The sequence below is a fragment of the Streptomyces avidinii genome (assembly GCF_014650695.1).
GTDB lineage: Bacteria > Actinomycetota > Actinomycetes > Streptomycetales > Streptomycetaceae > Streptomyces > Streptomyces avidinii.
This window is the reverse complement of record NZ_BMVL01000007.1, coordinates 281,128-338,663: the sequence shown is the minus strand read 5'-3', so window position 1 is coordinate 338,663 and position 57,536 is coordinate 281,128. Positions and strand designations below refer to the sequence as shown.

Below are 57,536 nucleotides of genomic sequence, written 5' to 3'. Positions count from 1 at the left end.
GCTACGTCGCCGACCGCTTCACCCTCGCCATCCAGTTCCTGGTCCTGGCCGGAGCCCTGGTCACCGCCCTGGTGTCGGTCACCGCCGTCCGCGACACCCGCATGCCGGCCGGCGAGTACTGGTTCCTGCTGCTCTCCTCCGCCGCGGGCGCGGCCCTGCTGCCGGCCTCCCGCGACCTCGCCACCCTGATCGTCGCCCTCGAAGTCGCCTCGCTGCCCGCCTTCGCCCTCGTCGGCATGCGCCGCGGCAACCGGCTCTCCTCCGAGGCCGCCCTGAAGTTCTTCCTGTCCTCCGTCACCGCCACCGCCGTGTCGCTGATGGGCGTCAGCTTCGTCTACGCCACCACCGGCTCCCTGCACCTCACCCAGGTCGCCGACCGCCTCGAAGACGTCCCCGGGCAGTTCGACACCCTCGCCATGGCCGGGGTCGCACTCACCCTCGTCGGCTTCGCCTTCAAGACCGCGGCCGTCCCCTTCCACTTCTGGGTCCCCGACACCTACGTCGGCGCCCCGCTGCCCATCGCCGGCTACCTCTCGGTGATCGGCAAGGCCGTCGGCTTCACCGGCCTCATCCTCGTCACGGTGATCGCCTTCCCGGCGTACTCCGACATCTGGGGCCCGGCCCTCGCCGTGCTGGCCGCGCTCACCATGACGCTCGGCAACGCCGCCGCCGTCCGGCAGTCCGCGGACCGCCCGAACAGTGCCGTACGGCTGCTCGCCTGGTCCTCGGTCGGCCAGGCCGGCTACCTACTGGTCCCGATCGCCGCGGCCGCGTACTCCGACCGCGACCAGATCGGCTCCACCGTCGCCTACGCCCTCATGTACGCCGCCGTGAATCTCGGTGCCTTCTCCGTGGCCGCCCTGGTGGCCCGGACGAAGCCGCTCCACCGGATCAGCGACTACCGCGGTCTCTACGCCGAGCGCCCGCTGGCCGCCCTCTCGCTGGCCTTCTTCCTGCTCTGCCTGGCGGGCCTGCCGCCGGGCATCATCGGGCTCTTCGCCAAGGTCACCGTCTTCCGGTCCGCCGTCGACGCGGGCCTGGGCTGGCTGGCCGTGGTCATGGCGATCAACGTCGTCATCGCCCTGTACTACTACCTGCGCTGGACGGCCCTGCTCTTCCGCACCCCCGAGGGCGCGCAGACCCGTACGCGAGCCCCCTGGCCGGTCACGGCGGCCGTCGTCCTCACCGCGATCACGGCGGTCGTCCTCTCCGGTGCCCCGGAAATCATCCTGCGCGTCACGACGGGCAGCCTCTTCGCGCAATAGCCGGCCCGGTCAGCCCGTTCGGAGCAACGCCCGCCGCGGCCCCGCCGGCCCCCGGCAGGGGGCGGCGGGAGGCGGCCGCCCCGTCGCGCCCTGGGAACCCGACGCCCTCACCTCGCGTTGACCAGGAAGGGAGGGTCCACTGGACCGTAGACCCTCAAATCCATGACGGGCTCCCCTGCCGCACCACCTGGAGGGCGTACCGTGCACCGCCGGCACAACGGGCTCAAGACCGCCGTACTCCTCGGCGGGCTGTCCGCACTCATCATCCTCATCGGCAGCTTCTTCGGACGGGGCGGCCTGATCATCGCCGTCCTCGTCGCCCTCGGGACGAACGCCTACGCGTACTGGAACAGCGACAAGCTGGCTCTACGCGCGATGCGCGCCCGCCCCGTGAGCGAGTTCGAGGCCCCGCAGCTCTACCGCATGGTGCGCGAGCTCTCCACGTCCGCGCGCCAGCCCATGCCACGCCTGTACATCTCGCCCACCGAGGCCCCCAACGCCTTCGCCACCGGCCGCAACCCGCGCAACGCCGCGGTCTGCTGCACCGAGGGCATCCTGCGCATCCTCGACGAGCGCGAGCTGCGCGGGGTCATCGGCCACGAGCTCAGCCACGTCTACAACCGCGACATCCTGATCTCCTCGGTCGCCGGCGCGCTCGCCTCCGTGATCATGTTCCTGGTGAACTTCGCCTGGCTGATCCCGATCGGTCGGTCGAACGACGACGAGGGCCCCGGCCTCCTGGGCATGCTGCTGATCATGATCCTGGGCCCGCTGGCCGCCTCCGTGATCCAGCTGGCCATCAGCCGCTCCCGCGAGTACGAGGCCGACTCCTCCGGAGCCCAGCTCACCGGGGACCCGCTCGCCCTGGCCAGCGCCCTGCGCAAGCTCGACGCGGGCACCAAGCAGCTCCCGCTGCCCCCGGAGCCCCGGCTGGAGGCGGCGAGCCACATGATGATCGCCAACCCGTTCCGCCCGGGCGCGGGGCTTTCTAAGATGTTTTCCACACACCCTCCGATGGCCGAGCGCATCGCCCGGCTCGAACAGATGGCAGGCCGCCGCCAGTGAAGACAATCCTCAACATCATTTGGCTCATCCTCAGCGGCATCTGGCTGTTCCTGGGCTACCTCCTCGCAGGTGTGATCCTCTGCATCACGATCATCGGCATCCCGTTCGGCATCGCCGCCTTCCGCATCGCCGTCTACGCCCTCTGGCCCTTCGGCTACACGACCGTGGAGCGCCACGACGCGGGCGCCGGTTCCGCCATCGGCAACGTCCTGTGGCTGGTCCTGGCGGGCTGGTGGCTGGCCCTGGGGCACATCTTCACGGGCATCGCGCTCTGCATCACGCTCATCGGCATCCCCTTCGGCATCGCCAACTTCAAGATGGTCCCGCTCGCCCTGCTCCCGCTGGGCCGCGAGATCGTCCCGACGGACGCGCCGTTCGCCTCGCGCTGACACAGCAGCCGGCGTCGTGGACGCCGACGCTCACCCCGCCCGCAGGCCGTCCGGATCGGCCTGCGGGCGGAGTTGTCCACAGGCCCGGGCGGCTGTCGGTGGGGTGCGTCACCATGAACGCATGAACGAGACCGAGCAGTTGCTGGAGCAAGTCGCCGAGCGTGCACGCCACTCCGCGCAGGGATCCGGAACGCCCCTGCCCGCAGCCCTGGGCGCGGAGGAGATCGCCCGGGCCGAGGGCATACTCGGCTTCGCCCTGCCGCCCCTGCTCGCCGCGCTCTACACCCGTGTCGGCGACGGCGGATTCGGCCCGGAGTGCGGACTGCTGTCCCTGCACCACGCCGTCCGTGCCTACGGGGCGGGCCGCTCCTCGGCCTGGCGCTGGCCCGAGGGCGTGCTGCCGATGGCCGACTTCGGCTGCTCCATGTCCGTCTGCGTCGACTGCCGTTCCGACACCGCCCAGGTACTGCTCTTCGACCCGAATCTCGGGGAGCCCGAGCTCGCCTGGTCCCTCGACACCCCCAGCCTGACGGCGTGGCTGCGCGGCTGGCTCGACGGCACCGCCTGGTACTGCGACGAGTCGCCGGCGGGGGAGGAGTACGACCTGGAGCTGACGCCCTGGGACGGATTCAGATCCCGGATCTGAGCCGCCCCCGCAGCCCGTAGGCGAAGGCGCCCACGGCCAGCACCGCCGCCCCCCGGGCCGCCGACGCGAGGGGCAGCGCGCACGCCAGCACCACACAGCCGGACAGCCCGATCGCTGCCACGGCCCGACCCTTGACAGCTGAATCGAGAGTCCACGCGGAGGCGTTCGCGATCGCGTAGTAGACGAGCACTCCGAAGGAGGAGAAGCCGATCGCGCCGCGCAGATCGGCGGTGGCCGCCAGCACCGCCACGACCGCACCCACCGCCAACTCCGCATGGTGCGGCACCCGGTGCCGGGGATGTACGACGGCCAGCGCGCGCGGCAGATGGCCGTCACGTGCCATCGCCAGGGCGGTCCGTGAAACCCCGAGCACGAGCGCCAGCAGCGAGCCCAGCGCGGCCAGGGCCGCGCCCACCCGCACCACCGGGGCCAGTTCGGGCCGGCCGGCCGCCCGCACCGCGTCGGCGAGCGGGGCGGCCGACCGCGCCAGCCCCTCGACGCCGAGCACCGACAGCGCCGCCACCGCCACCGCGGCGTACACCAGCAGTGCGATCCCCAGCGCGAGCGGCACCGCCCGCGGGATCGTCCGTTCCGGCTCGCGCACCTCCTCGCCCAGGGTGGTGATCCGGGCGTAACCCGCGAAGGCGAAGAACAGCAGTCCGGCGCCCTGCAGCAAACCGAGGACGCCCCAGTCCGAACCGCCCGACCACCCCGCCCCGGCGTTCCCGGAGGACAGGCACACCACGACCACCCCGGCCAGCACCGCCAGCACCGTCGCCACGATCAGCCGGGCGACGCGGGCCGACCGCTGCACACCGCCGTAGCTCGCGGCGGTCAGCGCCACCACCGCTGCGACGGCCACGGCATGCTGCTGCCCGGGCCAGACGTACGCGCCCACCGTGAGGGCCATCGCCGCACAGGAGGCGGTCTTGCCGATCACGAAGGCCCAGCCGGCCAGATACCCCCAGAAAGGGCCGAGCCGCTCGCGTCCGTAGACGTACGTGCCGCCGGAGGCCGGGTACCGGGCGGCCAGCCGCGCCGAGGAGTGCGCATTGCAGTACGCCACCAGAGCCGCCACGGCCAACGCGGCCAGCAGGGCGCCGCCCGCCGCCCGCGCCGCCGGCGCCAGAGCGGCGAAGATACCGGCGCCGACCATCGCGCCGAGCCCGACGACGACGGCGTCGGACAACCCCAGGGTGCGCCTCAACTCGTCTTCCACGGACGGAGGGTAACCCCGCTAGATGACGCCCTCCCGGCCGGGAAGCGGCGTCCGTGCGCGCTCCCACCCCTCCAGCGCGGTCAGGCAGGCGTGGTCCATGTGGCGCAGCCCGCTCAGGTCCAGCCGCACCGGCTGCCCGTGCGGCAGCGCGTCCAAGGCGTCGAGCAGCTTCGGCAGCCGCAGGAAACTGGCGTTCCCCACGACCCGCACGCACAGCTCCTCGTCCTCCCACACCTCCTCGATGTGCACGTGGGAGGTCTCCCAGGCCGCCTTGGCGACGGCGAGCCCCAGCCCGATCAGCACCCCCTCGAAGAGGTTGGTGACCAGGATCGCCGAGGCCGTGACCAGCAGCACCACCGCCTCGCCCCGGTGCGTCCGCCACAGCACGGCCACAGCCCGGGCCGGCAGCAGCTTCCACCCCGCGTGCAGCAGCACCCCGGCCAGCGCGGCCAGCGGCACGCTCTCCAGAGCACGGGGGAAGGCCACGGCGAAGAGCAGCAGCCAGCCGCCGTGCATCACCCTGGCCGCGCGGGTGCGCGCACCGGCCTCCACGTTGGCGGCGCTGCGCACGATGACCGCGGTCATCGGCAGAGCCCCGAGCAGCCCGCACAGACTGTTCCCCACACCCTGGGCGATGAGTTCCTTGTCGTACTCCGTCCTCGGCCCGTCGTGCATGCGGTCAACGGCGGCCGCGCTGAACAGCGTCTCGGCGGACGCGATCAGCGCCAGCGCGACCACGGTCCCGGCCGCGCCGACCGAGGCCAGCACCCCGAAGTCCCCCCAGCCCGGCGGGGACACGGCTGCCAGTACGCCCGTCACCCGCACCTTCTCGACGGGCAGCCGCAGCAGGACGGCCACGGCGGTGGCGGCAGCCACCCCGACGAGCGCCCCGGGCACCACCCGCATCCTGGCGGGCATCCGGCGCCAGGCGACCATGGCGGCGATGGTGCCCACCCCCAGCAGGACGGCGGCCAAGTCGGCCTGCGCCCCCAGCTCGTGCACCCCGCGCAGCTTCGCCAGGGTCTGCCCCGGAGCCTCCACGCCGCCCAGCGCGTACAGCTGCCCGGAGATCAGTACCAGCCCGATCCCGGCCAGCATCCCGTGCACGACGGCCACCGAGATGGCCCGGAACCACCGCCCGAGCCGCAGCGCCCCCATGCCCAGCTGCATCACCCCGGCGGCCAGCACCAGCACCCCGAGCGCCGGGAGGCCGTAGGCCTGCACCGCCTCGTAGACGAGCACGGTCAGCCCGGCTGCGGGGCCGCTCACCTGCAGGGAGCTCCCACGGAACCACCCGGTGACCAGACCGCCGACCACCCCGGTGACGATCCCGAGTTCGGCCGGCACCCCGGAGGCGACCGCCACTCCCACGCACAGGGGTAGTGCGACCAGCGCGACGACGACGGACGCTCCGAAGTCATCGCGAAACGTGCCGGCCCCAGGCATGCGAGAACCCCCTGCCACGCGGTGATGTGATGCCACCAGCGTGGTGGGCGCACTCATCGCCGCCCAAGTGCCCACAGGAGTCCGTAGTGGCGCGTGCGCCGCACACGCCCCGCACACACCCCCCGCGCAACCGCCGCGGCCCGGCGGTCCGTGAGGACCGCCGGGCCGGCGTGAGGCAGATCGCGGAGCTGGGGTCAGCGGTAGTTCACGAACTGGATCGCGAAGTCCAGGTCCTTGCCCTTGAGCAGCGCCTGGACCTCCTGGAGGTCGTCACGGCTCTTCGAGCTGACACGCAGCTCCTCGCCCTGAACCTGGGCCTTGACGCCCTTGGGCCCCTCGTCCCGGATGATCTTCGCGACCTTCTTGGCGTTCTCCTGTGAGATGCCTTCCTCGATCGTGGCGAAGATCTTGTACTCCTTGCCGGACAGCTGCGGCTCCCCGGCGTCCAGCGCCTTCAGCGAGATCCCGCGCTTGACCAGCTTGGTCTCGAAGACGTCGAGGACGGCCTTCACGCGCTCCTCGGAGTTCGCCTCCATCAGGATCTTCTCGCCGGACCAGGCGATCGTGGCGCCGGTGCCCTTGAAGTCGTAGCGCTGCGAGAGCTCCTTGGCGGCCTGGTTGAGGGCGTTGTCGACCTCCTGCCGCTCGACCTTCGAGACGATGTCGAAACTGGAGTCGGCCATGTGCTGTGGCTCCTTGAAGTCGGTTGTGATCACCCCGGAGGGCGCGGCCGGACATCCCCGGCCCGCTCGGCAAAGCCTAGCCACCGCGCCCACCCGCAGCGCTGATCAATCCGGTGGTGAAGCACCCCCGGTCATCAGGTATCGTTTACGTCGTTGCCGGGGAGCGCCGCCGAAAGGCGGAAAAAACGGCAGCAACTCTTGGCGGTGTGGCTCAGCCTACCCAGGTTCGAACCCTGGCGCCGCCACGCGAGTGGAACCCCCGTTCATCTGCGGAAACGCAGCGAACGGGGGTTCTTTCGTTTTCGAACACGGACAGTGGACTGTCTCGCTCTGTCTCGTTGACGCACGCTCTCTACCAGCGTCTGTGGACGGGGCGTGGACGGGAATCCGGGATCCGACCTGCGGTTTGGCCGTTCGCTACCGCCGGTCCAGACGCGCGGAGATCTTGGCGTTCGCTGCCTCCTCCCCGTCCTTTAGGAACTTCGCGTACACCCGGAAGAGCACCGCCAGGCTGTGGCCGGCCCGCTCGGCGACGATCTGCGGCTCCACCCCAGCGCTCAGCCAGGTTGACACCGCTGTGTGGCGAAGGTCATAGGGTCGTTTTGCCAGCTTGGACGCCTGATCCTGTGGGTTGAGAACTTTGGCCCTGGCCTCCGCCCACACCTCTCCGTACCCGCTCTCCTGCACCATGCCGCCGCGAGCCGTCCGGAAGAGTCGCCCGTCCGCCGCGACGCCGTGGACCGTGATGTGCCATCGCAGCAGTGACACCAGCTGCGGCGGGATCGGGACTTGCCGTACGGCGCTGCGCGGCCGGTGCTTGAGCCCCTTCCGATCGTGGGCCTCGCCGGAGTCCGTCCAGGAACGGCCGGCACGCGGTCGGCTTTCCCGTAGCCACACCGTCCCCCAGCCTCGCCGGGGCAGGTGGAAGTCCGTGGCCCGCAGCCCGACCGTCTCCCCGGGGCGCGCGGCGGCATAGAGGATGCAGGCGAAGAAGGCTTCCAGATGCCGTCCGCGCGCCCCCTGCGATCGAACCCCGGCCAGTAGCTGCTCGGCGAGCTCTGGACCGGGCACGCACGCGCGGTCCAGTTCTTCGTCAACCTTCTCGGGAGCCGACCACTGGAGGGAATGGAGAGGGTTCTCCGCGAGCAGCTCCGCGTCCACCGCGTAGCCGAGGGCCTGGTGGAAGATGGCTCGCTTCCGGGTGATGACGGACCCTGCGGACGTCTTCCCGTCCAGCCGCTTGGTGCAGGCGTTCAAGGCCTTCCGCGCGAGCATCCGCTCAGAGAGGGCCGACACCGGAACGGACTTCCGCTCGAACCACGCCAACACTGCCTGCACTTCGTCCGGCTGCTCCTTGTCCCACTGGTGCACGTTGAAGGCCCAGCTGTAGAGCACGCGCCGGGCGACGCTCGGCTCGGCCATGCCCTTCGTGTCCTTCACCAGGGCCATGGTGACCGTGGCCATGGCTTCGGCCAGGGTCTTTCGCGTGCTGGCGGGGGAGTGGTCCCACTTCATCTCGATGTAGTTCCGGGCGTGCTGGTACCAGGGGATGTCCTTCTCTCGCTGGATCAACGACCGGGGGAGCCCGCTGTCGACGTCGAAGGGCTCCCCGGCCCGTGCGGCGGTGATGAGCTGCGCGCGCCGGCTCTCTGCAAGCCCGAGCGTCAGGAACGACTCGGAGTGAGGTCGGATCCCGACCTGCCAACGGAGTTGGTAGGGCTTCCGATAGGGCCGCTTGCGGATGGCCCACATCTTGACCGTGTAGCTCCAGTCGGTCACGCAGCCTCCAGGCCGTTGTTGAACTCGTCCAGAACACTTCGGCGCACCCGAAGGTGACCGTTCGGAAGGCGGCGCGCCGCCGGGCCGTAGCCACGGTTTCGCCAGCGGTACCAGGTGGCGCGGGTGATGCCGAGTTCCTCAAGTACCTCGGTGAGAGGCAGCCATTCGTCCACCGGCGTTCGCGGCCGTCGGGACGTTGCCATCGTCATCTCCTCGTGAAGTCAGTCGATGAGGCTCAATGAGCGCTGAGGAGTGGAAGGCACGTCGGCCTCCCCTCTCAGATGTCCGCTACCGCCGCTACTCCGCTACCGCGCAGGTCAGGGGCGGTGTTTTGGTAGCGGAAGGGGTAGCGGTAGCGGATGAGTGCGTGGCCCCGGCCTGTTGCCGGGGCCACGCCGGTAGCGGTGTTTCGCCGCTACCGCAGGTGTTGCCGCTACCTCTCACAGGTGCTCTGACCTGCGAGGTAGCGGAGGTAGCGGCGGTAGCGCTCTTTTCAGGGGGTGGGGGGCGGGCAGTACCGAATCCAGGCATCGGCGAGGTCGGCGGCGTAGTAGCCCTTGAGGACTGCGCCCGCGCTCTTGATGTTCCTCGCGACGATGGGCTTGTTGTCCACGGTCATGTACTCGCGGAGCATCTGCCCCAGGCCTCGGGCGTCGAGCGGCCGGCCGTTCGCCATATCCCCCCAAGGCGCTTCGTCGAGAGAGCGGAGCTGTTCGAGTACAGCGGCGGTGGGCAGGCGAGGGATGTCGCCGAAAACGTGGTCGCGCAGGTCGGTGAGAAGACGGATCCCGATGCTGGCCTTGTCGTCGCTCTGGGAGGCATTGACCAGTTCCAGGCAGGCGACGCGGCCCCGCTCCGGCCAGTCCCCGCCGGCCGCGTCCGCGACGGCGAGGAGCGGTTCCCATACGTCGGCCGGCCGGTCGGTGACCCCGTCGGGCATGACGGGGAAGGCGCCCATGACGCGGTCGCGGACGGTGTCGGCCCAGCCTGCGAGCCTGTCGCGCAGAGCATGGCCTTCGGAGGTGTGGAGGCGGGCACGGAACGGTTCGACGCGCTCGTTGCGGGCCCGGCGGCGCATGCGGACGACCACGGAGCGGGTCAGGATCGTGTCCGGCAGGTTCCCTAGTCCGGCGACGGCGAGGGCGCAGTACGACGGGAAGGCGACGACGGACTGGTTGCCCTGTCCGTCGCTGACACAGCGGTAGGTGACGCCGGAGCGGCGGTGGCCTGCGTTGATGAACCCGCGCAGTTCCTCGTTCTCACCGGCCTTGGGGCCGAAGACGGTATCGATCTCGTCGAAGAGGATCGTCGGACGTCCCTCGCCTCCAGAGACGGCGCGGAAGAGCGCGGCCGGGGAGGCATTGACGGCGACCATCGGCGCGGGCACGAGGGTCTCCACGATCTCCAGCGCCCGAGACTTCCCAGACCCGGGTTCCGGGGAGAGGAACGCGATCCGGGGCGTGGCGTCGAACGTGTCGAGGAGGTGTGCGTGCGCGTCCCACAGCACGACGGCGACGTAGGCGGCCTCGCTCGGAAACACGTTGAAGCGGCGGTGGAAGGCCTCCACCGCGTCGAGGACGGCCGCTCCCTCCGGCCCCTGCTCCTGGGCCTCGGTGGTGTCAGCGGGGGCGGGAAGGACGGTGGTGAGAGTCATGCGGCTGCACTCCTGTCGTCGGCCCGCAGAGGGCAGATGGTGCGGTGGACGTTGTGGTCGTCGACTAGGGCGAGAGCGCGTCGCTGGCCCGCAGCGAACAGGTCCCGCCCGCACCGGCACCACGACCGGACGGACGGGGTGACGCCGCGTCCGGGGGCGTTGATGTGGAGCCAGGCGATGGGCCGGCGTCCGTCGTCGGCGTGTGGGTCAGGGCGGACAGATGAAGGGACGCCTTCGGCGACGACCCTCAGCGCGCTACGGCCGTCGGGGGCGGGGGCCGGTTCGGCGGGGCTGGTTCCGGCAGGGATGTGGGTGGGGCCTTCCAAGGGGGGATGGGGGTGGGTTGTCATGCCGTCTCCCGGGCGCGGACCGTGCGGGCGGAGCTGTCGAGGGCGGAGCGGATCGTGGCGCGGCACTCGGCCACGGTGAGTCCGCGGTCCTCCCCCGCCGCTTGGAAGGCCTCCTCAACCTCCTCGCGGGGGAGGTCGCCCCACGCGACGAAGCGCCCCACCTTGAAGGCGCTGCGGTTGAGCGTGTTGTTCGCCTGCTTCGCAGGCGCCTGCCGGACCACGTCGCACTCGGCGCCCAGTGCGGCGCGGGCCGCGCTGCCGCCGCGGACCGCTCCCGGCATCCGCAGGCAGAGCGGGCGCGGCGCCGGGGGCCGGAGGAGAGCCAGCAGCCATGCGGGGAGTTCGGCGACCGGGGAGTCGTCGGTGATCTCGTAGGTACCGGCCGCTGTGGTGCTGCCGGGGGCGACGACGTATCCGCCGTGGGCGCGGGTGTCGATGAGCGGGGCCAGTTTGCCCGCCGTGTTCCCGAGCCGGATGCCGTCGGGGGCGGTGAAGTACAGGTGGGTCCCGCCGGAGGGAGTCCGGACGGTGAGGGTTGCAGGGACGGCCTGCCCGGCGCGCTCGCAGAGCGCCAACAGGTTGTGCGCGCCGTCAGGCGCGTCCTGACCGCTGTTCGCCTTGGGCATGTCGAGGTCGACCACGATCAGCCCGGCCGGGCCGGTGGCCAATCCGATGTTGTACGGCTTGTGGCTCCAGCACCTGGCGATGGCGGTCTGGTCGGTAGTGGCGCGCTGCTCCCACTTCACGTGCCCGTCGCCGCAGACACCAGTGAGGGGGCAGCGCTCCTGGCGGTGCAGGGCGGGGGCCTTTGAGCCGGGGCGGAGCGGGAAGATCGGCCAGCCTCGGCCAGCAAAGGTCAGGGCGGCGTCCAGGAGTAACGGCCGGTCGCCGGTGGGGTCTCGCCGAATGGCGGTGGAGTGGGTCATGCTGGTGACCTCCACAGGTCTGTTGATGGGTTGTGGACGAGGGCGGCCCCGGACTTTGCCGAGACGGGGGCCGCCCTTTTCGTGTGGTCAGAACGGGGGCTCGTCGGTGTGGGCGCCGCCCCAGGGGTCCGTGCTGTCGCGGCGGCGCCGGGGAAAGCGCGGGAGCGGGAGCAGGACCCTGCTGCGGGTTTCGTCCCAGCAGTGGCAGGGGTCCCACTCGGTGCCCGCGTACTCGCCGGTCTCGTAGTCGCCGTAGTCGCGGTTGTGTCCGCCCTCCCCACCACAGTCCGGGCAGGCAGGGTGAGGGGTGTCGGTCAGGATCAGGGCCGGGCGGGGCCAGGTGGTGCGCCGGATGCGGAGTCGCACAGTTCTCCTTCAGCGGTTGTTGAGGGTGCCGCTGGCCTTTCCGAACAGGCCGGTCGCGGTGATGTTCTGCGTGATGTGCTGCACCGACCCGCGACGGTGGGCGCGGCTGCTGCCGGTGCGGAGGAGGAGCGGTGCGAGGGTGCCGGCGGCGATGAGCGCGACGGCGGCCCAGAGGGCTTCGGCCATGGCGAGGACTCCGGGTGCGGCGTAGGACATCCCGAACCCGGCCGCGGCGATGCCGCCGCCGATGGTCGGGGCTAGCAGGGCGGTGGTCTTCGCCCACGCCGGTATCGGCTGCACGGCCGGAGCGGGCGCCGGTTCGGTGGGCTGGGGGTGGGTGTAGGCGAGGGTGCGGTAGCCGCCGGGGAGGGTGACCATCTCGACCCCGGGCGGCAGTTCCGTGGGCAGCAAGATCGGCTGCTGGATGGCTGTCGGGTAGTAGATGGGATCGCCGTAACGGGCGGTGGGGGAGGTGCTCGTGCGGGTGGGTCCATAGGGCATTGCAGGCTCCTGTACGCGGCGCGGGCGGCCCGTTTGTGGCTGGGGCCGCCCGCGGTGGTTGGTTGCTCTGCGTGGCGGGTTACTGCCTACCGCCCACTGCCTACCGCCCACTGCCTACTGCCTAGTGGCTACTGCCCAATTGCCTGTTGAAGGGGCATCTGTGGGCAGTAGGAGGGCGTTCTACTGCCCAGTGGGGTGTGGGCGGTAGGCAGTAGGCGGTAGCTCTGTGTGGGGGGTTCAGGCGTGGTCGGGGTGTACGTATACGGAGTGCGGGCCCCGGTCGCGGTAGATCAGTTCACCGCGTTCGGCGGCGCCTTTGAGTGCCTTGCGGACCGACTCTCGGCCCTTGCCGACGAGATCGGCGATGGCGGCGGGCTTCAGCCCGTCGGTGCCGGCGTCCCGGATCGCGGTGATCGCGTCCGGGAGCCAACCGGGCCCGGTGTCCTTCTCGTCGCGGAGTGCGGACAGGTTCAGTCCGGGTGCCGGTGTCCGGGGCTCGGTCGCCGGTTCGGTGGTGCCGAACTTGGCGTCGATCTGCCGCATGAACTCTTCCGCCAACGCGTCCTCGTCGATGGCGCCCGGTCCGGTGGGCTCGTCCCGCAGCGCCTTAAGGTTCAGGCTCCCGCTCCTGCCGACCGGACGGGCCGCTCCCGTTGCGGTGTCCGGAGCGGCGGAGGGGGTCGGGGTGGCGGGGTTGGTCAGCCACGGTGTGCGTGCCGGGTCCCAGCGGTGGGTGTAGTCGGGGCCTGCGGCCTGAGCGGAGATCGCGTCGAGTCGGGGGTGCCGGTCGGAGGTGGCGTGGACGATGTCGCGGATCTGGTTCGGGAGGATCCGCCACGTCTTGAACAGTGCCGCCGGTGACTCCGGGGTTCCCATGAACCCGGCGCCCTTGTAAGGGGCCTGGTCGACTCGGAGTCCGCGGGTGCCGGGGAACAGCTTGGCCAGGTCCATGCCCTCGGTTTCGCCGCCGGTGAGCGCGACCCTGACCTTGCCCTCCCGGCGGATCATCAGGTTGCCGAGCACGGAGCCGGTGGCGCCGAGCGCGGTGAGGACGGTGCGGATGCCGGCGGAGCGGAGCATCCGGATCACTTCGAGGATCTTCTTCGCCAGGATCCGCATCTGCGGGTCGCTGCTGGCGAGGATCTCGGCGCCTTCGTCGATGACCAGCATGATCTGCGGGATCTCCGGCGAGATCGGGAGCAGGTCGGTGTTCGCCTTGGCCATCAGGTCCTGGTACGCCTGTTTGCGGTGGAGCCCGACGCGGAGGGCGGCCTCCAGCATGAGGAGGGCTTCTGTGTGGGTGGAGGCGAGCCAGTCGATGCCCGGCCGTACCTCCTTGTCCGGGTCTGCGGTCATGGCGGGGCGGACCCAGGGCAGTCCGGCGCCGCCGGCGTTGAGGTCGATGACCCAGGTCAGCATGTCCTCGGCGCGGGCGAACCCGGCAAGGATGACGTGGATCATGTTCGACTTGCCCGATCCGGTCGGGCCGACCACCAGCGCGCACTGCTCGCGCAGGTAGGCGCAGATCTCTTCGGCGTTGGTGCGGTAGCCCCAGGGGATGCCGGTGTGGATGGACAGGGGGCCGTATCCGTCGGGGTAGGGGGTCTCCTGCTCCAGCACGTTGACGGTGGTGACGTCGATCAGGACGCGCCCTTGGTCGATGCCGCGGCTCGCGATGGCGGTGCAGCCGTGCGGGAGCCTGGCATCGGCCGCGAGGCGTGCGGACTCGGCGGCGATCCTGTCGTAGGTGGTGCCGCCCGAGGGCAGCTCCGCGTCGATGGTGAACCCGGCGCCGGTCGGCCAGGTCTCGACCGCGAGGACGCGGATGGTGATGTGACAGACCCGCTCGATCCGATCGACCCATTCCGCGGCGATCGCCCGGCGTCCGGCCGACAGCTCCCGGGCGACCTGCCGTTCGGCCGCGGCAATCGCTTCCAACTCCCGGGCCTCCTCGTAGAGGCCCACGGAGCGGGCGGCGGCTCCCATGCCGACCCCGATCACGGCCAGGGAACCGAGGGCGGACCAGGTGAGAGGGCCGGTGGCGATGGCCCAGGTCGTCCAGCCGGATCCCAGGAGCCAGGACGCGGCCCGCGCGCCGATGGTGCGGCCGGCGAGCTTTTGGCGGAGGCCGGTGGCGGTGTGGCCGATCGCGCCGACGGTGCCGGCGGCCAGGGCCCAGGTGGGGGGCATGTGGGTGAGGGCGCCGATGGTGGAGACGGCGAACGCGCCGGTGGTGGCGGACAGGGCGCCGGTCACGGGTCCGTGACCGGCGCTCCAGTCCCACACCGGCCCCGTGGAAGGTGCGGTGTTGGTGGCCATGGTCAGACGTTCCAGCCCTTCTCGGCCTCGTAGCCGTTGCGGGGGTCCTCGTGCCGGGCGATGTCCGCCTCGTGCACGCGCCGGAACACCGGCCCCATCTCCTCGGCGAGCGAGGCAGCGGCCATGACGGCGCCGAAGCAGTCCCGGAACGTCTCCGCGACAGCCTTGTCCAGCGGGAACTCCTCGTCGGAGCGTTCCGCGAGGATCCCCATGACGGCGGCGATGGATGCGAAGGCTGAGGGGAGTCCCTCGATCATGGCGAGGATCTCCATGCAGCCCTCGGGCTCGTACTGCTGGGCCGCCGCTTCCATCTCGGCGGCGAGCTCCTCGAAGCGGAATCCGGTTCCCGAAGCGGTGCTCATCGTGGGTGCTCCCTGGGTGGTGGGCGGTGCGGGAATCGTGCTGGCGGGCCGCTGGACACGGCCCCCGATCTGCTGCTCGTCCTCGTTCAGCTCGGCGGTGGCCTCCGCGTCGGCGGCCTGCTCGGCGTCGGTCAGCTCCGCGCGGATCTGCCCGTCGCGGGTGTCCCGCTCGTCGGCCGCCCGGCCGACCAGACGCCGGTAGAGGCGCCGACCGGGGTGCATCAACCACGCCCAGCCGAGCTTTCGCCCGAGCGGGGTGGAGATGAACCCCAGCGCACCCATCGCGCCGCCGAGCAGAGCGGCAAATGCGCGGCGGGCCTGGAAGCGCAGGGCGGAACGCCGAAGCGCCCGACGTGCGGCCTTCTGCGCGGGGGCCGCGAGTTGAGCGACCCTGGCCCGGTGGGCGGCGGAGCGAACGCCCTGCCGTCCGGACGCCACCGCCTTTGCGGTGCCGCGGTCGTGGGCGGCCCGGGCCTTACCGACGGCCTTGTCGCGGGCGGCGGCTGCCTTCGACATGCCCTTCGCCAACGTCCGTGCCGCGGGGCCGCGCGCGTTGGTCGCCCGTGCGGCCCGGTCGGCGGCCTTCGTGGCCCGCCGGGCATCAGCGACCTGCCGCCGGGCCTGCGACGTCGCCGTACGCGCCTCAGCGCGGCTCGGCTTCCCGTCGCGGGACTGGGCGCGCAGGGCACGGACCTGACCGGCCCGGCCCCCGCCGAGACGGTCCGCCTGCTTGGCCACACGCCCCAGGACCGTCCCCCTGCCCTTGGCGGGTGTCCCGGGCAACGTCTTGGACGTGGCCCCGGTCCGGCCCACGGTGGGTGATCCGGCGCGGTGTCGAGACTGACCGGCACCGTGCCGACCGGTTGTCTGCCCCGTCCCCGGGCGGGAGCCGCTGGTACCGGCGCGCCCGGAGGAGCGGGGCTGAGCGGGGATCCGGCCGCCCGCTGTCCCGCGGCCCGCTGGGGTCGAGGCGTGGCGGGCGGTGGAGGCGGCCTGCTTGGCCTTCGAGCCTGCCTTCGCGGTCTTGGACTTGGTCGTGTTGGCTTTGCGTCGTGCGGCGACCGTGCCCAGGACAGCGGCGCCGGTCATGGCGATCACCGCGGCGACCGGGCCGCCGGCCAGAGCAGCCGTCGCGACCAGACCGGCGGTGGTGTTCGTGCCCGAGAAGGCGATCGGGACGGCCGGCCAACCCCCCTCGGTGTGCTCCACCTTGGCCACCGGAGCGACTCCAGCGGCGGGCGGGGCGGACGGGGTCGGGCCGGGGCTGGATTCTTCGGGCGGAGCTGTCGTTTCGGTCAGGACTTCCGTCATGCTGAACAGGCCCCCTTCACGGGGATCAGGAGGGCCCGGCCGACGCTGTAGGAGGTGGGCGGCCGGGCCCTTCGCACGGAATGGTTCAGAGCTGGTTGGGCTCCAGCGAGAAGAAGACGGTGTTGGCTCGGGCCAGCTCCGGCTGCTGGGCGACGAGGGCGTCCCGCAGGGCCAGGTAGGCGTCCTTACGGGTCATGCCGGCGGGCGGGGTCCAGGTCCCGTTCTGCGTGCACATCGCCCGGGAGGGCAGTTCCAGCGTCAGCAACCAGTGATGCGAGCCCTGCGCGCTGGAGGCGGGGGCGCCGGTCTTGGGGTTCTGCGTGCTCACGGGAAACTCCGATGTCGTCGAGGTGGTCAGGCGACGCGCGGTTCTTCGGGGTGGGCGCAGGCGTTGCACATGCCGAGCGAGGCCGGGATCACGTACCCGGCATCCCTCCTGCAGGAAGGGCAGCGGCGACGGGCCGCATTCGCCTTGGCAAGTGCGGCCACCCGGCGGGCGGTCATCGGGCGAACGGGCTGGGCCCGCTCGATCAGGTAGAGGTAGGCGACCAGCGGGCCTCGCCGCCGGCGGGGACGTTCCAACTGGGCGACGACGTCCTGACCGCCGGGCCGAAGCCCGGCAGCGCGGAGCTGACGGCGGGTGGCCAGCCCGTCCGGGGCGAGGCGCCACCGGTAGACCGGGAGGGTGCTCATGGGGTGAGGGCCGGGGCGTTGGCGGTGCTGTTGTCGCGGTGTTCCTGGTAGCGGGCGGAGGCCCAGCCGACGGACCAGCCGGTCAGCTCGGCGGCGACCCGGACAGCGAGGCCGGCCTCGAACGCGGCCTGCACGACCTCGCGGGCACGGTGCTCCTTGAGCTTCTCGTCAGGCGGGCCGGCCGCGAGGAGGGTGGCGCGTTCACGCTCGATCCGTTCCTGTTCACGGGCCTGTTCACGGCGTTCACGCTCGGCCTGCTGCTGGGCCTCCAGCTCTCGCTGCTGGGTGGCCTGGCGTTCAAGTCGTTCACGCTCGGCCTGCTGCTGTTCACGGATCTGTTCACGGCGTTCAGCCGCTTCCCGCTCCTCCCGCGCCGCAGCCTCCGCCTGCTCGACCTCCTCACGCCGGATGCGGTCCTGCCGCTCGGCCTCCTCACGGGCGAGGGCGGCCTCGTGTTCACGCTGTTCACGGGCGACGGCTGCCTCGTGCTCGCGCTGTTCACGAGCGGCCCGGAGCCGGTTCTCCTCCCGCTCCGCCGCCGCCCGTTCCCGAGCATCCTGCTCCGCCCGCTGGCGGGCCTCCACCGCCAGGACGGCGGCGGTCAGGGCCCGCCGGTAGGCGAGACCCGCCTCCGCGGTGACGATGAGGAGGAGGGGTGCGACGGAGTGCACGGCCACCCCGACAAGGTCCCCTGCCAGCGCGGATACGCCGATGTTCAGCGCGAGGGTCATGGTGCCGGTCATCCACCGCAGGGCCACCGGCCAGGCCCCGCCGTGCCCGCCCAGACGGGCCAGGACGGAGTCGAGACGGACCACGATCACCACCGCCGCGTCGACCACGAGCGGCAGGATCGGGGCGGTCCACCGCCACTCGGCCGGCGTGTGCGCGGCCATGAGCGGGGTGACGGTGAGGACGGAGTAGAGCATCGCCCCGCCCACGATCAGCCACGTCCCGACCGACAGGGCACGCTCGGATGAACGGATCTGAACACGGTTCACGAGCCGACCTCCGCCCGTGAACGCACCTCGTCCGGGGTGGGGATCGTGGTGAAGCAGATCAGCTTCACGGGGCCGCCGGAGTAGTTGGTCACTGCCTTCATGACGCTGGTGCGGCCGTCGCTGTGAACGCTGTGCTGCACCGCTCGGGGGCGGATCCCGAGTGCCTGGCACCAGGTCTCGAACCCGTCGGCATCGTCGTGGAAGGACAACTCCAGCAGGTCGGGGTAGACCGTGGAGATCGCCACGCACGGCGCCGGCAGGTGCCGGTACTCGTCGGCGAAGATGCGCAGCGCCATCAACGGCGCGGCCATGGACGAGAGGGGCATCGTCGGGTTGGTCATGCGGCACCGCCCGCCATGCCCACGGCGGCCGCGACCTGGTTGGTCAGGTCCCGCCGGGCGGCGAGGACCTTGCGGCGGGCCCGGCGGATCCGCCGCTCGTCCAGCGCGGACGGCGTCCGGTCCAGCACGGTGATCTGCGCGTCGAGGAGCTCGACCCTTGCCTCGATGAGGGGCATCTCGCGCTCGATCGTGTCCAGCTCCGCGTCCGAAGGCTCCAAACCGTCGGACCACGGCGTAACAACGTCCTGAAGTGCAGCGATGGACTTCATTGGGTCTTGCTCCTTCGAGAGAGGAACGGGACTCAGCAACCCTCGGCGCGGGAACGCCGGGGGTTGCACTGCGTTGGGGGGAGCGGAAGTACTCGGCTCCCTGCAACTCCGCCCGTGCGGCCCGGGGGGCCGGACGGGCGGAGGAGGCAGCCGACCGAGACGGCCAGGCGACTCGGAAGGCGTTGCCGTGCGCTGCAGCTGCGGGCCGTGGACCCGCAGCTGCAGCGCACGGCGGTTGAGCGGTGACGCGGAGGGCGCGGCCGGCCGTACCGGTCCAGTACGGCGAGCGCCCGTAGATGTCGGTGGAACACAGCAACCTCCTAGCCGGAGGGGCGAGGCTTTGCCGAAGCGCCGTTGCCACGGCGTTCCGGTCCCGGGCCTGGGAGTCGGGTGCGTCATCGTCGCTGCTCTGACGCCAGCAGGGCGGCGCGTACCGGGTGGCACCCGAAGGTGTTCTCCAGAGCAGGCACGCAAGAGAAGGTGTTGCCGCCGACGACAACCCGTCGCCATGGGGATGGGGATCACGCCCCGTCTCGTTTCGCTTGACACGCTGTTGAGTTCTTAAGGAACGGACGCTGCCTTCGTACTCGCCCCCTCGGGCTTTCCTCCGGGCTGCAAAGCGGGCTCTCGGTCGTGCGTGCACACCGAAGTTGAGCCCTTTCGGGCCATCTGGTGCGCACCAGAAGCATGGCATCTGGTGCGCACCAGATGCAAGCTCCTGGTTCGTTCGCGGCTTGCCGGTGTGTTCCGGTGTGACATCAGGAAACGGCCCAGACAGGGGGTCCCGGTAGCCAACAGGGGTTAACCTCAAGGGTGTTAACCCGCTCCCACCTGCGGCGATTTGGTTAAGCCCTGCCCAGGTGGCACGGCCATCGGAGGCGATGCACGTGGGCAAGGGATTACGAGCTGTTCGTACCGTGCGGGGATGGTCGCAGGAGCGACTGATCTTCGAGATTGAGCGCTACGCCCGGCAGCACATGTTGAACGTCGCATCCAGCGCGAGCCTGAAGACCTACGTGTCGGAGTGGGAGAACGGGCGACGGGCCATCACGGAGCGGTACGCCGTGATCCTCCGGCCGCTGCTCGGGGTGACGGACGCCGAGCTCGGCGGGGAGCCTGCTCGTTCAGTCCCCCAGCAAGCCGATGGTTACGAGGACCTGTTGAGCCGGATCGACTCGGCGCGGAGCGTCAGCGATTCCATGGTGAGCACCTTCATGGACCAGACCGAGCTACTGCGGACCATGGACCGGCAGATGGGTGCATCGGGCCTGGTGGACCAGATGAACGGCCACCTGACGGCAATGGAGGACGCGCTCACCTTCGCGGTCCTGCCAGGGACGCGCCGTCCCATCGCGACGGCCCTGGCAGGGGCGGCGACCCTGGCAGCCTGGCAAGCGTTGGACGCAGGTTCTGTGGAGCGCGCGTGGCGGCACTACGAGCTGGCGAAGCGTGCCGCGCAGGACGCTGACGCGCCGCAGTACTTGGCTCACGCCATGGGGGAGCAGGCGTACGTCCTGGGTGATGCCGGCCGACCCGAGATGGCAGTGGAGCTCATTCGCGACGCGCAGCGCACCCACGCGGAGCGGCAGTCGTCTCGCCTTCGAGCTTGGCTGAGCGCGGCCGAAGCTGAGCTGTGCGCCGCCGCTGGCATGCACGACGACGCTCGGCATGCGTTGGACCGGGCGGCGGCCGTGCTGCCGGAAGGCGCGCACGCTCGTGACTCCGACATGCTGAGCATCTTCCTGAACGCGGACCACCTGGCGCGCTGGCGGGGAAACGTGCTGGCGCTCTTGGGCGACAGCTCGGCCATGGGTGACCTCTACGCGTCTCTCCAGACGACGGACCCCACCTTCGTCCGCGCCAAGGCAGGACTACACAGCGACCTGACGCAGGCCCACCTTGCCCGCGGCGAGTTCGACGAGGCCCGCTCGAACCTCCAGCAGGCGCGCCTGCTGGCGAACCGCACGGGGTCCGTGCGGCACCGCCGGCGTGTGGAACTGCTTACGGGGCGGCTGTAGCCCGCGACGCGAGGACGTGCAGCAGGGCGACCAGGGTTCCTGACCCCATGAGCTTGCCCTCGGCCATGAGCCGGGGGATGTCCGCCAAGGGCACCCAGGCGATCTGCCCGGCTTCCTCGATGTCCGTGGGTTCGCCCACCTTCACCGCGCCCCGTGCCACGAAGATCTCGTGAGGCGAATCGACCATGCCGATCATGGGCTGATACGTCACGACGTGCTCGACGTTCGTCGGACGCCAACCGGTCTCTTCCTCGGTCTCCCGCGCCGCCGTGGTTGCCGCATCCTCGCCTTCGTCCACGATCCCGCCGGGGAGTTCCCATCCCCACTGCTGCGGGACGAAGCGGTAGCGCCACATCATCAGGACGCGCTGCTGCTCATCGATCACAGCCGTGATCGCCACATGGTGCAGGCGCACCACGTGGTGCTCGAACCGCTCGACCCCGGGCGGCTCAACGTCGACGAGGTCGAGGTTCACCCATCGGTTCTCGTAGACCGTCCTGCTGCCGTGGATCGTCCAGGGCTCCAGCTCTGCCGGCGTGGGTACGGTCTCGCCGCCCACGACTCGGTACGAGCTGCGGTCGTACGCCTTGATGAGGTGCTCGCTCGCCAGTCGTGCGAGCACCTGACGGAGGGCGGTACGGCCGATCTCCAGCTCAGCGCTCATGGTCCGCTCGGAGGGAAGCTTTTCGCCGGGGCCGTACCTGCCCGACTCGATCCAAGACCGGATCGTTTGGTAGACCCTCGTCGACTTCGGTCCCATCCTCAGAGCACTCTCCCCGTTTGTCGGCCGGTACCAGCCAGCGTAGTCGGGTGCCTGCTCAGGGGACTCGGCCATACCTGTCTCTCTTCCCGTTTGGACTGGGGCATCGGAGTAGCGTCCGGAGGCTGCCCAAGCGTCTTACCGATACTCCGCCAGTCCGGAGGGCGGCGCGCCCTTCGCGGCTTGGGGGATGATGCTGGGCCCCGAAGGCTGATCACCGGGGCAGCCGCACTGGCAGGCGTGGTACTAAAGCTGTCCCGTAATACCCGACGAGCGCACGGCGACAGGTACGGCACCTCGCCGCGTTGTCGGGAGCACCCGAATACGTCCGGTATGAGGGCGTCCCTCCGCCTTGCGATGTACCACATCTGACACCGTGCGCTGATCCACCGGGGATTATGGGGCGGCCCTTAGTCGGCGACCGTCCTGTGCCGCCCTGGTCAGGTCTGTAAAGTTCTGTCAACTGGCGTTCACGAGTGTCTGACAGGTGTCACTGTGATCTCAGAATTAGTTCATGAGCACCTCTCGGAAGAGGATCCCGAAGTCGAACCCCGAGCAAGAGCCGGCGTCTGCGAACTCGCCAAGTGGAGAAACGGAACGAACTAGGCTCCGAGTCTTCCTGGCACTGACATCGGCTGCGGTCGGGGGCGCAGTCAAGGCAGTCGTAGAGCACTTCCTTAAAGGCAATCAGTGAACGCCGCCAAGTTGGGGGAAAGGGGCTGGAGTGGTGCTGAGCCTAATTGCACTGCCACCTGAATCGGAGGTCCCGTCAGGGCCTCACCGCAATCTGTTGACGGCCTTACACGATCTCTATCGTCTAGCCGGATTCCCGAGCACCCGGGCGATCAGCGCGGCCATTACTCGATCAGAATTCGCCAGGGACTCTATGTCCCATCAGACCGTCGCCAATATCTTGGCGGGTCGCCGCGTGCCGCGCTGGCTCAAAGTGGAAGCATTGGTTGACGCGCTGCTCACCCTCGCGAGACGGGAGACAGCGCTGTCCGAGATTGACCGCTTCCGGAGCCTCTGGGAATCGATTCATTCTCCCGTGGGGGAACGTCCTGAGACGCCACCTGAGTCCTCATCTTCGCCGCTTTACCCACCAGGGGCGATCCAAGCCGCAGAAGCCAGTCGACTGGTGGAACCTGAACCGGAGCCAGCCAGTTCGCCGATTTCTGAAATGGAACTGGAAGATTGGCAGACGCTGGTGGGCGCGCCAGTCGATGACTATAATTCACTTCGCACGACGATTGTTGCCGCGGGCTGGAATGGTCCGGAGATGTTCAATGTCGATTTCCTTGGCGGGGTATGCAGGATTGAATTGAATCTTCGGCACCCCATGGGTATGGAAATCTGGAAGGCGATGGACGGAGAGGATTCACAGGCGGCAACAACACTCGCCCTCCTTCTCGTCTCCTGGGCTCGAATGGAAGATGAAATGCCCTCGGAGCGGGCCAGGGAAAGATTTAAGAAGGCCCGAATTGACTGGGGTCGATATGCGCGTCTCTTCGTCGAGCAACTTCGCAAGTAGCCACCACTGGTCGCCATTTCTCTTCGGCATGGATGGCGCGGGTGGCGATCTGATCAAATGCGAGGATTCCTAGCCCAGGAAACGCCGTGGCGTTCAATCTGCTGTGTAAGGTTTGCTTTCATGTCAGCCCCGCCCCTCCTGTCGTTCGGGTCTCTTTTGGTCTACGAGGGAGGGCTATTGTGTCTTCCGGAAATCGGCAAAAATGTCCCGGAGTGCATCTTCTTGCTTCATTGCCGCTCCCGAATGTAGGTGAGACCCTGGGGTGTCGAATAGGCGAGATTCGTCTACCCAGTACGAATTTCGCATTCGTTGATAGTCGAAGTCGCTCCCTTGGGGAGTGCGGGTCACCGTGAGGAAGTCATGTCTTTCAAGTTCCTTGCGGGCCTCGGTCCAAGTGTTATGCGAAAGGCCGTACGATTCGCGCCTCTGTCTCGGTACATACCGAGATTCCGTGTGCCCTCCCTGGGATTCAAGTAGGGCGAAGAGGAGGGCGATGGCTGTTGGCGATAGGGCGAGAATCCAGCCGTTGCGCCAGAATTCAATAGGGATCCCTACGTATCGACCTTTTAGGCTTGCGCGTTCAAAAGGTGACCTATCGCCATTCATGGAGAGTAGCTGAATGGATGGGGGCGCGTAGCCTCGCCTGGGGCCCAGTTCAATAAACCCGTTCTCTGAAAGCCACTTGATATTGCTAGTAACCCGGCGGGGCCCAGCGTCGGAAGGGAGTGCAAGAAGGCGGCACCAAGCCTGAGGCGTGGGCGGCCGCTTGATGTCGAACGGTTCCGCGGTGGCCATCATGACGAGGCAGAGGTAGAGCTTCAGGCGCACCTCACCTCCTCTTCCGCCTCGGATCAGGCGGGCCATCGGAGGTAGAGCGTCCTGGCCGCTCGCCCTGACGAAGCTCGGAGTGAAGGACACGCGTCCTGAGCGGACCGCTCTATCTGCGGCCTTCCCCAGGGACGTGGTGCCAGTGGCCTGGGCGGGCGTCAGCAAGATTCTCGACCTTCGTGCAGGAGAGACGGGGGTGCAGCAGTCACAGGGGTTCGCAGGGGGTCCACTGGCTCTCCTTTCCTTGCCAGTGGGAGCGTCTGCGGTGTCCAGCGCAGCCTCGTGATATTTACTGCGGAACCGCTCTACCTGTCCATAGCTATAGCGATATTGCTCCAGCGCAGACGCATATTGAGTGCTTTGACCTGTGCTTTTACCTCTGTCACCTTCAACTCGTCGGCCCGCTGGGGGTCGTTGAGCCCGGTGTGGTCCACCGGGGGAGGAGGGGCGAATGAGCATCAACACCGCAACGGGGCGGGGCGTCTGGCTGGCGATCATTCTTCTGGCCAGCGCCTGTTTCGCCATGGGCGCCGGCTTCGTCCTGTCGGTCGTGGGCGTGGAGCCGAAGCTGGTGCTCGGCGGTGCTGGAGCCACGTTCCTGGGGCTTGCGACGCTGGGGCTGGGCGCCTTTCGGTTCGTTGCCGAAGGTCCGCAGAACGGCCCGTCCGTCGAATGATCGTGGACGAGGTGCGGACGAGCGAACTGCAGGTTGCCCCTGTAGGGGGCTTCGCAGCAGGTCAAAGTAGGTGCAACGCTCTTGCCCGAAGCAGACTGTAAATCTGCCGGCTCAGCCTACCCAGGTTCGAACCCTGGCGCCGCCACGCGAGTGGAACCCCCGTTCATCTGTGGAATCACAGTGAGCGGGGGTTCTTTCGTCATCGGTGGCGTCGGACGCGAAAAGCGTTGGGCGCGGGCGATGCGGCTGCGGCATGCTGGCCCCATGATCAACATCAGCAGCCGAAAGGCCCGTGCCGCGTAAGGCACCCTCGCAGGTCAGGATCGACCTGCCCGTCCCGCCGCCCCGACCGCACGAGCGCGGCGTCGTCCAAGGCGTATCCGCCGCCACCCTCGCCGCGATCGCCCGCGTCGAGCATCGCCGCCTCTCGCGCGGCGACACCTACCGGTCCCTGCGGCACTGGCGCCGGACCGCGTACCAGCGAGGACCTTGGATCATCTACCCGGCGGCGGACGACGACCACGGTTGCTGCGACTGGGTGGGTTACTGCCGCGGCACGCTGGAGACCGTCTGCCACCTCCTCCCGCCCCGGGCCCGGCGCGAGTTGCGCGCCGTGATCGCGCCGCTCGACGAGCGCTTCCTCGCCCGCACCCTCGGCGACCCTTACGTCGCACCGGACGCCCCCTGGTGGCAGCGCCGCCTGACGTACTGACCGGGGCCGACCGCAACGTCCGCGGCCGCATTTCGTTCACCGGGGGTGAAATGGACATCTGACACACGTGGGAAGGTCGGCGGCGGGGTGCTCATGGCCCTGCTCGGTGCGGGGATCCCGGCCCTGGTGGGGGCGGCCCTCCATCCGGACGTGGGGGAGCCCTACGCGGAGACCCGGCTGTACTTCGGAACCCAACGGGCCGACGGCCGCGGCACGGTCGAGGAACGCGAGTTCATGCGGTTCCTGGACCGGGAGATCACCCCCGCCTTCCCCGAGGGGCTGACCCTCCACGACGGGTACGGCCAGTGGCGCGGCCAGGACGGCAAGATCGTCCGCGAAACCTCGTACGAGGTGGTCCTGCTGTACCCGGAGAAGGAGGCCGGCGAGCGCAGCACGCGCATCGAGCGGATCCGGCAGGCGTACGAGGACCGCTACCAGCAGGACTCGGTCGGCCGGTCCGACGACAAGGTCAGCGCCGGGTTCTGAACACGGGAGCGGCAGTCCGCCGGACGGCCGGACCGCCGTGGCAGCGGACTCAGTTGCCCGCCACGTCCTTCACGGCCACCGGTACCGGCGTCGAGCCGGAGATCAGCTCCAGGGTCAGGCCCGCCGTCGCCGGCGTCTCGATCAGCTCGGCCAGAACCGCCGCCACGTCGTCGCGCGGGACGGCCCCGCGGCCCGTCTGCGCCTCCAGACGGACCAGGCCCGTCCCGGCGTCGTCGATCAGCGAACCCGGGCGCAGGACCGTCCACTCCAGGCCCAGGCGGGTCCGTACGTGGTCGTCGGCCTCGCCCTTGGCCCGCAGGTACGCGTCGAAGACCTCGTCGCCCCCGTGGTGCGCGTCGGCGCCCATCGAAGACACCATCAGGAAGCGCCGCACGCCGGCCCGTTCGGCGGCGTCGGCGAACAGCACCGCAGCGCCCCGGTCCACGGTGTCCTTGCGTCCGATCCCGCTGCCGGGTCCCGCGCCGGCCGCGAACACCGCTACGTCCGCGTCCCGCAGAATCCCGGCCACATGGTCCACCGAGGCCGACTCCAGATCGCAGAGCACCGGCTCGGCGCCCGCCTGCCTCAGGGCGTCGGCCTGTGCCGCATCGCGGATGATGCCCGCGACCTCGTAATCGCCCGCTGAGAGCAGTCGCTCCAGCCGCAGCGCGATCTGACCGTGTCCACCCGCGATGACGATGCGCATGACCCGACCGTACGACGACCCGGGCGCCCACGCCCGCGAACGCACGGCGAACTTCAGGGACCGGGCTCCGTCCGGCCCTGCCGGGGCAGGTCCAGGGCCACCGCGACGGCGGAGTCGCAGTACTCGCGTACGGCACTCGTACGGGCTACCACCCGCCCGCGGTGGATCACGATCCGGCTGTACGCGAGGGACAGCACGCCCGCGATCCGCTCCCCGCGTACGGCGAGCAGCTCCGCCGGGAAACCGGCCTCCACCCGGACCTCCGGCAGGCCCATGGCCTCACGGGCGCAGGCGCTGACCGATTCGTAGGCCTCGCCCGCCCGGAGGCCGCCCTGGGAGGCCAGCAGGTACGCGGCCTCCAGCGGGTCCCCGCGGCCGACGGGGTTCCCGGCGTCCCGCAGCGCCCCGCTGCCGGCCGCAACGCGCACACCGGCGGCCCGCAGCAGCCGTACGGGTGCGGTGCGCAGGCCGCGGCGTTCCAGGGCCGCGCAGTCGCCCTGGGGCAGGCAGGTCACGCGTACGCCGGCGGCGGCCAGCTGGTCGGCGGCGCGGGAGGCCGCGTCCAGCGGGAGCCGGGACAGACCGCCGCAGGGGCCGATGGTCACCCCGGGACGCAGCCCGCCGGCCATCACCGCGAGCCGGGAGAGGCGGGCCGGATCGTCACCGTCCGTGTGCAGATCCACGGGGCAGCCGTGCTCGGCGGCGAGTTCCAGGACGGCTTCGAGGAAGCCCGTCGGGTCCGGGTCCAGGTCCGGGCAGCCGCCGATGACCGCGGCGCCCATCTTGACCGCGTCCCGCAGCATGGCGAGCCCGTCCGCGCCCGCCACCCCGGTCAGCAGCCGGGGGACGGCGACGGCGGTGAGGTCGGCGAGCCCGCGCAGCGAGCGGCGGGCCTGGAGCACGGCCTCCATGGGACCCAGGCCGTGCACGTCGCCGATACGGACGTGGGAGCGGACGGCGGTGGCGCCGTGGCCGAGCTGGAGCAGGGCGGCTTCGGTGGCCCGGCGCTGGACCTCGTCGGGGGTGTAGGAGACGGGCCCCTCGCCGTCGGCGGTCAGCGCGGTGTCCCCGTGGGCGTGCGGCTCGGCGGGGGCGGGGAGCAGCAGGTAGCCGGACAGGTCCACCCGGGACAGCGCGGGGGAGGGGAGGCTGCCCGTGGTGCCGACGGCCTGGATCCGGCCGCCGCCGAGGCGGACGTCGACGGTACGGCCGTCCGTGAGCCGGGCCCCGGTGAGCAGCAGGGTGGTGGCTTCGGCTGCGGCCGCGTGGCCATGGCCGTTACCGCTGCGGGGCGACTGGAACGGCTGCTGCGGCTGGCTGTCGGACATCGCGCTCCTGCGGTGGCTCGGGCGGTTCCTGGAGCCGTGGCAGTGGCAGTGGCAGTGGCCGTGGCGGTGGCCGAGCCCGCGGCCCGCGGCCCAAGATCACGCAGCGTCTTCCGAGCCTAGGGCGCGGCGCAGCCCGCTTCACGGAAGAGCTCAATAGTCGTACCGGTGTGGTGCCCTGCGCCGGAGTGCCCGCGCGTGCGCCCGGTCGGCCCCGGTGGCGCCGGTAGCTCCGGGTGACGGTCGGCGGCTCCGAACGGGTACGGGAGTGTGAGCCCGCCCACAATCCGCCCGAAAAGTGGGTCCGGAGTGATCGACGGGTTGATCGAGAAGGTCCGCCGAACCCCCTCGGAGCCCTGTCCCCGCAAAGGATTTGGGCGATCGGCAGGCAACCGTGTAATGTCTTCATCGCTCGCCCCAATAGCTCAGTCGGTAGAGCGTCTCCATGGTAAGGAGAAGGTCTGCGGTTCGATTCCGCATTGGGGCTCTGGTGAGAGAGGTTCCCCACCCTCGGGTGGGGAGCTGATCACATCAAAGCGGCGTAGCTCAGTCGGTAGAGCAAGCGGCTCATAATCGCTGTGTCACCGGTTCAAGTCCGGTCGCCGCTACACACAGTAGCCGATTGCGGGGTCGGTCTCCCGGTCGGCTACTCTTGTATGCGTTCATCCGTCCCAATTTCCGTCAAGGAGCACTCACGTGGCTGCCACCGACGTCCGCCCGAAGATCACGCTGGCCTGCGTGGAGTGCAAGGAGCGGAACTACATCACCAAGAAGAACCGGCGTAACAACCCGGACCGTCTTGAGATGAAGAAGCACTGCCCGCGCTGCAACTCGCACACCGCGCACCGCGAGACCCGCTGACCCCAGCGAAGTCTCGAATAACAGGCACCGTCACGAGGTCGTCCCCTTCTTTGGGGGGCGGCCTTGTGTCGTTTCCGTGCCCGTCTTTGTTCCCGCGTCATTTGTGTCCCTTCATCAGGAGGTAGTGAGTCATGGCTCTCGACCAGTCCTTCGTGGGGCGGAGCTACCCGCCCACCGATCCGTACGAGGTCGGCCGGGAGAAGATCCGCGAATTCGCGGCTGCGGTGGGTGACGCCAATCCCGTCTACACCGATCCCGAAGCCGCGAAGTCGTACGGCTACCCCGATGTGATCGCTCCGCCGACTTTTGTGTTTGCGATCACCTTCAAGGCCGCCGGCCAGGTCGTCGAGGACCCGCAGCTGGGGCTGGACTACAGCCGTGTCGTGCACGGTGACCAGAAGTTCGCGTACTCCCGCCCGGTGCGGGCCGGCGACCGGCTTTCGGTGGTCTCCACCATCGAGTCCGTGAAGTCGCTCGCGGGCAACGACGTCATCGACATCCGCGGCGAGGTCCACGACGAGACCGGCGAGCACGTGGTGACGGCATGGACGAAGCTCGTCTCCCGCGCCCCCGAGGAGGCCTGACATGGCATCGCAGATCCAGTACGCCGACGTAGAGGTCGGCACCGAGCTGCCGGCGGCGTCGTTCCCCGTGACGCGCGCCACGCTCGTCCAGTACGCGGGCGCCTCGGGCGACTTCAACCCGATCCACTGGAACGAGAAGTTCGCCAAGGGGGTCGGGCTGCCGGACGTGATCGCGCACGGCATGTTCACCATGGCCGAAGCGATCCGTGTGGTCACCGACTGGGTCGGCGACCCGGGTGCGGTGGTCGAGTACGGAGTGCGCTTCACCAGGCCCGTCGTGGTCCCGAACGACGACCGGGGCGGTCTGATCGAGGTCACCGCGAAGGTCGCCGCCAAGCTGGACGACAACCGCGTCCGGGTCGACCTGACGGCCATGAGCGCGGGCCAGAAGGTCCTGGGCATGTCCCGCGCGGTGGTCGAACTGGCCTGATGCGCCGGGCGGTAGAGGCCGGAGGCGGGGCGGCGGAGGCGGGGCGGGGGCCGGTGGGCCTCCGCCCCTTTTCGGTGGGCCGGCGGGGGTGGGCCCCCGCCGCCCCTCCCCTTGACTTAGTTAGTGATTGAGCACTAACTTAGCCCCATGGTGAGGATGAGCGCAGATGAGAGGCGTGAGAGCGTCATTCGCGCGGCGATGCACGAGTTCGCGCGTGGGGGTTACTACGGGACCTCCACCGAGGCGATCGCCAAGCGGGTGGGTGTCTCGCAGCCGTACCTCTTCCGGCTCTTCCCGAACAAGCCCGCCATCTTCCTCGCCGCGGCCGAGCGCTGCCTGAGGGACACACGGGCGGTCTTCGCCGAGGCCGCCGAGGGGCTGCACGGCGAGGAGGCCACCCATGCCATGGCGAACGCCTACACCCGGCTGATCGCCGAGGATCCCGACAAGCTCCAGATGCAGCTGCAGATGTACGTCACCGTCGCCGCCGCCGAGGCGGCCGGGGACCACGAGCTCGGCGAGCTCGTGCGCAAGGGGTGGATGGAGCTCTGGGACACCGTTCACGTGCCGTTCGGTGGGGACGTCGGTGAGACCACGACCTTCATGGCGTACGGAATGCTGATCAACACCCTCGCCGCCATGGGCTTCCCGCCCGAGCACCGCGTCTGGGAGGGGCTCTACCCCTCGGCGCGTGCCACGGGACGCCTGGAGGCGTGAGAGGGGCGTGCGCGCGACCTGCTCGCGCGCATTCGTTTGATCGTGAAAGTTAGTCAGCAATAACTAACAACCGCAGGGGGAACCGTGCACGCGCAAGAGTCGGACACCAAGCAGCAAGAGTCGGACACCAAGCTCCGCGGGCCCGCCGTCTGGGCCCTCATCCTCACCGGCGTGGCCAGCTTCATGGCCGCACTCGACAACCTGGTCGTCACCACCGCCCTCCCCGCCATCCGCGAGGACCTCGGCGGCAAGTTGGAGGACCTGGAGTGGACGGTGAACGCGTACACGCTCACCTTCGCCGTCCTCCTCATGTTCGGTGCCGCGCTCGGTGACCGCTTCGGCCGCCGGCGGCTCTTCATCGCGGGCCTCGCGATCTTCACCGGGGCCTCCGCCGCGGCCGCCCTCTCGCCCGGCATCGACGCGCTCATCGCCGCCCGCGCCGTCCAGGGCGTCGGCGCCGCGATCATGATGCCGCTCACCCTCACCCTGCTCACCGCCGCAGTCCCGGCCGCCCGCCGCGGCATGGCCCTCGGTATCTACGGAGCCGTCACCGGCCTGGCCGTCGCCAGCGGTCCCCTCATCGGCGGCAGCCTCACCGAGCACATCTCCTGGCAGTGGATCTTCTGGCTGAACGTGCCGATAGGCATCGCCCTGATCCCGCTCGCCCGCCTGCGCCTCGCCGAGTCCACCGCCCCCGACGCGCGTCTCGACATCCCCGGCACCCTGCTCATCAGCGGCGGCCTCTTCGGCATCGTCTACGCCCTGGTCAACGCCAACGCCGAGGGCTGGACCAGCGCCCCCGTCCTGACCGGCCTGATCGTGGGCACCGCGCTCGTCGGCGGGTTCGTCCACCACGGCTTCACCCACGCCAACCCCATGCTCCCCATGCGGCTCTTCCGTGACCGCGGCTTCCTCGGGATCAACCTGGCCAGCCTGCTGATGTTCCTCGGCATGTTCGGCTCGATCTTCCTCCTCAGCCAGTTCCTCCAGGGCGTCGCCGGCTACTCGCCCACCGAGGCCGGCCTGCGCATGCTGCCCTGGACCGGGATGCCGATGATCGTCGCCCCACTGGCCGGGATCCTCTCCGACCGCATCGGCGGCCGCCCCGTCGTCGCCGCCGGGCTGGCCTTCCAAGCCCTCGGTCTCGGCTGGTTCGCGGCGATCCTGAGCTCGGACGTCTCGTACGCGGCCCAGCTCCCGCCGCTGATCCTCAGCGGGATCGGTATGGCCCTCTACTTCGCCCCCGCCGCCAACGTCCTGATGTCCACCGTCGCCCCGGCCGACCAGGGCAAGGCCTCGGGCACCAACAACGCACTGCGCGAGGTCGGCGGAGCCCTCGGCGTCGCCGTCCTGGCCTCCGTCTTCTCGGCCCAGGGCGGCTACGAGTCCCCGCAGGCCTTCACCGACGGCACCGTCCCCGCCCTGTGGATCGGCGCCGGCGCGGTCGCCCTCGCCGCCGCACTCGCCCTGCTGGTGCCCCGCAAGCCCAGGGCCACCCCGGTGCTCGCGGGCCGGACCACCGCAGTCCCGGACAAGGTGCCCGCCGCCGGCTGACCCACCCCCACACAAAACCGACCGCCAAGGAGTGCTCGCCATGCCCGACATCCCCTGGACCACGCCCACCGCGGCCGCCCCCGACGCCGAGGTCTACGTCATGGCCTCCCGCTTCGAGACCGCCACCCTCGCGGGCGCCGTCAGGTTCTTCCTCAAGGCACCCGGCATCATCCTCCAGATCCGCAAGGCCCCCGGCGCCCACGGCGTCGCACTGCGCGCCCGCGTCCTGCGCCGCACCTTCCTGACCCTCTCCGCATGGGAGGACCGGGACGCGCTCCACCGCTTCGCCCGCAGCGAGCCCCACCGCACGAGCTCCCGCGCGGCCAGCGCGTACATGAAGGAATCGGCCTTCACCTACTGGACCGTCCCGGCCGCCGAGCTGCCCCTCACCTGGGACGAGGCGGAGCGCCGCCTCGCCGAGCACGAGACCAGCCGCTGACCCCGCCGGCCGGGGGGACGAGCGAGTACGGTCCGTGGCCCCGCAGGGATGCGAGGGGCACGGACCGTACTCTTGTCCACGTGCAGGAACTTCACGATGCCCCCCTCGCCCCGCTGACCACCTTCCGCCTCGGTGGTCCCGCCGCCCGCCTGGTCACCGCGACCACCGACGCCGAGGTCGTCGCCACCGTGCGCGCCGCGGACGAGAGCGGCACCCCGCTCCTGATCATCGGCGGCGGCAGCAACCTGGTCATCGGCGACCGCGGCTTCGACGGCACCGCCCTGCGCATCGCGACCACCGGCTTCGATCTGGACGGGACACGGCTGGAGCTCGCCGCCGGCGAGAACTGGAGCGATGCCGTCGCCCGCACCGTCGAGGCCGGCCTCGCCGGCATCGAGTGCCTCGCCGGCATCCCCGGCTCCGCCGGCGCCACCCCGATCCAGAACGTCGGGGCGTACGGCCAGGAGGTGTGCGACACCATCACCGAGGTCGTCGCCTACGACCGCAGCACCGGCGAAACGGTCACCCTGAGCGCCGCCGAATGCGCCTTCCGGTACCGCAACAGCACCTTCAAGGACCAGCCCGACCGCTACGTCGTGCTGCGCGTGCGCTTCGCCCTGGAGGACGCCGGCGGCCTGTCCGCGCCGATCAAGTACCCCGAGACCGCCCGCGCCCTCGGTGTCGGGGCGGGCGACCGGGTCCCCGCCGCCACCGCCCGCGAGACCGTGCTGCGCCTGCGCGCCGGCAAGGGCATGGTGCTCGACCCCGCCGACCACGACACCTGGTCGGCCGGCTCGTTCTTCCACAACCCGATCCTGACCGACGAGGCCTACGCCGCCTTCCTCACCCGCGTCCAGGACCGCCTCGGCCCCGACACCGCCCCGCCCGCGTACCCCGCCGGTGACGGCCGTACGAAGACCAGCGCGGCCTGGCTGATCGACAGGGCCGGCTTCACCAAGGGCTACGGCACCGGCCCCGCGCGCATCTCCACCAAGCACACCCTCGCCCTCACCAACCGCGGCGAGGCCACCACCGAGGACCTCCTCACCCTGGCCCGCGAGGTCGTCGCGGGCGTCCACGCGGCCTTCGGCGTCACCCTGGTCAACGAGCCGGTGACGGTCGGCGTCAGCATCTGAGGAGCCCCGGCCGCCCATGCTCTGTCCCCTGCACGGGGCCGGTACGGACCCCACCCGTCTCGTGGGGCGCACGCTCAGCCGAGTCGTCGCGTCCTGGCACATCAGCGACGGCGAACGCTCCGAGGCGCCCCTCGACATCTGGCTGATCGACAGCATCGGCGACACGATTCGGATCACCACCGGATCCGACCAGTGCCTCATCGTCGAGTCCGCCGCACCCCACGAGGCGTACGACATGGGGGAGTGGGGCCGCATCGAGGTCGGCGAGGACCTCGGCGACCACCCCTTCCTGCGGCACCTCGGCGAGACCGTCGCCTCGGTCGCCGAGTTCGCACTGCCCGCGCAGGGCCGTACCCACCTGGAGATCGGCTTCCTGGACGGCGGGCGGGTGCGGGCCGACTGCTACGAGGGGGACCTGCGGCTCACCCGGTGAGCCAGTGGTCGATCCCCGCCAGCAGCTTGGCCTGTACGTCGTCGGGCGCCGCGCTCCCGCGCACCGACTGGCGGGCCAGCTCGGCGAGTTCCGCGTCCGTGAAGCCGTGGTGGCGGCGGGCGATCTCGTACTGGGCCGCGAGCCGGGACCCGAAGAGCAACGGGTCGTCGGCGCCCAGCGCCATGGGCACCCCGGCCTCGAACAGCGTGCGCAGCGGGACGTCCTCGGGCCGCTCGTAGACCCCGAGGGCGACGTTGGAGGCCGGGCAGACCTCGCAGGTGATCTGCCGGTCGGCGAGCCGCTTGAGGAGCCGGGGGTCCTCGGCGGCCCGGACGCCGTGCCCGATGCGGGAGGCGTGCAGGTCGTCGAGGCAGTCGCGGACGGAGGCCGGGCCGGTGAGCTCGCCGCCGTGCGGGGCGGCGAGGAGGCCGCCCTCGCGGGCGATGGCGAAGGCCCGGTCGAAGTCGCGGGCCATCCCGCGGCGCTCGTCGTTGGAGAGGCCGAAGCCGACGATCCCGCGGTCGGCGTAGCGGACGGCGAGGCGGGCGAGGGTGCGGGCGTCGAGCGGGTGCTTCATGCGGTTGGCGGCGATGAGGACCCGCATGCCGAGGCCGGTCTCGCGGGAGGCGGCGTCGACGGCGTCGAGGATGATCTCGACGGCCGGGATCATCCCGCCGAGCAGGGGGGCGTAGGAGGTGGGGTCCACCTGGATCTCCAGCCAGCCGCTGCCGTCCCGTACGTCCTCCTCGGCGGCCTCGCGGACCAGGCGCCGGATGTCGTCGGGCTCGCGCAGACAGGAGCGCGCGGCGTCGTAGAGCCGCTGGAAGCGGAACCAGCCGCGTTCGTCGGTGGCGCGGAGCTTGGGCGGCTCACCGGCCGTCAGGGCGTCGGGAAGGCGCACCCCGTACTTGTCGGCGAGCTCCAGCAGGGTCGATGGTCGCATCGACCCGGTGAAGTGCAGGTGGAGGTGGGCCTTGGGCAGAAGCGTGAGATCGCGTGCGTGCTCCATCTGGTGATCCTGCCGTACCGCTGCGCTCGGCGGGAGGGGGTTTTACCGATCGGGGGCTTGCGCGAACGCGTGAACGGGGGGCGGGGCCGCTGCGCGGGGGCCTCCCGGGCGCTGCCCGGACCCGCGCCCCGAACGCCGGCGGGGCTGAACGTGCGCCTCAAGCGCCGGCGGGGGTGGAAGAGGGGAACGGCGAGCGGCGCCGGTCCCCGTGGGGGCGGCGCCGCTCAGGTCGGGCCGGAGGCCCTTGTCAGGACTAGGCCTTGGCCTCGGCCAGGAGCTTCTGGATGCGGGAGACGCCCTCCACCAGGTCCTCGTCGCCCAGGGCGTAGGACAGGCGCAGGTAGCCGGGGGTTCCGAAGGCCTCGCCCGGGACGACCGCGACCTCGACCTCGTCCAGGATCAGGGCCGCGAGCTCGACGGAGGTCTGCGGGCGCTTGCCGCGGATCTCCTTGCCGAGGAGCTCCTTGACCGACGGGTACGCGTAGAACGCGCCTTCGGGGGTGGGGCAGAGAACGCCGTCGATCTCGTTCAGCATCCTGACCATGGTCTGGCGGCGGCGGTCGAAGGCCCTGCGCATCTCCGCGACCGCGTCCAGGTTGCCCGAGACGGCGGCGAGCGCCGCGACCTGGGCCACGTTGGAGACGTTGGACGTGGCGTGCGACTGGAGGTTCGTCGCGGCCTTGATGACATCCTGCGGGGCGATGATCCAGCCCACGCGCCAGCCGGTCATGGCGTACGTCTTGGCGACGCCGTTGACGACGATGCACTTGTCGCGCAGGGCGGGGACCAGCACGGGCAGCGAGGTGAACTTCGCGTCGCCGTAGACGAGGTGCTCGTAGATCTCGTCCGTCATCACCCACAGGCCGTGCTCCGCGGCCCACTCGCCGATCGCGCGGGCGTCGGCCTCGCTGTAGACCGCGCCGGTCGGGTTGGACGGGGAGACGAACAGGACGACCTTGGTGCGCTCGGTGCGCGCGGCCTCCAGCTGCTCGACGGAGACCCGGTAACCGGTGGTCTCGTCGGCGACGACCTCGACCGGGACACCGCCGGCGAGACGGATCGACTCCGGGTAGGTGGTCCAGTACGGAGCCGGGACGATGACCTCGTCACCCGGGTCCAGGACGGCCGCGAAGGCCTCGTAGATCGCCTGCTTGCCGCCGTTGGTCACCAGGATCTGCGAGGCCTCGACCTCGTAGCCGGAGTCCCGCAGGGTCTTGGCGGCGATCGCGGCCTTGAGCTCGGGCAGGCCGCCGGCCGGCGTGTAGCGGTGGTACTTGGGGTTGCGGCAGGCCTCGACCGCGGCCTCGACGATGTAGTCCGGGGTCGGGAAGTCGGGCTCACCGGCACCGAAGCCGATCACCGGGCGCCCGGCGGCCTTGAGGGCCTTGGCCTTGGCGTCCACGGCGAGGGTGGCGGACTCGGAAATGGCGCCGATTCGGGCGGACACCCGGCGCTCGGAGGAAGGCGTTGCAGAGGTCATACGAGCAATCGTCCCAGACGGCCAAGAAGCCCCGCACACCGTTTCAGTCAACGGACTGCCGCATGTCAGGTCGGGTGCTGTTCGACGTCAGGTCCCGGTTCACGTACACTCACCTGTCGTTGGACCTCGCCAGCCGCTGAGAAGCGTGAGCACTCCGTGCACTCGCTCGGATGCGGTAGGTTGGGGGACGCAAAGGGTCGTAGCTCAATTGGTAGAGCACTGGTCTCCAAAACCAGCGGTTGGGGGTTCGAGTCCCTCCGGCCCTGCTCCACACTCCAACTCGGACGTGTGTGCGCAGGTACGTACTTAGATGCAACGCCGTGCGGCGCAACCGGGCGCGGTACGGCCACGACCCGGATTCAGGTGAGAGACGTGACGGACGCCCTGGGCTCCATCGACATGCCTGACGCCGAGGACGAGACGCGCGAGAAGAAGGCCCGCAAGGGCGGCAAGCGCGGCAAGAAGGGCCCTCTGGGCCGTCTCGCGCTTTTCTACCGCCAGATCGTCGCGGAACTCCGCAAGGTTGTCTGGCCCACTCGCAACCAGCTCACGACGTACACCACCGTGGTGATTGTCTTCGTCGTCATCATGATCGGTCTGGTGACCGTGATTGACTTTGGGTTCGAGAAAGCCATCAAGTTCGTCTTCGGCTGATCCCGCGGGGGGCGGCGCCTGATGGGTGTCGCCCGTTTTCGCATGTTCCACCACCTTTTGTATCCAGGAAGAAGCAGCCACCGTGTCTGACCCGAACCTGAACGCGAGCCACGACTCCGTCGAGTCCGTCGAGGACGAGCTCGACATCGTCGAGGCGGCGGACGCTGTGGACCCCGACGAGGCCGAGCTCGCCGACGCCGAGGCGGGTGCCGCTGCCGAAGAGGCCGCGCTGCGCGTCGAGTCCGACGAGGACGAGGTCGAGGTCGAGGCTGACACCGCGGTCGAGGCCGACGCCGACGCCGAGGTCGAAGAGGCTGCTGACGAGGCCGAGGTCGAGGCCGACGAGGAAGAGGCCGAAGAGGCCGCTCCGGTCGAGCCCGCCGAGCCCGTCGACCCGATCCAGGCCCTGCGCGAGGAGCTCCGCCTCCTGCCCGGCGAGTGGTATGTGATCCACACCTACGCCGGCTACGAGAAGCGCGTGAAGGCCAACCTCGAACAGCGTGCCGTCTCGCTGAACGTCGAGGAGTTCATCTACCAGGCCGAGGTGCCCGAGGAAGAGATCGTCCAGATCAAGAACGGCGAGCGCAAGAACGTCCGGCAGAACAAGCTGCCCGGTTACGTTCTCGTCCGCATGGATTTGACGAACGAGTCCTGGGGCGTCGTCCGCAACACCCCTGGCGTCACCGGCTTCGTCGGCAACGCGTACGACCCGTACCCCCTGACCCTGGACGAGATCGTCAAGATGCTCGCCCCGGAGGCGCAGGAGAAGGCCGCCAAGGCCGCTGCGGAAGAGGCCGGTCTGCCCGCGCCCGCCGTCAAGCGCACCATCGAGGTCCTGGACTTCGAGGTCGGCGACTCGGTCACCGTCACCGACGGTCCGTTCGCGACGCTGCAGGCGACGATCAACGAGATCAACCCCGACTCGAAGAAGGTCAAGGGCCTCGTCGAGATCTTCGGCCGCGAGACCCCGGTCGAGCTCAGCTTCGACCAGATCCAGAAGAACTGATCTTCTGAGCAACAGCTTCCGGACAGGTCAGATCGCCCCGTGAAGGGCGGTCTGACCTGCTCGGTTTTTAGCCCCGCACCGATACCCGTTATCGTGGTGCGGTATGCCTCCATCCGGATGACCGGATCGGCGGCTGAAAACTCTCACTAGGACCCGGAGAGAGCAATGCCTCCCAAGAAGAAGAAGGTCACGGGGCTTATCAAGCTCCAGATCAAGGCCGGTGCGGCCAACCCGGCTCCGCCGGTCGGCCCTGCGCTCGGTCAGCACGGCGTCAACATCATGGAGTTCTGCAAGGCCTACAACGCCGCGACCGAGTCGCAGCGTGGCATGGTCGTGCCGGTGGAGATCACGGTCTACGACGACCGTTCCTTCACCTTCATCACCAAGACTCCGCCGGCCGCGCGCCTCATCCTGAAGCACGCGGGCATCGAGAAGGGCTCCGGCGAGCCCCACAAGACCAAGGTCGCCAAGCTCACGGCTGCCCAGGTCAAGGAGATCGCCGAGCTGAAGATGCCCGACCTGAACGCCAACGACATCGACGCCGCCGTCAAGATCATTGCCGGCACCGCGCGTTCGATGGGCGTCACCGTCGAAGGCTGATCCAGCCACCCCCAGCACCATCAGTGGTAGGACCAAGCGCTGGTCCGCACCACGACTCCATGCCTGAAGCCAAAACACAGGAGCAGAAGTGAAGCGCAGCAAGACTCTCCGCGCTGCGGACGCCAAGGTCGACCGGGAGAAGCTGTACGCCCCGCTCGAGGCCGTCCGTCTCGCCAAGGAGACCTCCACGACCAAGTTCGACAGCACCGTCGAGATCGCCTTCCGCCTGGGTGTCGACCCGCGCAAGGCCGACCAGATGGTCCGCGGCACCGTGAACCTCCCGCACGGCACCGGCAAGACCGCCCGGGTCCTGGTCTTCGCGACCGGTGACCGTGCAGCGGCCGCGGAAGCCGCCGGCGCCGACATTGTCGGCGACGACGAGCTGATCAACGAGATCGCCAAGGGCAACCGCCTGAACGAGTTCGACGCCGTTGTGGCCACCCCGGACCTCATGGGCAAGGTCGGCCGCCTCGGCCGCGTGCTCGGTCCCCGTGGCCTCATGCCGAACCCGAAGACCGGCACCGTCACGATGGACGTCGCGAAGGCTGTCACCGAGATCAAGGGTGGCAAGATCGAGTTCCGCGTCGACAAGCACTCGAACCTGCACTTCATCATCGGCAAGGTCTCCTTCTCCGATGAGCAGCTGGTCGAGAACTACGGCGCGGCCCTCGACGAGATCCTTCGTCTGAAGCCGTCCGCCGCGAAGGGCCGCTACATCAAGAAGGCCGCCCTCAGCACCACGATGGGCCCCGGCATCCAGCTGGACTCCAACCGCACCCGGAACCTCCTCGTCGAGGAAGACCCGGCTGCTGTCTGATCGGGCTGAGCCCGACGGCTCACTGATCTGATCGACGAACGGGCCCCTCGCCCCCTTCACAGGGTGGCGAGGGGCCCGTTTTCGTGTTCATGACCACATATCGCTCGACGGGGGCGTAATGGGGGCGCGATCCGGCCGAGCAGGAACGTAGGGTCGGCCGGAAGAGATCGATCAAGGGGTGGGGATGCGCGTGTCCGCGTACCGGAAGAAGACCGTCGGCGCAGCGCTGGCCGCCGTACTGCTCGTGGGTGGGGCCACGGCGTGCGAGAACGGGAAGAAGGAGGACTCCGGCAGGGCTGCCACCGGGGCTTCCGCAGAGCCGAGCAAGCCCGCGGCAGGCGGTTCCGCCACCGAGGCGCTCGCGGCCGCGTACAAGAAGACCTCGGCCGCCAAGTCGGCCAAGGTCCGCATGACCATGTCGATGCCCGCTTCCCTGGGCGGCGGCGGGACCATGGAGATGACCGGTACCCAGGGCTGGGACCCGCAGGTCATGGACATCACCATGAAGGGCACGCTGACCCCGGGCGCGGGCGCCGAGTCCATGCGCATGATCATGTCGAACAACGTCATGTACATGGAGGTGCCGAAGGGCTCCCCGATGTCCGAGGGCCTGGACGGCAAGAGCTGGATGAAGCTGGACGTCACCGCCGCCGCGGAGGCCTCCGGCGACGCCGAGGCGCTCAAGAAGCTCAGCGGCATGGGCACCATGGACCAGAACCAGGACCCGGCCAAGCAGCTCGCCCTGCTGCTCAGCTCCCCGAACGTGAAGCACCTCGGCGGCGAGAAGGTCGAGGGCGTGGACGCCGAGCACTACAAGGGCGCCGTGAGCTTCGAGGAGATGCTCGCGGTGAACGAGTCGGCGAAGGTGCTCTCGGAGGCCGAGCGCACCAAGCTCGTCGAGGCCACGAAGAAGGCCGGCATCAAGGGCTACGACATGGACGTCTGGCTCAACAAGGACGGCTACCCGGTCCACATGAAGGTCGGCATCGGGACGCCCCAGGGGGTCCTGAACATGGACGCCTACTACTCGGACTACGGCTCCGCGGCCACCGTGCGGACTCCGCCGGAGAACGAGACCTTCGACCTCTTCGCGATGCTCAAGGAACTGGGCGGACCCGGCGCGGGGGCCTGACCCTCCCACGCGCCCCGGCGGCACGCATTTCAGCAACAGAGATCAAGGATTCAAAGATCCACATGGGGGAGAACCAGATGAACCAGGCTGTCCGGACCCGAGCCGGAATCGCCCTGGCGGGCACCGCACTGCTCGTGGGCGGCCTCACGGCCTGCGGCGGCGACAAGGCCGACGCGGGCACCGGCAAGGCCGACGGGGGCAAGGCCGCCGCCGAGCAGGCGCACTCGCCCGCGGAGGCGGTGAAGGCCTCCTACCTGAAGACGGTGGCCGCCAAGTTCGCCAAGGCGGAGCTTTCCGTCGTCGAGCGCGACGGCAAGACCGACAGCCAGTCCGGCACCAAGGGCTGGTACCCGTCCAGCCACGACGTGATCCTGAAGAGCGAGAAGCCCGACACCCGCTCGGTCATGATCGGCGACATGGTCTACACCCACCTGGGCGAGCCCCTCATGGGCAAGGCCTGGATGAGCATGAACCTGGCCAAGGACGGCAAGCCGGGGGTCCGGCTCAACGACGACCCGGCCGAGTACCTCGCCATGCTGCTCGGCCAGGAGAAGCTCACGCACGTCGGCGCCGAGAAGACGGCCGACGGCATCGACGCCGAGCACTACAAGGGCAGCTTCACGGGGGCCGACCTGCTCAAGGCGGACGAGTCCACCAAGGTCATGCAGGAGGCGAACCGCCAGTACCTCCACGAGTCCGTGAAGCACCTCACCGCCTTCGAGGTGGACCTGTGGATCGGCAAGGACGGCTACCCGGTCCGCGCGGAGACCGTGAGCACGGACGGCAAGGGGACGACGAAGACCACGGCGAAGTTCTCCGACTTCGGCAAGGCCGCTCCCGTCGAGGCCCCGCCGGCCGACCAGGTCGTCTCCTTCGACGAGGTGACGAAGGAGACCGACCGCAAGCTCAAGCAGGCGGACGAGGACCTGAAGGAGGCCGACAAGACGCTCCGGGACGCCGGACTGGGCGGCCTGGACCTCGATTCCTGAGGCGATTTGCCTCGGCTGCACCCCTTCACGTAGTCTTCCCCAGAAGCCAAAGACCGCTGGTCGTTGCCGTGCCCGCAAGGGTTCGGTGGCCGAAGGATCCGTTGAATGCGGACGACCCGCGTAGGTGACTGTGGAAGGTTCCCGGAACTCGTTCCGGTTGAGCCACGCCCTGGCGCCTACGCCGGGGCGTTTCTTATTTAGCCCCTTCTGAGCGGTCCTCATCACCCGGAAGGAGGCGAACGCACCATGCCGACGCCCAACAAGGCTGCATCGGTAGCCGAGCTCAAGGACGCGTTCCAGAGCTCGAACGCCGCCGTGCTGACCGAGTACCGGGGTCTCACCGTCGCGCAGCTCAAGACGCTGCGTCGCTCCCTTGGTGAGAACGCCCAGTACGCCGTGGTGAAGAACACGCTGACCAAGATTGCGGCCAACCAGGCCGGGATCACCGCGCTGGACGAGCACTTCGCTGGTCCGACCGCGGTCGCCTTCATCACCGGTGACCCGGTGGAGTCGGCGAAGAGCCTGCGTGACTTCGCCAAGGACAACCCGAACCTCATCATCAAGGCGGGTGTCCTTGATGGTAAGGCGCTCACCGCCGATGAGATCAAGAAGCTTGCGGACCTCGAGTCCCGCGAGGTTCTGCTCAGCAAGCTGGCCGGCGCGTTCAAGGGCAAGCAGTCTCAGGCTGCCTCGCTCTTCCAGGCGCTGCCGTCGAAGTTCGTCCGCACCGCGGAAGCGCTTCGCGTCAAGCTCGCCGAGCAGGGCGGTGCCGAGTAATTCGGCTCGCGCACTGATCCACGCCGCCTAGTGCGTGGGTCGTAGCGGGCCGTTACGCCCGCCTCTATATACATCCGGCACCTGCCGATTTAGTGGAAGGATCGCCCATCATGGCGAAGCTCTCTCAGGACGACCTCCTCGCCCAGTTCGAGGAGATGACCCTCATCGAGCTCTCCGAGTTCGTGAAGGCCTTCGAGGAGAAGTTCGACGTCACCGCCGCTGCGGCCGTCGCCGTTGCCGGTCCGGGTGCCCCGGTTGCCGCTGAGGCCGCTGAGGAGCAGGACGAGTTCGACGTCATCCTCACCGGTGCCGGCGACAAGAAGATCCAGGTCATCAAGGTCGTGCGTGAGCTGACCTCCCTGGGTCTGAAGGAGGCCAAGGACCTCGTGGACGGCGCTCCGAAGCCGGTCCTCGAGAAGGTCGCCAAGGAGGCCGCTGACAAGGCCGCCGAGTCCCTCAAGGCTGCCGGCGCGGCTGTCGAGGTCAAGTAACACCTCTGGGGCCCTCTGGGGCCCCAACCAAGGGCGATCACCCGTAAGGGTGGTCGCCCTTTGGCGTACCCGCGGTGCCTGACTTGCCCTGGTCTCGTTGGGGAGTAGGGTGATCATCGTTGCCCCGAAGCAGGGTCCGAAGATGATCCGCTCGGAGCAGGGGGCCTTGACGAACGGGACGCGGCGCGCAATTCTCAGTCCCGTCGAGAGGTCGACCGCCTGGATCCGCGATCCGAGGCATGGATCGACTACGAAGAGGGCAGTACTGATACGCGCTCTGTGCACGAGTACGGGCGCCGCAGCGTTGGACACAGTGTTGGTTGAACGACATGGGGAAGGCCTGTTGCCGGTTTCCGGAAACCTGGTCTGGACATCAGTGAGCCGAGTGGCTACACTGACCCTTTGCGCTGCCTGTTAGCTGTCCCCTGCCCGTCGCCAGGGACATGCCCACGCTTGAGCACACTTGATTGATCCACCCTGACCTGGCCTTTTCGGTTGGATTTGGGGGGCTTGTCTTCTGTGTCTGCTGGGACCGGTACGCGCGTAGTGAGTCCGAGCCCTCGGAAGGACCCCCTCTTGGCCGCCTCGCGCAACGCCTCGACCAATACGAACAACGGTGCCAGCACCGCCCCGCTGCGCATCTCCTTTGCAAAGATCAAGGAGCCCCTCGAGGTTCCGAACCTCCTGGCGCTGCAGACCGAGAGCTTTGACTGGCTTCTCGGCAATGCCGCCTGGAAGTCTCGCGTCGAGTCGGCGCTTGAGAGTGGACAGGACGTCCCCACCAAGTCCGGTCTGGAAGAGATCTTCGAGGAGATCTCGCCGATCGAGGACTTCTCCGGGTCGATGTCGCTGACCTTCCGCGACCACCGTTTCGAGCCGGCGAAGAACTCTGTCGACGAGTGCAAGGAGCGCGACTTCACGTACGCGGCTCCGCTGTTCGTCACTGCCGAGTTCACGAACAACGAGACCGGAGAGATCAAGTCTCAGACGGTCTTCATGGGCGATTTCCCGCTCATGACCAACAAGGGCACCTTCGTCATCAACGGCACCGAGCGTGTCGTCGTGTCGCAGCTTGTCCGCTCCCCCGGTGTCTACTTCGACTCCTCGATCGACAAGACGTCCGACAAGGACATCTTCTCCGCCAAGATCATCCCGTCCCGGGGTGCCTGGCTGGAGATGGAGATCGACAAGCGCGACATGGTCGGTGTCCGCATCGACCGCAAGCGCAAGCAGTCCGTCACCGTCCTCCTGAAGGCTCTCGGCTGGACCACCGAGCAGATCCTGGAGGAGTTCGGCGAGTACGAGTCCATGCGCGCCACCCTGGAGAAGGACCACACCCAGGGCCAGGACGACGCGCTGCTCGACATCTACCGCAAGCTGCGTCCGGGCGAGCCGCCGACCCGCGAGGCCGCTCAGACGCTGCTCGAGAACCTCTACTTCAACCCGAAGCGCTACGACCTCGCCAAGGTCGGCCGCTACAAGGTGAACAAGAAGCTCGGCGCCGACGAGCCGCTCGACGCCGGTGTGCTCACCACCGACGACGTCATCGCGACCATCAAGTACCTGGTCAAGCTGCACGCCGGCGAGACCGAGACCACCGGTGAGTCCGGCCGTTCGATCGTCGTCGAGACCGACGACATCGACCACTTCGGCAACCGTCGTCTGCGCAACGTCGGCGAGCTCATCCAGAACCAGGTCCGCACGGGTCTGGCTCGTATGGAGCGCGTCGTCCGCGAGCGCATGACGACTCAGGACGTCGAGGCCATCACGCCGCAGACCCTGATCAACATCCGGCCGGTCGTCGCCTCCATCAAGGAGTTCTTCGGCACCAGCCAGCTGTCGCAGTTCATGGACCAGAACAACCCGCTCTCGGGCCTGACCCACAAGCGCCGCCTGTCGGCGCTGGGCCCCGGCGGTCTGTCCCGTGAGCGGGCCGGCTTCGAGGTCCGTGACGTTCACCCGTCGCACTACGGCCGCATGTGCCCGATCGAGACCCCTGAAGGCCCGAACATCGGTCTGATCGGCTCGCTCGCCTCCTACGGCCGCGTCAACGCGTTCGGTTTCGTCGAGACCCCGTACCGCAAGGTCATCGACGGTGTCGTCACCGACGAGGTCGACTACCTCACGGCCGACGAGGAAGACCGCTTCGTCATCGCCCAGGCCAACGCCGGCCTGTCCGAGGACATGCGCTTCACCGAGAACCGCGTGCTGGTGCGTCGTCGTGGCGGCGAGATCGACTACATCGCCGGCGACGACGTCGACTACATGGACGTCTCCCCGCGCCAGATGGTGTCCGTCGCGACCGCGATGATCCCCTTCCTGGAGCACGACGACGCCAACCGTGCCCTCATGGGCGCGAACATGATGCGCCAGGCCGTTCCGCTCATCAAGGCGGAGGCCCCGCTCGTCGGCACCGGCATGGAGTACCGCTGTGCGGTCGACGCCGGTGACTCGATCCGTGCGGAGAAGGACGGTGTCGTCCAGGAGGTCTCGGCCGACTACATCACCGTCGCCAACGACGACGGCACGTACACCACGTACCGCGTCGCCAAGTTCTCCCGCTCGAACCAGGGCACCTCGGTCAACCAGAAGGTCATCGTCAACGAGGGTGACCGGATCGTCGAGTCCCAGGTCCTCGCCGACGGTCCCGCGACCGAAGAGGGCGAGATGGCCCTCGGCAAGAACCTGCTCGTCGCGTTCATGCCCTGGGAAGGTCACAACTACGAGGACGCGATCATCCTGTCGCAGCGCCTCGTGCAGGACGACGTCCTCTCCTCGATCCACATCGAGGAGCACGAGGTCGACGCGCGTGACACCAAGCTCGGCCCCGAGGAGATCACCCGGGACATCCCGAACGTCTCCGAGGAGGTCCTCGCGGACCTCGACGAGCGCGGCATCATCCGCATCGGTGCGGACGTCGTCGCCGGCGACATCCTGGTCGGCAAGGTCACGCCCAAGGGTGAGACCGAGCTGACCCCGGAGGAGCGCCTGCTCCGCGCGATCTTCGGTGAGAAGGCCCGCGAGGTGCGTGACACCTCGCTCAAGGTCCCTCACGGTGAGATCGGCAAGGTCATCGGTGTCCGCGTCTTCGACCGCGAGGAGGGCGACGAGCTTCCTCCGGGCGTGAACCAGCTGGTCCGCGTCTACGTCGCCCAGAAGCGCAAGATCACCGACGGTGACAAGCTCGCCGGCCGCCACGGCAACAAGGGCGTCATCTCCAAGATCCTTCCGATCGAGGACATGCCCTTCCTGGAAGACGGCACGCCGGTCGACATCATCCTCAACCCGCTGGGTGTCCCGTCCCGAATGAACCCGGGACAGGTCCTGGAGATCCACCTCGGCTGGCTCGCCAGCCGCGGCTGGGACGTCTCCGGCCTCGGCGAGGAGTGGGCCGAGCGTCTGAAGGTCATCGGTGCCGACAAGGTCGAGCCCGGTACCAACGTCGCCACCCCCGTGTTCGACGGTGCCCGTGAGGACGAGCTCGCAGGCCTCTTCGAGCACACCATCCCGAACCGCGACGGTGACCGCCTGGTCCTCCCGTCCGGCAAGGCGCGTCTGTTCGACGGCCGCTCCGGCGAGCCGTTCCCGGACCCGATCTCGATCGGGTACATGTACATCCTCAAGCTCCACCACCTGGTCGACGACAAGCTCCACGCTCGGTCGACCGGTCCGTACTCGATGATCACGCAGCAGCCGCTGGGTGGTAAGGCGCAGTTCGGTGGCCAGCGCTTCGGTGAGATGGAGGTGTGGGCGCTCGAGGCTTATGGCGCCGCTTACGCCCTCCAGGAGCTGCTGACCATCAAGTCCGACGACGTCACCGGCCGCGTGAAGGTCTACGAGGCCATCGTCAAGGGCGAGAACATCCCCGAGCCGGGCATTCCCGAGTCCTTCAAGGTGCTCATCAAGGAAATGCAGTCGCTCTGCCTCAACGTGGAGGTGCTGTCCTCGGACGGCATGTCCATCGAGATGCGCGACACCGACGAGGACGTCTTCCGCGCGGCGGAGGAGCTCGGTATCGACCTGTCCCGGCGCGAGCCGAGCAGCGTCGAAGAGGTCTGACGGGCCTGACGGGGGGCTCGCTCAAGAGCCCCCCGTCATCCCCGGGACCGTTCAGACCATGATTGAGACTCGACCCCGAAAGAGGGATTGACGCACAGTGCTCGACGTCAACTTCTTCGACGAGCTGCGGATCGGCCTTGCCACCGCGGACGACATCCGAACCTGGTCGCACGGCGAGGTCAAGAAGCCGGAGACCATCAACTACCGCACCCTCAAGCCCGAGAAGGACGGACTCTTCTGCGAGAAGATCTTCGGTCCTACCCGGGACTGGGAGTGCTACTGCGGTAAGTACAAGCGTGTCCGCTTCAAGGGCATCATCTGTGAGCGTTGTGGCGTCGAAGTCACGCGCGCCAAGGTGCGCCGTGAGCGGATGGGCCACATCGAGCTTGCCGCTCCCGTCACCCACATCTGGTACTTCAAGGGCGTCCCGTCGCGCCTCGGATACCTGCTGGACCTCGCGCCGAAGGACCTCGAGAAGGTCATCTACTTCGCCGCGTACATGATCACGTTCGTCGACGACGAGCGCCGCACCCGCGACCTCCCGTCGCTGGAGGCGCACGTCTCCGTCGAGCGCCAGCAGATCGAGAACCGCCGTGACGCGGACCTCGAAGGCCGGGCCAAGAAGCTCGAGACCGACCTGGGCGAGCTCGAGGCCGAGGGCGCGAAGGCCGACGTACGCCGCAAGGTGCGCGAAGGTGCCGAGCGCGAGATGAAGCAGCTCCGTGACCGCGCCCAGCGCGAGATCGACCGCCTCGACGAGGTGTGGGCCCGCTTCAAGAACCTCAAGGTCCAGGACCTGGAGGGCGACGAGCTCCTCTACCGCGAGCTGCGTGACCGCTTCGGCACGTACTTCGATGGCTGCATGGGCGCCGCCGCGCTGCAGAAGCGCCTGGAGTCCTTCGACCTCGAGGAGGAGGCTGAGCGCCTCCGCGAGATCATCCGTACCGGCAAGGGCCAGAAGAAGACCCGTGCGCTCAAGCGCCTCAAGGTCGTCTCCGCGTTCCTGCAGACCAGCAACAAGCCCAAGGGCATGGTTCTGGACTGCGTGCCGGTGATCCCGCCGGACCTGCGTCCGATGGTGCAGCTGGACGGTGGCCGCTTCGCGACCTCCGACCTGAACGACCTGTACCGCCGCGTGATCAACCGCAACAACCGTCTGAAGCGTCTCCTCGACCTCGGTGCCCCCGAGATCATCGTGAACAACGAGAAGCGCATGCTTCAGGAGGCCGTGGACGCCCTCTTCGACAACGGTCGTCGTGGTCGTCCGGTCACCGGTCCCGGTAACCGTCCCCTGAAGTCCCTCAGCGACATGCTGAAGGGCAAGCAGGGTCGATTCCGTCAGAACCTTCTCGGTAAGCGTGTGGACTACTCCGCGCGTTCCGTGATCGTCGTCGGTCCGCAGCTGAAGCTGCACCAGTGCGGTCTGCCCAAGGCCATGGCGCTGGAGCTCTTCAAGCCGTTCGTGATGAAGCGCCTGGTCGACCTGAACCACGCGCAGAACATCAAGAGCGCCAAGCGGATGGTCGAGCGCGGCCGCACGGTCGTCTACGACGTCCTCGAAGAGGTCATCGCCGAGCACCCGGTTCTGCTGAACCGTGCGCCCACGCTGCACCGCCTCGGCATCCAGGCCTTCGAGCCCCAGCTGGTCGAAGGCAAGGCCATCCAGATCCACCCGCTCGTCTGCACCGCGTTCAACGCGGACTTCGACGGTGACCAGATGGCGGTGCACCTGCCGCTCTCCGCGGAGGCGCAGGCCGAGGCCCGCATCCTGATGCTGTCCTCGAACAACATCCTCAAGCCGGCCGACGGCCGTCCGGTCACGATGCCGACCCAGGACATGGTCCTCGGTCTGTTCTTCCTGACCACCGACGGTGAGCTCCGTGACACCAAGGGCGAGGGCCGCGCGTTCGGCTCCACGGCCGAGGCGACCATGGCGTTCGACAACGGCGAGCTCGCGCTGCAGTCGTCCGTCGACATCCGCTTCCCGGTGGGCACCATCCCGCCGCGTGGCTGGGTGGCGCCGGTCGCCGAGGAGGGCGAGCAGGAGTTCCAGCCGGGCGACAGCTTCCGTCTGAAGACCACCCTGGGTCGCGCGCTCTTCAACGAGCTGCTGCCCGAGGACTACCCGTTCGTCGACTACTCGGTGGGCAAGAAGCAGCTCTCCGAGATCGTCAACGACCTGGCGGAGCGCTACCCCAAGGTCATCGTGGCGGCGACGCTCGACAACCTGAAGGCGGCCGGCTTCCACTGGGCGACCCGTTCGGGCGTCACCGTGGCCATCTCCGACGTCGTCGTGCCCGAGGCCAAGAAGGCCATCGTCGCGGGCTACGAGGCGATGGACGAGAAGGTCCAGAAGCAGTACGAGCGCGGTCTGATCACCAAGGACGAGCGCACGCAGGAGCTCATCGCGATCTGGACCAAGGCGACCAACGAGGTTGCCGAGGCGATGAACGCGAACTTCCCCAAGACGAACCCCATCTTCATGATGGTTGACTCGGGTGCCCGAGGAAACATGATGCAGATGCGACAGATCGCCGGTATGCGTGGTCTGGTGTCGAACGCGAAGAACGAGACCATCCCGCGTCCGATCAAGGCGTCCTTCCGTGAGGGCCTCACCGTTCTGGAGTACTTCATCTCCACGCACGGTGCCCGTAAGGGTCTGGCGGACACCGCCCTGCGTACCGCCGACTCGGGTTACCTGACCCGTCGTCTGGTGGACGTCTCGCAGGACGTGATCATCCGCGAGGAGGACTGCGGCACCGAGCGCGGCCTGAAGCTGAAGATCGCCGTTCGCGGCGAGGACGGCGTGCTGCGCAAGGCCGACGACGTCGAGACCTCGATCTACGCCCGCATGCTGGCCGAGGACGTCGTCATCGACGGCAAGGTCATCGCGCCGGCCAACGTCGACCTCGGTGACGTGCTCATCGACGCCCTGGTCGCCAACGGCGTCGAGGAGGTCAAGACCCGCTCGGTCCTGACCTGTGAGTCCGCGGTCGGCACCTGCGCCTTCTGCTACGGACGCTCGCTCGCCACCGGCAAGCTGGTCGACATCGGTGAGGCGGTCGGCATCATCGCCGCCCAGTCCATCGGTGAGCCCGGTACCCAGCTGACGATGCGTACCTTCCACACCGGTGGTGTGGCCGGTGACGACATCACGCAGGGTCTGCCGCGTGTCGTCGAGCTCTTCGAGGCCCGTACCCCGAAGGGTGTCGCCCCGATCTCCGAGGCCGCCGGCCGCGTGCGGATCGAGGAGACCGAGAAGACGAAGAAGATCGTCATCACGCCCGACGACGGCAGCGACGAGACGGCGTTCCCGATCTCGAAGCGCGCCAAGGTCATCGTGCACGAGGGCGACCACGTCGAGGTGGGCCAGAAGCTCACCATGGGTGCCACCAACCCGCACGACGTGCTGCGCATCCTCGGTCAGCGTGCCGTCCAGGTCCACCTGGTCGGCGAAGTCCAGAAGGTCTACAACTCGCAGGGCGTGTCGATCCACGACAAGCACATCGAGATCATCATCCGGCAGATGCTGCGCCGCGTGACGATCATCGAGTCCGGCGACGCGGAGCTCCTGCCGGGCGAGCTGGTCGAGCGGTCGAAGTTCGAGACCGAGAACCGTCGTGTGGTCACCGAGGGCGGTCACCCCGCCTCCGGCCGTCCGCAGCTGATGGGTATCACCAAGGCCTCGCTGGCGACGGAATCCTGGCTGTCGGCCGCCTCCTTCCAGGAGACGACCCGAGTCCTGACGGATGCGGCGATCAACGCCAAGTCCGACAGCCTCATCGGCCTCAAGGAGAACGTCATCATCGGTAAGCTCATCCCGGCCGGTACGGGCCTCGCCCGCTACCGCAACATCCGGGTGGAGCCCACCGAGGAAGCCAAGGCAGCGATGTACTCGGCCGTCGGCTACGACGACATCGACTACTCGCCCTTCGGCTCCGGCTCCGGCCAGGCTGTCCCGCTGGAGGACTACGACTACGGCCCGTACAACGGCTAAGAGCTCGTAAGAAGAAGCCCCCCGCTGCTCCGAGAGGAGCGGCGGGGGGCTTCTTCGTCGGTAGGTGGGCCGGTGGGCCGATGGACCGCGGGGGAGCGGCCCCGCAGTCCCCGCGGGGGAGGTCAGTCGCGCCGGCGGCGGCGGAGTGCGGTCACCTGGACCCCGATGAGGACCATCAGGGCCAGGGTGGCGCCTGCGAGGCCCGGGGTGAGGCCCTTCGGGGTGAAGGTGCAGGAGAACGTGTCCGTGCCCGCGGGGAGGTCCACCGCCAGGAGGCCGTGGAACGGCTTCAGCGGGGCCGAGCACCGCCAACCCGGTACGGCGGTCGTGGCGATGACCGCCGTGCCGCCGGCGGGGGTGGGGAGGGTGGCCTCCAGGGTGTGGCCGCCCGGGCGGACCGCGGTGGCGCCGGTGGTGGTCAGGTGCCGGACGACGGTGTCGAGCGCGGCGCGGTCCAGGCAGCCGAGCGGGTGCCCGCCCGCGTCCGCGTCCTTCGTACGGGTCTCCACGGTGACGTCGACCCGGCCGGACGCGGGGACCGTGCCCAGCGGGACCACCCCGGTCATCCGGTCCTCCAGGGGCTTCCGGGTGCCGCCGGCGCGGACCGTGCCGTAGAGGGCGGGGGAGTACCAGAAGGCCTCGGAGCCGGGGGTGCACTGGGCGGCGTACGTCTGGTCGGTGTCGGTGCCGCCGCGGGTGACCTGGGGGACCTGGTAGACGGTGGCGCCCAGGACGTTCTCCTGGCGGGCGTAGACGCTGTCCGCCGGGTTGGGGGAGGTGTACGGGCCGGTGCGGACGGTGACCAGTGGGGGCGCGGGGAACTTCGCGGCCGTCCAGGTGTTCGGGGCGGTCCCCGGGCGGACCCGGGCGCCGATCGAGAAGATGGCGTCGAGTACCGGGTTGTCGGCGCCGAAGAAGGTCCGGCCGTCGTTCTTGAAGCCGTACCCCAGGGGCTCCAGGGCCCGGTAGGTGGCCTCGGGGAGGTAGCTGCTGTAGTACTGCGGCCCCTCCGCGCGCAGCGCCAGGGCGTCGTTGTACGCGCTCTGCGGCGCGCCCGAGTCGGTCCGGTACGCGGGCCAGCCCGCCACGTCCCGTACGGCGTCGAAATGGTTGCCGATGGACTCGTTCGAGGTGGCGACGGGCTTGGCCCAGCGCTCGCGGGCCCGGCGGGCGTCCGCATTCGCGGCGGCGACCGTGGACTCGGCGAAGACGACGCCGATCATCAGGGCGGCGGCCACCGGGATCAGGTACCGGCGCTTCTCGCCGAGCCGCAGCAGGACCAGGGCCAGCAGGGAGAGCGCCCCGCCGCCGAGAACGGCCGGCCAGGTCCAGCCGCCGAAGTCGTCGGTGCGGCGCAGCACGAAGGTGGCGGCCACCAGGAGGGCCGCGACCAGGGCCAGGTGCAGCGGGCGCGGCCGGTTGGCCAGCGCCAGCCAGGCCACGATCACGACCATCCCGCTGAAGACGAAGGCCTCGCGGTACGGATTGCCGTTCGGCACCGCCAGCCCGTGCCACAGGTACTGCGTGGGCGGGAACTGGAAGGAGGCGACCACGAGCAGGGTGGCGGCCGCCCACACCAGCCGGGTCCGCTTGGCGACTGCGGTGTTCAGGACGAACGAGCCGGCCAGGATCAGCCCGAGCGAGGCGACGTAGAGCCGCGGGCGGCCGCCCCACAGGTGCGTGGCCGGGAGCATGCCCGAGAGGAAGATCTCGATCCGTACGGGGTCGAAGGCGGCCGCCCCGGTGGGCTGCGCGGCCCCGCTGGACAGGAACGAGGGCAGCAGGAGGGGCAGGGTGAGCAGGATCCCGGTCCCGGTGGCCGTCGCGGCCCGCCACAGGGCGCGGAGCCGGTCGCGGGCCGACATGTCGCGGGTGGCCATGCGGATGGCCAGCAGGACGCAGGCGGCCATCGTGGCCATCATCGCGGTGTAGAAGTTCCCGAACCAGGCGAGCGCGACCAGCAGGGCCACGCCCGGCCAGCGGCGCTCCTCCAGGCACCACTCGACGGCGATGCCGAGCATGGGGAGCGCGACCAGGCCCCACAGCCACATCGGGATGTACGAGGCGTCGCTGAGCGCCCAGCCGCACAGGCCGTACGTGGCGCCGAGCACGCCCCGCTGCCACCACGGGCCGGGGTGCAGTTTGCCGAGGTACACCGTCATCACGGCGGCCGCGGTGCCCATGGTGATCGGGGTGATCGCGAAGACGGCGAGGTCGACGTGGGCGCGGGGGACGAGGACGGCCAGCCAGGAGAACGGGTTGCCGAGGTAGGTGTGGTAGTCGGCGAGGAACTGCTGTCCGAAGCCGCCGCGCCAGGTGAAGAGCACGTCGCCGGCGGCCTGCCCGTGGACCAGGTCCCAGAGCGCCCGGTGGAAGGGCACGTACTGGTTGGCCTGGTCGTTCAGGGCCCGGCCGGTGTTCCCGAAGGGGAAGGTGCCGCGGGCCGCCCAGGCCGCGCAGAAGGCGCCGGCGGTGATCAGGAAGGCCAGCAGGGGGCCGCGGAACTGCCTGGTCCGGCGGGTGGCCGGGCGGCGCGTGGCCGGTCGGTCGGGGGCGGGTGGACGGGCGTCGACTGTGGTCGGCTCGGGTGCCACGGTCCCCAATGTCCTGCTCCCTGCTGATCGACTCACGGGCGTTCCGCGCCCGGGCAAGGTGTCAGTTTAGGGCGCCGGGGCAGGGCACAGGGCCGATCGTGCCGCTGCCCGCTTGCGCGCGGCGGGTTTTCGTGCTGGGCATTTGTTTTGACCTACCTCTGTGAGGTAGGTACGCTCTGACCTTGTGCCTGGGGTGTGCCCTGGGCTCCCGCGTGTGCTTAAGACCCCGCGGAGAGCCGAGAAGACCACACCGCAATCTGCGCCCTGCTCACTTCGGTGAAAGCGTGCAGTGTTCGACACACCCGACCGCGTGGGTCGGGGAAGTTCCAGGTTAGTTTCACTACACGGCACACAGAAACCGGAGAAGTAGTGCCTACGATCCAGCAGCTGGTCCGTAAGGGCCGGCAGGACAAGGTCGAGAAGACAAAGACCCCCGCGCTCGAGGCTTCGCCCCAGCGTCGCGGCGTCTGCACGCGTGTGTTCACGACCACCCCGAAGAAGCCGAACTCGGCGCTCCGTAAGGTCGCGCGTGTGCGTCTGACCTCCGGCATCGAGGTCACGGCCTACATTCCGGGTGAGGGACACAACCTGCAGGAGCACTCGATCGTGCTCGTGCGTGGTGGCCGTGTGAAGGACCTGCCGGGTGTTCGTTACAAGATCATCCGCGGTGCGCTTGACACCCAGGCTGTCAAGAACCGCAAGCAGGCCCGCAGCCGCTACGGCGCCAAGAAGGAGAAGTAAGAATGCCTCGTAAGGGCCCCGCCCCGAAGCGCCCGGTCATCATCGACCCGGTCTACGCATCTCCTCTGGTGACGTCGCTCATCAACAAGATCCTCCTGAACGGCAAGCGCTCCACCGCCGAGCGCATCGTCTACGGCGCCATGGAAGGCCTCCGCGAGAAGACCGGCAACGACCCGGTCATCACGCTGAAGCGCGCGCTGGAGAACGTCAAGCCGTCCCTCGAGGTCAAGTCCCGCCGTGTCGGTGGCGCGACCTACCAGGTCCCCGTCGAGGTCAAGCCGGGTCGCCAGTCGACCCTGGCCCTCCGCTGGCTCGTGGGCTACTCCCGCGCCCGTCGTGAGAAGACCATGACCGAGCGCCTCATGAACGAGCTGCTCGACGCCTCCAACGGTCTTGGCGCTGCCGTCAAGAAGCGCGAGGACACGCACAAGATGGCCGAGTCCAACAAGGCCTTCGCGCACTACCGCTGGTAGTCCCAACCCACATCGAGACCGAGAGAAGACTGAGCCGATATGGCTACCACTTCGCTTGACCTGGCCAAGGTGCGCAACATTGGCATCATGGCCCACATCGACGCGGGCAAGACGACCACCACCGAGCGCATCCTGTTCTACACCGGTGTGTCTTACAAGATCGGTGAAGTCCACGACGGCGCTGCCACGATGGACTGGATGGAGCAGGAGCAGGAGCGCGGCATCACGATCACGTCCGCCGCGACGACCTGCCACTGGCCGCTCGAGGACGTCGACCACACCATCAACATCATCGACACCCCGGGTCACGTTGACTTCACCGTCGAGGTGGAGCGTTCGCTCCGCGTCCTCGACGGTGCCGTCACCGTGTTCGACGGTGTCGCCGGTGTGGAGCCGCAGTCCGAGACCGTTTGGCGTCAGGCGGACCGCTACGGCGTGCCGCGCATCTGCTTCGTCAACAAGCTCGACCGTACCGGCGCCGAGTTCCACCGCTGCGTCGACATGATCAAGGACCGCCTCGGTGCGGTTCCGATCGTCATGCAGCTCCCCATCGGTGCCGAGGCCGACTTCCAGGGTGTCGTCGACCTCGTCACGATGAAGGCGTTCGTCTGGTCCGCCGAGGCGACCAAGGGCGAGATGTACGACATCGTCGACATCCCGGCCACGCACACCGAAGCTGCTGAAGAGTGGCGCGGCAAGCTGGTCGAGACCGTCGCCGAGAACGACGACGAGATCATGGAGCTCTTCCTGAACGGCGACGAGCCGTCCGTGGAGCAGCTGCACGCCGCCGTCCGTCGCATCATCCTCGGCTCCGGCAAGGGCAAGGGCGAGCCCACGATCACCGCGGTGTTCTGTGGCACGGCGTTCAAGAACAAGGGCGTTCAGCCCCTGCTCGACGCTGTCATCCGCTACCTCCCGTCGCCGCTGGACATCGAGGCCATCGAGGGCCACGACGTCCGTGACGCCGAGGTCGTCGTGAAGCGCAAGCCGTCCGACGAGGAGCCCCTCGCGGCGCTGGCGTTCAAGATCATGCGCGACCCGCACCTCGGGAAGCTCACCTTCGTCCGGGTTTACTCGGGCCGCCTGGAGGCCGGCACTGCGGTGCTGAACTCCGTCAAGGGCAAGAAGGAGCGCATCGGCAAGATCTACCGCATGCACGCGAACAAGCGTGAAGAGATCGCCGCGGTCGGCGCCGGCGACATCGTCGCCGTCATGGGCCTGAAGCAGACCACCACCGGTGAGACGCTGTGTGACGACAAGGCGCCCGTGATCCTGGAGTCCATGGACTTCCCGGCTCCGGTCATCCAGGTCGCCATCGAGCCCAAGTCCAAGGGTGACCAGGAGAAGCTGGGTGTCGCCATCCAGAGTCTCGCGGAGGAGGACCCCTCCTTCCACGTTCACTCGGACGAGGAGACCGGCCAGACCATCCTCGGCGGTATGGGCGAGCTGCACCTCGAGGTGCTGGTCGACCGTATGAAGCGCGAGTTCAAGGTCGAGGCCAACGTCGGCAAGCCGCAGGTCGCGTACCGCGAGACGATCCGCAAGACCGTCGAGCGTCACGACTACACCCACAAGAAGCAGACCGGTGGTACCGGTCAGTTCGCCAAGGTGCAGATCGCGATCGAGCCGATCACGGACGCCGATGGTCCGGCGTACGAGTTCGTGAACAAGGTCACCGGTGGCCGCATCCCGAGGGAGTACATCCCCTCGGTCGACGCCGGTGCGCAGGAGGCCATGCAGTTCGGCATCCTCGCGGGCTACGAGATGACGGGCGTCCGCGTCATTCTTCTCGACGGTGGCTACCACGAGGTCGACTCCTCGGAGCTCGCCTTCAAGATCGCCGGTTCGCAGGCCTTCAAGGAGGCCGCGCGCAAGGCTTCCCCCGTGCTGCTCGAGCCGATGATGTCCGTTGAGGTCACCACGCCCGAGGAGTCCATGGGCGACGTCATCGGTGACATCAACTCCCGCCGTGGCCAGATCCAGGCCATGGAGGAGCGTCACGGCGCGCGTCTCGTGAAGGGCCTCGTGCCCCTTTCGGAGATGTTCGGCTACGTCGGAGACCTCCGCAGCAAGACCTCGGGTCGCGCCAGCTACTCGATGCAGTTCGACTCCTACGCCGAGGTTCCCCGGAACGTCGCTGAGGAGATCATCGCGAAGGCCAAGGGCGAGTAACTCTTCCGAGTACACGCTTTAGGCTTGTCACCGGAGCCTCTGGGGCAACAGGAGTAACCCTCCGTTGCCCCGGGGGGACCGGCTTTCCAGCAAAGATCACCTGGCGCCGATGAGTAAGGCGTACAGAACCACTCTCCAGGAGGACCCCGTGGCGAAGGCGAAGTTCGAGCGGACTAAGCCGCACGTCAACATCGGCACCATCGGTCACATTGACCACGGTAAGACGACCCTCACGGCCGCCATTACCAAGGTGCTGCACGACGCGTACCCGGACCTGAACGAGGCCTCGGCCTTCGACCAGATCGACAAGGCTCCTGAGGAGCGCCAGCGCGGTATCACCATCTCCATCGCGCACGTCGAGTACCAGACCGAGGCGCGTCACTACGCCCACGTCGACTGCCCGGGTCACGCGGACTACATCAAGAACATGATCACCGGTGCCGCCCAGATGGACGGCGCGATCCTCGTGGTCGCCGCCACCGACGGCCCGATGCCGCAGACCAAGGAGCACGTGCTCCTGGCCCGCCAGGTCGGCGTCCCCTACATCGTCGTCGCCCTGAACAAGGCCGACATGGTGGACGACGAGGAGATCCTGGAGCTCGTCGAGCTCGAGGTCCGTGAGCTGCTCTCCGAGTACGAGTTCCCGGGCGACGACCTTCCGGTCGTCCGCGTCTCCGCGCTGAAGGCGCTCGAGGGCGACAAGGAGTGGGGCGAGAAGCTTCTCGGCCTCATGGCTGCCGTCGACGAGGCCATCCCGACCCCGCCGC

Annotated in this window: 53 protein-coding genes and 4 tRNA genes (2 of these 57 only partly in view); 35 read left to right on the top strand and 22 right to left on the bottom strand. The window is 69.0% G+C overall.

Annotated elements, in window-relative coordinates; all coding sequences use genetic code 11:
* The 4 genes from IE257_RS20735 to IE257_RS20720 form a co-directional block, all read left to right on the top strand.
* A protein-coding gene (locus IE257_RS20735; protein WP_189971025.1) for an NADH-quinone oxidoreductase subunit N crosses the window boundary here: on the top strand, nt 1-1,265 show its 3' portion. It extends 259 nt beyond the left edge of the window; the window shows 1,265 of its 1,524 coding nt (coding positions 260-1,524); its start codon lies beyond the left edge, outside the window; its stop codon occupies nt 1,263-1,265.
* A 201-nt stretch (nt 1,266-1,466) separates the two neighbouring features.
* Nucleotides 1,467-2,330, top strand: coding sequence for a zinc metalloprotease HtpX (gene htpX / locus IE257_RS20730; protein ID WP_030009013.1), 864 nt, complete (start codon nt 1,467-1,469; stop codon nt 2,328-2,330).
* Complete coding sequence (locus IE257_RS20725; RefSeq protein ID WP_052874807.1) at nt 2,327-2,719, top strand: YccF domain-containing protein; 393 nt, start codon at nt 2,327-2,329, stop codon at nt 2,717-2,719. Before htpX ends, IE257_RS20725 begins: the two co-directional genes overlap by 4 nt.
* A 121-nt stretch (nt 2,720-2,840) precedes the next feature.
* Entirely contained in the window at nt 2,841-3,365 is a 525-nt protein-coding gene (locus IE257_RS20720; protein WP_189970705.1) for an SMI1/KNR4 family protein, read from the top strand.
* On the opposite strand, the gene IE257_RS20715 is transcribed toward IE257_RS20720, so the two are convergent.
* The 16 genes from IE257_RS20715 to IE257_RS20640 all read right to left on the bottom strand — a co-directional run bounded on the left by IE257_RS20715 (nt 3,349) and on the right by IE257_RS20640 (nt 18,582).
* Nucleotides 3,349-4,584 carry an APC family permease gene (locus tag IE257_RS20715; protein WP_189970703.1) on the bottom strand — a complete coding sequence of 412 codons (1,236 nt, stop codon included), beginning with the start codon at nt 4,582-4,584 and terminating at the stop codon, nt 3,349-3,351. The genes IE257_RS20720 and IE257_RS20715 overlap by 17 nt on opposite strands.
* A gap of 18 nt (nt 4,585-4,602) precedes the next feature.
* Nucleotides 4,603-6,030, bottom strand: a complete 1,428-nt coding sequence (locus IE257_RS20710) for a SulP family inorganic anion transporter (RefSeq protein WP_189970701.1) — start codon at nt 6,028-6,030, stop codon at nt 4,603-4,605.
* A 194-nt stretch (nt 6,031-6,224) separates the two neighbouring features.
* Nucleotides 6,225-6,713 carry a YajQ family cyclic di-GMP-binding protein gene (locus IE257_RS20705; RefSeq protein ID WP_030009008.1) on the bottom strand — a complete coding sequence of 163 codons (489 nt, stop codon included), beginning with the start codon at nt 6,711-6,713 and terminating at the stop codon, nt 6,225-6,227.
* A gap of 417 nt (nt 6,714-7,130) precedes the next feature.
* A complete protein-coding gene (locus tag IE257_RS20700; protein ID WP_229920535.1) occupies nt 7,131-8,492 on the bottom strand; it encodes a tyrosine-type recombinase/integrase in 1,362 nt (453 codons plus the stop codon).
* Nucleotides 8,489-8,695 carry a helix-turn-helix transcriptional regulator gene (locus tag IE257_RS20695; RefSeq protein WP_189970699.1) on the bottom strand — a complete coding sequence of 69 codons (207 nt, stop codon included), beginning with the start codon at nt 8,693-8,695 and terminating at the stop codon, nt 8,489-8,491. Before IE257_RS20695 ends, IE257_RS20700 begins: the two co-directional genes overlap by 4 nt.
* A gap of 290 nt (nt 8,696-8,985) precedes the next feature.
* Nucleotides 8,986-10,146 (bottom strand): DUF3631 domain-containing protein, encoded by a 1,161-nt coding sequence (locus IE257_RS20690; RefSeq protein ID WP_189970697.1) that lies wholly within the window; start codon nt 10,144-10,146, stop codon nt 8,986-8,988.
* 346 nt (nt 10,147-10,492) lie between these two features.
* Nucleotides 10,493-11,422, bottom strand: coding sequence for a bifunctional DNA primase/polymerase (locus IE257_RS20685; protein ID WP_189970694.1), 930 nt, complete (start codon nt 11,420-11,422; stop codon nt 10,493-10,495).
* 87 nt (nt 11,423-11,509) lie between these two features.
* On the bottom strand, nt 11,510-11,788 hold the full coding sequence (locus IE257_RS20680) for a hypothetical protein (protein ID WP_189970692.1): 279 nt from the start codon (nt 11,786-11,788) through the stop codon (nt 11,510-11,512).
* A gap of 9 nt (nt 11,789-11,797) precedes the next feature.
* Nucleotides 11,798-12,289, bottom strand: a complete 492-nt coding sequence (locus IE257_RS20675; protein WP_189970690.1) for a hypothetical protein — start codon at nt 12,287-12,289, stop codon at nt 11,798-11,800.
* A 237-nt stretch (nt 12,290-12,526) separates the two neighbouring features.
* Complete coding sequence (locus IE257_RS20670) at nt 12,527-14,608, bottom strand: hypothetical protein (protein WP_189970688.1); 2,082 nt, start codon at nt 14,606-14,608, stop codon at nt 12,527-12,529.
* 2 nt (nt 14,609-14,610) lie between these two features.
* Nucleotides 14,611-16,281: a hypothetical protein gene (locus tag IE257_RS20665; RefSeq protein WP_189970686.1), complete on the bottom strand. Its 1,671-nt coding sequence runs from the start codon at nt 16,279-16,281 to the stop codon at nt 14,611-14,613.
* Between the two features lie 85 nt (nt 16,282-16,366).
* On the bottom strand, nt 16,367-16,609 hold the full coding sequence (locus tag IE257_RS20660; RefSeq protein WP_189970684.1) for a hypothetical protein: 243 nt from the start codon (nt 16,607-16,609) through the stop codon (nt 16,367-16,369).
* Between the two features lie 26 nt (nt 16,610-16,635).
* Nucleotides 16,636-16,974: an RRQRL motif-containing zinc-binding protein gene (locus tag IE257_RS20655; protein ID WP_189970682.1), complete on the bottom strand. Its 339-nt coding sequence runs from the start codon at nt 16,972-16,974 to the stop codon at nt 16,636-16,638.
* On the bottom strand, nt 16,971-17,972 hold the full coding sequence (locus tag IE257_RS20650; RefSeq protein WP_189970680.1) for a DUF2637 domain-containing protein: 1,002 nt from the start codon (nt 17,970-17,972) through the stop codon (nt 16,971-16,973). Before IE257_RS20650 ends, IE257_RS20655 begins: the two co-directional genes overlap by 4 nt.
* A complete protein-coding gene (locus IE257_RS20645) occupies nt 17,969-18,313 on the bottom strand; it encodes a hypothetical protein (RefSeq protein WP_229920534.1) in 345 nt (114 codons plus the stop codon). The genes IE257_RS20650 and IE257_RS20645 overlap by 4 nt, the downstream gene beginning before the upstream one ends.
* Nucleotides 18,310-18,582 (bottom strand): DUF6284 family protein, encoded by a 273-nt coding sequence (locus IE257_RS20640; protein ID WP_189970678.1) that lies wholly within the window; start codon nt 18,580-18,582, stop codon nt 18,310-18,312. The genes IE257_RS20645 and IE257_RS20640 overlap by 4 nt, the downstream gene beginning before the upstream one ends.
* 887 nt (nt 18,583-19,469) lie before the next feature.
* Between IE257_RS20640 and IE257_RS20635 the strand changes: the two genes are divergently transcribed.
* A complete protein-coding gene (locus IE257_RS20635; protein ID WP_189970676.1) occupies nt 19,470-20,600 on the top strand; it encodes a helix-turn-helix domain-containing protein in 1,131 nt (376 codons plus the stop codon).
* On the opposite strand, the gene IE257_RS20630 is transcribed toward IE257_RS20635, so the two are convergent.
* Nucleotides 20,584-21,360 carry an NUDIX domain-containing protein gene (locus IE257_RS20630; RefSeq protein ID WP_189970674.1) on the bottom strand — a complete coding sequence of 259 codons (777 nt, stop codon included), beginning with the start codon at nt 21,358-21,360 and terminating at the stop codon, nt 20,584-20,586. The two genes, IE257_RS20635 and IE257_RS20630, sit on opposite strands and share 17 nt — an antisense overlap.
* Nucleotides 21,361-22,246: 886 nt before the next feature.
* Here IE257_RS20630 and IE257_RS20625 point away from each other — a divergent pair.
* The 5 genes from IE257_RS20625 to IE257_RS20605 all read left to right on the top strand — a co-directional run bounded on the left by IE257_RS20625 (nt 22,247) and on the right by IE257_RS20605 (nt 25,593).
* Nucleotides 22,247-22,891 carry a hypothetical protein gene (locus tag IE257_RS20625; protein ID WP_229920533.1) on the top strand — a complete coding sequence of 215 codons (645 nt, stop codon included), beginning with the start codon at nt 22,247-22,249 and terminating at the stop codon, nt 22,889-22,891.
* Nucleotides 22,892-24,170: 1,279 nt separating this feature from the next.
* Nucleotides 24,171-24,395, top strand: a complete 225-nt coding sequence (locus IE257_RS20620) for a hypothetical protein (RefSeq protein WP_189970669.1) — start codon at nt 24,171-24,173, stop codon at nt 24,393-24,395.
* Between the two features lie 47 nt (nt 24,396-24,442).
* Nucleotides 24,443-24,540: transfer RNA gene (locus IE257_RS20615), tRNA-Tyr, on the top strand.
* A gap of 147 nt (nt 24,541-24,687) precedes the next feature.
* Nucleotides 24,688-25,107, top strand: coding sequence for a hypothetical protein (locus tag IE257_RS20610; RefSeq protein ID WP_189970667.1), 420 nt, complete (start codon nt 24,688-24,690; stop codon nt 25,105-25,107).
* Between the two features lie 45 nt (nt 25,108-25,152).
* Nucleotides 25,153-25,593, top strand: coding sequence for a DUF3574 domain-containing protein (locus tag IE257_RS20605; RefSeq protein ID WP_229920532.1), 441 nt, complete (start codon nt 25,153-25,155; stop codon nt 25,591-25,593).
* A 49-nt stretch (nt 25,594-25,642) separates the two neighbouring features.
* On the opposite strand, the gene IE257_RS20600 is transcribed toward IE257_RS20605, so the two are convergent.
* On the bottom strand, nt 25,643-26,299 hold the full coding sequence (locus tag IE257_RS20600; protein ID WP_189970665.1) for an SDR family oxidoreductase: 657 nt from the start codon (nt 26,297-26,299) through the stop codon (nt 25,643-25,645).
* A gap of 53 nt (nt 26,300-26,352) precedes the next feature.
* Complete coding sequence (locus IE257_RS20595) at nt 26,353-27,627, bottom strand: amidohydrolase family protein (RefSeq protein WP_189970663.1); 1,275 nt, start codon at nt 27,625-27,627, stop codon at nt 26,353-26,355.
* Between the two features lie 411 nt (nt 27,628-28,038).
* Here IE257_RS20595 and IE257_RS20590 point away from each other — a divergent pair.
* From IE257_RS20590 to IE257_RS20545, 10 genes are all read left to right on the top strand, one after another.
* Nucleotides 28,039-28,111 (top strand) — tRNA-Thr (locus tag IE257_RS20590).
* Between the two features lie 48 nt (nt 28,112-28,159).
* Nucleotides 28,160-28,232: transfer RNA gene (locus IE257_RS20585), tRNA-Met, on the top strand.
* A gap of 88 nt (nt 28,233-28,320) precedes the next feature.
* Nucleotides 28,321-28,485 (top strand): 50S ribosomal protein L33, encoded by a 165-nt coding sequence (gene rpmG, locus IE257_RS20580; RefSeq protein WP_003956487.1) that lies wholly within the window; start codon nt 28,321-28,323, stop codon nt 28,483-28,485.
* Between the two features lie 131 nt (nt 28,486-28,616).
* Entirely contained in the window at nt 28,617-29,069 is a 453-nt protein-coding gene (locus tag IE257_RS20575; protein ID WP_189970661.1) for a MaoC family dehydratase N-terminal domain-containing protein, read from the top strand.
* Between the two features lies 1 nt (nt 29,070).
* Nucleotides 29,071-29,499, top strand: coding sequence for a MaoC family dehydratase (locus tag IE257_RS20570; RefSeq protein ID WP_189970659.1), 429 nt, complete (start codon nt 29,071-29,073; stop codon nt 29,497-29,499).
* Nucleotides 29,500-29,646: 147 nt separating this feature from the next.
* A complete protein-coding gene (locus tag IE257_RS20565) occupies nt 29,647-30,216 on the top strand; it encodes a TetR/AcrR family transcriptional regulator (RefSeq protein WP_030388890.1) in 570 nt (189 codons plus the stop codon).
* Nucleotides 30,217-30,300: 84 nt separating this feature from the next.
* The gene (locus IE257_RS20560; RefSeq protein ID WP_189970657.1) at nt 30,301-31,770 is read left to right on the top strand and encodes an MFS transporter; all 1,470 of its coding nucleotides are present in this window, start codon (nt 30,301-30,303) and stop codon (nt 31,768-31,770) included.
* A 40-nt stretch (nt 31,771-31,810) separates the two neighbouring features.
* Nucleotides 31,811-32,209: a DUF3291 domain-containing protein gene (locus IE257_RS20555; RefSeq protein ID WP_189970655.1), complete on the top strand. Its 399-nt coding sequence runs from the start codon at nt 31,811-31,813 to the stop codon at nt 32,207-32,209.
* Nucleotides 32,206-33,345, top strand: coding sequence for a UDP-N-acetylmuramate dehydrogenase (locus IE257_RS20550; RefSeq protein ID WP_268251431.1), 1,140 nt, complete (start codon nt 32,206-32,208; stop codon nt 33,343-33,345). The genes IE257_RS20555 and IE257_RS20550 overlap by 4 nt, the downstream gene beginning before the upstream one ends.
* Nucleotides 33,346-33,361: 16 nt before the next feature.
* Nucleotides 33,362-33,778 (top strand): hypothetical protein, encoded by a 417-nt coding sequence (locus IE257_RS20545; RefSeq protein ID WP_189970652.1) that lies wholly within the window; start codon nt 33,362-33,364, stop codon nt 33,776-33,778.
* On the opposite strand, the gene IE257_RS20540 is transcribed toward IE257_RS20545, so the two are convergent.
* Together IE257_RS20540 and IE257_RS20535 are read right to left on the bottom strand one after the other, a co-directional pair.
* Entirely contained in the window at nt 33,768-34,787 is a 1,020-nt protein-coding gene (locus IE257_RS20540; protein ID WP_189970649.1) for an adenosine deaminase, read from the bottom strand. The genes IE257_RS20545 and IE257_RS20540 overlap by 11 nt on opposite strands.
* Before the next feature lie 253 nt (nt 34,788-35,040).
* Nucleotides 35,041-36,267, bottom strand: coding sequence for a pyridoxal phosphate-dependent aminotransferase (locus IE257_RS20535; RefSeq protein WP_189970648.1), 1,227 nt, complete (start codon nt 36,265-36,267; stop codon nt 35,041-35,043).
* A 193-nt stretch (nt 36,268-36,460) separates the two neighbouring features.
* Between IE257_RS20535 and IE257_RS20530 the strand changes: the two genes are divergently transcribed.
* The 11 genes from IE257_RS20530 to IE257_RS20480 all read left to right on the top strand — a co-directional run bounded on the left by IE257_RS20530 (nt 36,461) and on the right by IE257_RS20480 (nt 50,789).
* A tRNA-Trp gene (locus tag IE257_RS20530) sits at nt 36,461-36,533 on the top strand.
* Nucleotides 36,534-36,639: 106 nt separating this feature from the next.
* Complete coding sequence (secE, locus tag IE257_RS20525; RefSeq protein ID WP_030388883.1) at nt 36,640-36,921, top strand: preprotein translocase subunit SecE; 282 nt, start codon at nt 36,640-36,642, stop codon at nt 36,919-36,921.
* Nucleotides 36,922-37,003: 82 nt separating this feature from the next.
* Nucleotides 37,004-37,927, top strand: coding sequence for a transcription termination/antitermination protein NusG (nusG, locus tag IE257_RS20520; protein ID WP_189970646.1), 924 nt, complete (start codon nt 37,004-37,006; stop codon nt 37,925-37,927).
* 165 nt (nt 37,928-38,092) lie between these two features.
* Complete coding sequence (gene rplK / locus IE257_RS20515) at nt 38,093-38,527, top strand: 50S ribosomal protein L11 (RefSeq protein ID WP_030008445.1); 435 nt, start codon at nt 38,093-38,095, stop codon at nt 38,525-38,527.
* 88 nt (nt 38,528-38,615) lie between these two features.
* Nucleotides 38,616-39,344, top strand: coding sequence for a 50S ribosomal protein L1 (gene rplA, locus IE257_RS20510; RefSeq protein ID WP_031147455.1), 729 nt, complete (start codon nt 38,616-38,618; stop codon nt 39,342-39,344).
* 184 nt (nt 39,345-39,528) lie between these two features.
* Nucleotides 39,529-40,476: an SCO4651 family lipoprotein gene (locus tag IE257_RS20505; RefSeq protein WP_189970644.1), complete on the top strand. Its 948-nt coding sequence runs from the start codon at nt 39,529-39,531 to the stop codon at nt 40,474-40,476.
* A gap of 77 nt (nt 40,477-40,553) precedes the next feature.
* Nucleotides 40,554-41,465, top strand: a complete 912-nt coding sequence (locus IE257_RS38975) for an SCO4651 family lipoprotein (protein WP_268251426.1) — start codon at nt 40,554-40,556, stop codon at nt 41,463-41,465.
* Nucleotides 41,466-41,711: 246 nt separating this feature from the next.
* Nucleotides 41,712-42,242, top strand: a complete 531-nt coding sequence (gene rplJ / locus IE257_RS20495; RefSeq protein ID WP_030008449.1) for a 50S ribosomal protein L10 — start codon at nt 41,712-41,714, stop codon at nt 42,240-42,242.
* Nucleotides 42,243-42,352: 110 nt separating this feature from the next.
* A complete protein-coding gene (gene rplL, locus IE257_RS20490; protein WP_189970642.1) occupies nt 42,353-42,733 on the top strand; it encodes a 50S ribosomal protein L7/L12 in 381 nt (126 codons plus the stop codon).
* Nucleotides 42,734-43,309: 576 nt separating this feature from the next.
* Nucleotides 43,310-46,792 carry a DNA-directed RNA polymerase subunit beta gene (gene rpoB / locus IE257_RS20485; protein ID WP_189970640.1) on the top strand — a complete coding sequence of 1,161 codons (3,483 nt, stop codon included), beginning with the start codon at nt 43,310-43,312 and terminating at the stop codon, nt 46,790-46,792.
* 97 nt (nt 46,793-46,889) lie between these two features.
* Nucleotides 46,890-50,789, top strand: a complete 3,900-nt coding sequence (locus IE257_RS20480) for a DNA-directed RNA polymerase subunit beta' (protein ID WP_030725970.1) — start codon at nt 46,890-46,892, stop codon at nt 50,787-50,789.
* Nucleotides 50,790-50,911: 122 nt separating this feature from the next.
* Here IE257_RS20480 and IE257_RS20475 read toward each other — a convergent pair whose 3' ends face one another.
* Nucleotides 50,912-53,383 (bottom strand): YfhO family protein, encoded by a 2,472-nt coding sequence (locus IE257_RS20475; protein WP_229920531.1) that lies wholly within the window; start codon nt 53,381-53,383, stop codon nt 50,912-50,914.
* A gap of 369 nt (nt 53,384-53,752) precedes the next feature.
* Here IE257_RS20475 and rpsL point away from each other — a divergent pair, with 369 nt between their 5' ends.
* The 4 genes from rpsL to tuf all read left to right on the top strand — a co-directional run.
* Entirely contained in the window at nt 53,753-54,124 is a 372-nt protein-coding gene (gene rpsL, locus IE257_RS20470) for a 30S ribosomal protein S12 (RefSeq protein ID WP_007265893.1), read from the top strand.
* A 2-nt stretch (nt 54,125-54,126) separates the two neighbouring features.
* Nucleotides 54,127-54,597, top strand: coding sequence for a 30S ribosomal protein S7 (gene rpsG, locus IE257_RS20465; RefSeq protein WP_007265894.1), 471 nt, complete (start codon nt 54,127-54,129; stop codon nt 54,595-54,597).
* A gap of 39 nt (nt 54,598-54,636) precedes the next feature.
* Nucleotides 54,637-56,769 (top strand): elongation factor G, encoded by a 2,133-nt coding sequence (gene fusA, locus IE257_RS20460; RefSeq protein WP_189970636.1) that lies wholly within the window; start codon nt 54,637-54,639, stop codon nt 56,767-56,769.
* A gap of 148 nt (nt 56,770-56,917) precedes the next feature.
* On the top strand, nt 56,918-57,536 hold the 5' portion of the coding sequence (gene tuf / locus IE257_RS20455; RefSeq protein ID WP_189970634.1) for an elongation factor Tu. 575 nt of this gene lie beyond the right edge of the window; only the first 619 of its 1,194 coding nucleotides appear in the window; the start codon lies at nt 56,918-56,920; its stop codon lies beyond the right edge, outside the window.

Coding starts and splice junctions, on each gene's coding strand:
- IE257_RS20720 (WP_189970705.1), top strand. CDS start 2,841: ATGAACGAGACCGAGCAGTTGCTGGAGCAAGTCGCCGAGCGTGCACGC.
- IE257_RS20710 (WP_189970701.1), bottom strand. CDS start 6,030: ATGCCTGGGGCCGGCACGTTTCGCGATGACTTCGGAGCGTCCGTCGTC.
- IE257_RS20705 (WP_030009008.1), bottom strand. CDS start 6,713: ATGGCCGACTCCAGTTTCGACATCGTCTCGAAGGTCGAGCGGCAGGAG.
- IE257_RS20695 (WP_189970699.1), bottom strand. CDS start 8,695: ATGGCAACGTCCCGACGGCCGCGAACGCCGGTGGACGAATGGCTGCCT.
- IE257_RS20690 (WP_189970697.1), bottom strand. CDS start 10,146: ATGACTCTCACCACCGTCCTTCCCGCCCCCGCTGACACCACCGAGGCC.
- IE257_RS20685 (WP_189970694.1), bottom strand. CDS start 11,422: ATGACCCACTCCACCGCCATTCGGCGAGACCCCACCGGCGACCGGCCG.
- IE257_RS20675 (WP_189970690.1), bottom strand. CDS start 12,289: ATGCCCTATGGACCCACCCGCACGAGCACCTCCCCCACCGCCCGTTAC.
- IE257_RS20670 (WP_189970688.1), bottom strand. CDS start 14,608: ATGGCCACCAACACCGCACCTTCCACGGGGCCGGTGTGGGACTGGAGC.
- IE257_RS20665 (WP_189970686.1), bottom strand. CDS start 16,281: ATGACGGAAGTCCTGACCGAAACGACAGCTCCGCCCGAAGAATCCAGC.
- IE257_RS20655 (WP_189970682.1), bottom strand. CDS start 16,974: ATGAGCACCCTCCCGGTCTACCGGTGGCGCCTCGCCCCGGACGGGCTG.
- IE257_RS20645 (WP_229920534.1), bottom strand. CDS start 18,313: ATGACCAACCCGACGATGCCCCTCTCGTCCATGGCCGCGCCGTTGATG.
- IE257_RS20640 (WP_189970678.1), bottom strand. CDS start 18,582: ATGAAGTCCATCGCTGCACTTCAGGACGTTGTTACGCCGTGGTCCGAC.
- IE257_RS20630 (WP_189970674.1), bottom strand. CDS start 21,360: ATGGGACCGAAGTCGACGAGGGTCTACCAAACGATCCGGTCTTGGATC.
- IE257_RS20625 (WP_229920533.1), top strand. CDS start 22,247: ATGTCCCATCAGACCGTCGCCAATATCTTGGCGGGTCGCCGCGTGCCG.
- IE257_RS20620 (WP_189970669.1), top strand. CDS start 24,171: ATGAGCATCAACACCGCAACGGGGCGGGGCGTCTGGCTGGCGATCATT.
- IE257_RS20600 (WP_189970665.1), bottom strand. CDS start 26,299: ATGCGCATCGTCATCGCGGGTGGACACGGTCAGATCGCGCTGCGGCTG.
- IE257_RS20595 (WP_189970663.1), bottom strand. CDS start 27,627: ATGTCCGACAGCCAGCCGCAGCAGCCGTTCCAGTCGCCCCGCAGCGGT.
- IE257_RS20575 (WP_189970661.1), top strand. CDS start 28,617: ATGGCTCTCGACCAGTCCTTCGTGGGGCGGAGCTACCCGCCCACCGAT.
- IE257_RS20570 (WP_189970659.1), top strand. CDS start 29,071: ATGGCATCGCAGATCCAGTACGCCGACGTAGAGGTCGGCACCGAGCTG.
- IE257_RS20565 (WP_030388890.1), top strand. CDS start 29,647: ATGGTGAGGATGAGCGCAGATGAGAGGCGTGAGAGCGTCATTCGCGCG.
- IE257_RS20555 (WP_189970655.1), top strand. CDS start 31,811: ATGCCCGACATCCCCTGGACCACGCCCACCGCGGCCGCCCCCGACGCC.
- IE257_RS20545 (WP_189970652.1), top strand. CDS start 33,362: ATGCTCTGTCCCCTGCACGGGGCCGGTACGGACCCCACCCGTCTCGTG.
- IE257_RS20540 (WP_189970649.1), bottom strand. CDS start 34,787: ATGGAGCACGCACGCGATCTCACGCTTCTGCCCAAGGCCCACCTCCAC.
- IE257_RS20535 (WP_189970648.1), bottom strand. CDS start 36,267: ATGACCTCTGCAACGCCTTCCTCCGAGCGCCGGGTGTCCGCCCGAATC.
- rplK (WP_030008445.1), top strand. CDS start 38,093: ATGCCTCCCAAGAAGAAGAAGGTCACGGGGCTTATCAAGCTCCAGATC.
- IE257_RS20505 (WP_189970644.1), top strand. CDS start 39,529: ATGCGCGTGTCCGCGTACCGGAAGAAGACCGTCGGCGCAGCGCTGGCC.
- IE257_RS38975 (WP_268251426.1), top strand. CDS start 40,554: ATGAACCAGGCTGTCCGGACCCGAGCCGGAATCGCCCTGGCGGGCACC.
- rplJ (WP_030008449.1), top strand. CDS start 41,712: ATGCCGACGCCCAACAAGGCTGCATCGGTAGCCGAGCTCAAGGACGCG.
- rplL (WP_189970642.1), top strand. CDS start 42,353: ATGGCGAAGCTCTCTCAGGACGACCTCCTCGCCCAGTTCGAGGAGATG.
- rpsG (WP_007265894.1), top strand. CDS start 54,127: ATGCCTCGTAAGGGCCCCGCCCCGAAGCGCCCGGTCATCATCGACCCG.
- fusA (WP_189970636.1), top strand. CDS start 54,637: ATGGCTACCACTTCGCTTGACCTGGCCAAGGTGCGCAACATTGGCATC.